This window comes from Frigoribacterium sp. AC394 (assembly GCF_979258095.1).
Genome location: NZ_OZ409834.1, coordinates 1,541,395 through 1,599,065 on the forward strand (window position 1 = coordinate 1,541,395; position 57,671 = coordinate 1,599,065).

46 protein-coding genes, 1 tRNA gene and 3 rRNA genes (2 of these 50 only partly in view) are annotated in these 57,671 nt (G+C 68.6%); 20 read left to right on the plus strand and 30 right to left on the minus strand.

Going from position 1 to position 57,671, the window contains the following annotated elements; genetic code table 11:
• A protein-coding gene (yczR, locus tag ACZZY9_RS07120) for a MocR-like transcription factor YczR (protein WP_463463563.1) crosses the window boundary here: on the minus strand, nt 1-1,352 show its 5' portion. 136 nt of this gene lie to the left of the window's left edge; the window shows 1,352 of its 1,488 coding nt (coding positions 1-1,352); the start codon lies at nt 1,350-1,352; its stop codon lies beyond the left edge, outside the window.
• A 62-nt stretch (nt 1,353-1,414) separates the two neighbouring features.
• On the opposite strand from yczR, the gene yczE reads away from it, so the two are divergent.
• The 5 genes from yczE to ACZZY9_RS07145 all read left to right on the plus strand — a co-directional run bounded on the left by yczE (nt 1,415) and on the right by ACZZY9_RS07145 (nt 6,077).
• Nucleotides 1,415-2,053 carry a membrane protein YczE gene (yczE, locus tag ACZZY9_RS07125; RefSeq protein ID WP_463463564.1) on the plus strand — a complete coding sequence of 213 codons (639 nt, stop codon included), beginning with the start codon at nt 1,415-1,417 and terminating at the stop codon, nt 2,051-2,053.
• Between the two features lie 201 nt (nt 2,054-2,254).
• A complete protein-coding gene (locus ACZZY9_RS07130; RefSeq protein WP_463463565.1) occupies nt 2,255-4,519 on the plus strand; it encodes an APC family permease in 2,265 nt (754 codons plus the stop codon).
• A gap of 64 nt (nt 4,520-4,583) precedes the next feature.
• Entirely contained in the window at nt 4,584-5,258 is a 675-nt protein-coding gene (locus ACZZY9_RS07135; RefSeq protein ID WP_463463566.1) for an arsenate reductase/protein-tyrosine-phosphatase family protein, read from the plus strand.
• A gap of 165 nt (nt 5,259-5,423) precedes the next feature.
• A complete protein-coding gene (locus ACZZY9_RS07140; protein ID WP_192060854.1) occupies nt 5,424-5,621 on the plus strand; it encodes a DUF3073 domain-containing protein in 198 nt (65 codons plus the stop codon).
• Nucleotides 5,622-5,681: 60 nt separating this feature from the next.
• Nucleotides 5,682-6,077, plus strand: a complete 396-nt coding sequence (locus tag ACZZY9_RS07145; protein WP_463464647.1) for a VOC family protein — start codon at nt 5,682-5,684, stop codon at nt 6,075-6,077.
• Nucleotides 6,078-6,222: 145 nt separating this feature from the next.
• On the opposite strand, the gene purM is transcribed toward ACZZY9_RS07145, so the two are convergent.
• Nucleotides 6,223-7,347, minus strand: a complete 1,125-nt coding sequence (gene purM, locus ACZZY9_RS07150) for a phosphoribosylformylglycinamidine cyclo-ligase (RefSeq protein ID WP_463463567.1) — start codon at nt 7,345-7,347, stop codon at nt 6,223-6,225.
• Nucleotides 7,348-7,418: 71 nt separating this feature from the next.
• On the opposite strand from purM, the gene purF reads away from it, so the two are divergent.
• From purF to ACZZY9_RS07165, 3 genes are all read left to right on the plus strand, one after another.
• Nucleotides 7,419-8,879 carry an amidophosphoribosyltransferase gene (gene purF, locus ACZZY9_RS07155; RefSeq protein WP_463463568.1) on the plus strand — a complete coding sequence of 487 codons (1,461 nt, stop codon included), beginning with the start codon at nt 7,419-7,421 and terminating at the stop codon, nt 8,877-8,879.
• Between the two features lie 123 nt (nt 8,880-9,002).
• Nucleotides 9,003-9,878 (plus strand): ABC transporter ATP-binding protein, encoded by an 876-nt coding sequence (locus tag ACZZY9_RS07160; RefSeq protein ID WP_463463569.1) that lies wholly within the window; start codon nt 9,003-9,005, stop codon nt 9,876-9,878.
• The gene (locus ACZZY9_RS07165; protein WP_463463570.1) at nt 9,860-11,434 is read left to right on the plus strand and encodes a transporter; all 1,575 of its coding nucleotides are present in this window, start codon (nt 9,860-9,862) and stop codon (nt 11,432-11,434) included. Before ACZZY9_RS07160 ends, ACZZY9_RS07165 begins: the two co-directional genes overlap by 19 nt.
• A 550-nt stretch (nt 11,435-11,984) precedes the next feature.
• Here ACZZY9_RS07165 and ACZZY9_RS07170 read toward each other — a convergent pair.
• The gene (locus ACZZY9_RS07170) at nt 11,985-12,512 is read right to left on the minus strand and encodes a hypothetical protein (protein WP_463463571.1); all 528 of its coding nucleotides are present in this window, start codon (nt 12,510-12,512) and stop codon (nt 11,985-11,987) included.
• A gap of 137 nt (nt 12,513-12,649) precedes the next feature.
• The gene (locus ACZZY9_RS07175) at nt 12,650-13,039 is read right to left on the minus strand and encodes a sterol carrier family protein (protein ID WP_463463572.1); all 390 of its coding nucleotides are present in this window, start codon (nt 13,037-13,039) and stop codon (nt 12,650-12,652) included.
• Between the two features lie 86 nt (nt 13,040-13,125).
• On the opposite strand from ACZZY9_RS07175, the gene purD reads away from it, so the two are divergent.
• From purD to ACZZY9_RS07190, 3 genes are all read left to right on the plus strand, one after another.
• Nucleotides 13,126-14,394, plus strand: a complete 1,269-nt coding sequence (purD, locus tag ACZZY9_RS07180; protein ID WP_463463573.1) for a phosphoribosylamine--glycine ligase — start codon at nt 13,126-13,128, stop codon at nt 14,392-14,394.
• Nucleotides 14,391-15,359: a phosphoribosylaminoimidazolesuccinocarboxamide synthase gene (locus ACZZY9_RS07185; protein WP_463463574.1), complete on the plus strand. Its 969-nt coding sequence runs from the start codon at nt 14,391-14,393 to the stop codon at nt 15,357-15,359. The genes purD and ACZZY9_RS07185 overlap by 4 nt, the downstream gene beginning before the upstream one ends.
• Nucleotides 15,360-15,588: 229 nt before the next feature.
• A complete protein-coding gene (locus tag ACZZY9_RS07190; RefSeq protein WP_463464648.1) occupies nt 15,589-16,428 on the plus strand; it encodes a VOC family protein in 840 nt (279 codons plus the stop codon).
• A 177-nt stretch (nt 16,429-16,605) separates the two neighbouring features.
• On the opposite strand, the gene ACZZY9_RS07195 is transcribed toward ACZZY9_RS07190, so the two are convergent.
• Nucleotides 16,606-18,093 carry a P-loop NTPase family protein gene (locus tag ACZZY9_RS07195; RefSeq protein WP_463463575.1) on the minus strand — a complete coding sequence of 496 codons (1,488 nt, stop codon included), beginning with the start codon at nt 18,091-18,093 and terminating at the stop codon, nt 16,606-16,608.
• A 64-nt stretch (nt 18,094-18,157) separates the two neighbouring features.
• Here ACZZY9_RS07195 and ACZZY9_RS07200 point away from each other — a divergent pair, with 64 nt between their 5' ends.
• Nucleotides 18,158-18,748: a GNAT family N-acetyltransferase gene (locus tag ACZZY9_RS07200; RefSeq protein ID WP_463463576.1), complete on the plus strand. Its 591-nt coding sequence runs from the start codon at nt 18,158-18,160 to the stop codon at nt 18,746-18,748.
• A 138-nt stretch (nt 18,749-18,886) separates the two neighbouring features.
• On the opposite strand, the gene ACZZY9_RS07205 is transcribed toward ACZZY9_RS07200, so the two are convergent.
• Entirely contained in the window at nt 18,887-20,389 is a 1,503-nt protein-coding gene (locus tag ACZZY9_RS07205) for a catalase (RefSeq protein WP_463463577.1), read from the minus strand.
• 63 nt (nt 20,390-20,452) lie between these two features.
• A complete protein-coding gene (locus ACZZY9_RS07210) occupies nt 20,453-20,923 on the minus strand; it encodes a Fur family transcriptional regulator (RefSeq protein WP_192060866.1) in 471 nt (156 codons plus the stop codon).
• Nucleotides 20,924-21,312: 389 nt separating this feature from the next.
• Here ACZZY9_RS07210 and purS point away from each other — a divergent pair, with 389 nt between their 5' ends.
• The 3 genes from purS to purL are packed head-to-tail and all read left to right on the plus strand — an operon-like array spanning nt 21,313 to nt 24,622.
• On the plus strand, nt 21,313-21,585 hold the full coding sequence (purS, locus tag ACZZY9_RS07215; RefSeq protein WP_192060867.1) for a phosphoribosylformylglycinamidine synthase subunit PurS: 273 nt from the start codon (nt 21,313-21,315) through the stop codon (nt 21,583-21,585).
• On the plus strand, nt 21,585-22,280 hold the full coding sequence (gene purQ / locus ACZZY9_RS07220; RefSeq protein ID WP_463463578.1) for a phosphoribosylformylglycinamidine synthase subunit PurQ: 696 nt from the start codon (nt 21,585-21,587) through the stop codon (nt 22,278-22,280). The genes purS and purQ overlap by 1 nt, the downstream gene beginning before the upstream one ends.
• Nucleotides 22,277-24,622, plus strand: a complete 2,346-nt coding sequence (gene purL / locus ACZZY9_RS07225) for a phosphoribosylformylglycinamidine synthase subunit PurL (protein ID WP_463463579.1) — start codon at nt 22,277-22,279, stop codon at nt 24,620-24,622. The genes purQ and purL overlap by 4 nt, the downstream gene beginning before the upstream one ends.
• A 294-nt stretch (nt 24,623-24,916) precedes the next feature.
• Here purL and ACZZY9_RS07230 read toward each other — a convergent pair.
• The 11 genes from ACZZY9_RS07230 to ACZZY9_RS07280 form a co-directional block, all read right to left on the minus strand.
• Nucleotides 24,917-24,988, minus strand: a tRNA-Gln gene (locus tag ACZZY9_RS07230).
• Nucleotides 24,989-25,040: 52 nt separating this feature from the next.
• A complete protein-coding gene (locus ACZZY9_RS07235) occupies nt 25,041-25,970 on the minus strand; it encodes an NAD(P)/FAD-dependent oxidoreductase (protein ID WP_463463580.1) in 930 nt (309 codons plus the stop codon).
• Nucleotides 25,971-25,972: 2 nt separating this feature from the next.
• Nucleotides 25,973-27,463 carry a glutamate--tRNA ligase gene (gene gltX / locus ACZZY9_RS07240; protein ID WP_463463581.1) on the minus strand — a complete coding sequence of 497 codons (1,491 nt, stop codon included), beginning with the start codon at nt 27,461-27,463 and terminating at the stop codon, nt 25,973-25,975.
• A 96-nt stretch (nt 27,464-27,559) separates the two neighbouring features.
• A 5S ribosomal RNA gene (gene rrf, locus ACZZY9_RS07245) occupies nt 27,560-27,676 on the minus strand.
• Between the two features lie 174 nt (nt 27,677-27,850).
• Nucleotides 27,851-30,974: ribosomal RNA gene (locus ACZZY9_RS07250) — 23S ribosomal RNA — on the minus strand.
• Between the two features lie 477 nt (nt 30,975-31,451).
• Nucleotides 31,452-32,973, minus strand: a 16S ribosomal RNA gene (locus tag ACZZY9_RS07255).
• The 16S, 23S and 5S rRNA genes sit together here, the layout of an rRNA operon.
• 838 nt (nt 32,974-33,811) lie before the next feature.
• Complete coding sequence (locus ACZZY9_RS07260; protein ID WP_463463582.1) at nt 33,812-34,828, minus strand: YeiH family protein; 1,017 nt, start codon at nt 34,826-34,828, stop codon at nt 33,812-33,814.
• A 30-nt stretch (nt 34,829-34,858) separates the two neighbouring features.
• Nucleotides 34,859-35,629: a fumarylacetoacetate hydrolase family protein gene (locus ACZZY9_RS07265; protein WP_463463583.1), complete on the minus strand. Its 771-nt coding sequence runs from the start codon at nt 35,627-35,629 to the stop codon at nt 34,859-34,861.
• Nucleotides 35,626-36,753, minus strand: coding sequence for a branched-chain amino acid aminotransferase (locus tag ACZZY9_RS07270; protein WP_243215723.1), 1,128 nt, complete (start codon nt 36,751-36,753; stop codon nt 35,626-35,628). Before ACZZY9_RS07270 ends, ACZZY9_RS07265 begins: the two co-directional genes overlap by 4 nt.
• On the minus strand, nt 36,750-37,865 hold the full coding sequence (locus ACZZY9_RS07275; RefSeq protein WP_463463584.1) for a 3-isopropylmalate dehydrogenase: 1,116 nt from the start codon (nt 37,863-37,865) through the stop codon (nt 36,750-36,752). Before ACZZY9_RS07275 ends, ACZZY9_RS07270 begins: the two co-directional genes overlap by 4 nt.
• A gap of 66 nt (nt 37,866-37,931) precedes the next feature.
• Entirely contained in the window at nt 37,932-39,461 is a 1,530-nt protein-coding gene (locus tag ACZZY9_RS07280; RefSeq protein WP_463463585.1) for an MFS transporter, read from the minus strand.
• 147 nt (nt 39,462-39,608) lie between these two features.
• On the opposite strand from ACZZY9_RS07280, the gene ACZZY9_RS07285 reads away from it, so the two are divergent.
• A complete protein-coding gene (locus tag ACZZY9_RS07285) occupies nt 39,609-40,172 on the plus strand; it encodes a TetR/AcrR family transcriptional regulator (protein WP_463463586.1) in 564 nt (187 codons plus the stop codon).
• Between the two features lie 24 nt (nt 40,173-40,196).
• On the opposite strand, the gene ACZZY9_RS07290 is transcribed toward ACZZY9_RS07285, so the two are convergent.
• The 5 genes from ACZZY9_RS07290 to ACZZY9_RS07310 form a co-directional block, all read right to left on the minus strand.
• Nucleotides 40,197-41,240 carry a lactonase family protein gene (locus tag ACZZY9_RS07290; protein ID WP_463463587.1) on the minus strand — a complete coding sequence of 348 codons (1,044 nt, stop codon included), beginning with the start codon at nt 41,238-41,240 and terminating at the stop codon, nt 40,197-40,199.
• Nucleotides 41,241-41,244: 4 nt separating this feature from the next.
• Nucleotides 41,245-41,616 (minus strand): chorismate mutase, encoded by a 372-nt coding sequence (locus ACZZY9_RS07295; RefSeq protein ID WP_192061539.1) that lies wholly within the window; start codon nt 41,614-41,616, stop codon nt 41,245-41,247.
• A gap of 88 nt (nt 41,617-41,704) precedes the next feature.
• Nucleotides 41,705-42,124: an organic hydroperoxide resistance protein gene (locus ACZZY9_RS07300; RefSeq protein ID WP_279293206.1), complete on the minus strand. Its 420-nt coding sequence runs from the start codon at nt 42,122-42,124 to the stop codon at nt 41,705-41,707.
• 2 nt (nt 42,125-42,126) lie between these two features.
• Entirely contained in the window at nt 42,127-42,762 is a 636-nt protein-coding gene (locus tag ACZZY9_RS07305; RefSeq protein WP_463463588.1) for a GNAT family N-acetyltransferase, read from the minus strand.
• A gap of 13 nt (nt 42,763-42,775) precedes the next feature.
• Nucleotides 42,776-44,062, minus strand: coding sequence for an adenylosuccinate synthase (locus ACZZY9_RS07310; RefSeq protein ID WP_463463589.1), 1,287 nt, complete (start codon nt 44,060-44,062; stop codon nt 42,776-42,778).
• Between the two features lie 123 nt (nt 44,063-44,185).
• Between ACZZY9_RS07310 and ACZZY9_RS07315 the strand changes: the two genes are divergently transcribed.
• On the plus strand, nt 44,186-45,718 hold the full coding sequence (locus tag ACZZY9_RS07315) for a xylulokinase (protein ID WP_463463590.1): 1,533 nt from the start codon (nt 44,186-44,188) through the stop codon (nt 45,716-45,718).
• Nucleotides 45,719-45,839: 121 nt separating this feature from the next.
• Nucleotides 45,840-46,562, plus strand: a complete 723-nt coding sequence (locus tag ACZZY9_RS07320) for a metal-dependent transcriptional regulator (protein WP_463463591.1) — start codon at nt 45,840-45,842, stop codon at nt 46,560-46,562.
• A gap of 75 nt (nt 46,563-46,637) precedes the next feature.
• Here ACZZY9_RS07320 and ACZZY9_RS07325 read toward each other — a convergent pair whose 3' ends face one another.
• The 6 genes from ACZZY9_RS07325 to ACZZY9_RS07350 all read right to left on the minus strand — a co-directional run bounded on the left by ACZZY9_RS07325 (nt 46,638) and on the right by ACZZY9_RS07350 (nt 54,654).
• Nucleotides 46,638-47,816 carry an ROK family transcriptional regulator gene (locus tag ACZZY9_RS07325; protein ID WP_463463592.1) on the minus strand — a complete coding sequence of 393 codons (1,179 nt, stop codon included), beginning with the start codon at nt 47,814-47,816 and terminating at the stop codon, nt 46,638-46,640.
• A 55-nt stretch (nt 47,817-47,871) separates the two neighbouring features.
• Nucleotides 47,872-50,205 (minus strand): alpha-xylosidase, encoded by a 2,334-nt coding sequence (gene yicI / locus ACZZY9_RS07330; protein ID WP_463463593.1) that lies wholly within the window; start codon nt 50,203-50,205, stop codon nt 47,872-47,874.
• A gap of 24 nt (nt 50,206-50,229) precedes the next feature.
• On the minus strand, nt 50,230-51,144 hold the full coding sequence (locus tag ACZZY9_RS07335) for a carbohydrate ABC transporter permease (protein ID WP_463463594.1): 915 nt from the start codon (nt 51,142-51,144) through the stop codon (nt 50,230-50,232).
• Nucleotides 51,144-52,193 (minus strand): carbohydrate ABC transporter permease, encoded by a 1,050-nt coding sequence (locus ACZZY9_RS07340; RefSeq protein WP_463463595.1) that lies wholly within the window; start codon nt 52,191-52,193, stop codon nt 51,144-51,146. Before ACZZY9_RS07340 ends, ACZZY9_RS07335 begins: the two co-directional genes overlap by 1 nt.
• Before the next feature lie 4 nt (nt 52,194-52,197).
• Nucleotides 52,198-53,529, minus strand: coding sequence for an ABC transporter substrate-binding protein (locus ACZZY9_RS07345; RefSeq protein ID WP_463463596.1), 1,332 nt, complete (start codon nt 53,527-53,529; stop codon nt 52,198-52,200).
• 108 nt (nt 53,530-53,637) lie between these two features.
• On the minus strand, nt 53,638-54,654 hold the full coding sequence (locus ACZZY9_RS07350) for a LacI family DNA-binding transcriptional regulator (protein WP_463463597.1): 1,017 nt from the start codon (nt 54,652-54,654) through the stop codon (nt 53,638-53,640).
• A gap of 235 nt (nt 54,655-54,889) precedes the next feature.
• On the opposite strand from ACZZY9_RS07350, the gene xylA reads away from it, so the two are divergent.
• Entirely contained in the window at nt 54,890-56,083 is a 1,194-nt protein-coding gene (gene xylA / locus ACZZY9_RS07355) for a xylose isomerase (RefSeq protein ID WP_192061551.1), read from the plus strand.
• A gap of 86 nt (nt 56,084-56,169) precedes the next feature.
• On the opposite strand, the gene ACZZY9_RS07360 is transcribed toward xylA, so the two are convergent.
• Nucleotides 56,170-56,955 (minus strand): GDSL-type esterase/lipase family protein, encoded by a 786-nt coding sequence (locus tag ACZZY9_RS07360; protein WP_463463598.1) that lies wholly within the window; start codon nt 56,953-56,955, stop codon nt 56,170-56,172.
• Between the two features lie 307 nt (nt 56,956-57,262).
• Here ACZZY9_RS07360 and ACZZY9_RS07365 point away from each other — a divergent pair, with 307 nt between their 5' ends.
• Nucleotides 57,263-57,671, plus strand: partial view of a TetR/AcrR family transcriptional regulator gene (locus ACZZY9_RS07365; protein WP_463463599.1) — the 5' portion only. Its footprint extends 290 nt past the window's final position; 409 of the gene's 699 nt are visible here — the first part of the coding sequence; it begins with the start codon at nt 57,263-57,265; its stop codon lies beyond the right edge, outside the window.

Sequence of the window (57,671 nt, forward strand, 5' to 3'; positions counted from 1 at the left end):
AATGCCCCGTCGACGCCGAACACGGGGCCGGCGGCGAGCAGCAGCCCCTCGCGCCGGGCTGCGAGGGTCAGCTGCGAGCTGACGGGGGCGCCGAGCCCCACCCAGGTGCTGAGCCCGCCGGCGGGCGACGGGACGTCCCACGAGGGGAACGCGGTGCGGAGGCCGGTCACGACGCGGTCGCGACCCCGTCTCAGGTGGGCGGCCCGCGCCTCCAGCACGCCGTCGAGGTCGGCGAGCAGCTCGGCGACGACCAGCTGCTCGAGCACGGGCGTGCCGAGGTCGCCGGCCGAGCGGGCGCGGACGAGGCGGTCGACGAGGGGGCGGTCGGCGCGGATCCAGCCGATCCGCAGCCCGCCCCAGAGCGACTTCCCCACCGACCCGATCGAGACGGCGGGCCCGTAGGCCGCCATCGGCAGCGGCCGACCGGGCGACGCAGCCCCTGAGGCCTCGGATCCGACGGCCGCGCCGGCACCCGCAGCCCCGTCGATCGATAGCTCCGCCATCGTCTCGTCGACGATCACGACGGTGCCCTCCGCCGCCGCCGCGTCGAGCACCCGCGCGCGCTGATCGGGCGGCATGGTCGCGCCCGTCGGGTTGTGGAAGTCGGGCATGAGGTACGCGACCGGCGGGCTCGTGCGACGCAGCGTCTGCATCAGCGCCGCCTCGTCCCACCCGTCGCCGACGGTCACGCTGACCGGCACCAGCCGCGCGCCGGCGACCCGAAGAGCCTCGAACGCGTGCGGGTACCCGGGCGCCTCGACGACGGCGCGGTCACCGCGGCCGACCAGCACCCGGGCGAGCAGGGCGATCGCGTGCTGCGCGCCGAGGGTGACGACGATCTGGTCGGCGCTCGTCTCGAGCCCGCGGCGCCGGTACCGTTCGGCGATCGCCTCGCGCAGCACGGGTCGGCCGATCTGGTCGTAGCCCGAGTCGCCGAGGTAGGCGCCCAGTCGACCGGCCGCGCGCTGGGCCGCCTCGGCGATGCCGTCGGCCGCGGGCAGGGCGGCCTTCGTCAGGTCGAGCAGCCCCTCGGTCGTGGCCGGTCGAGGCAGAGCGACGCGGGTCGGCAGCCGCACGACGCTGCCGCTCCCCCGCACGCTGTCGATGTGTCCGCCGTCGCGCAGCGTCGCGTAGGCAGCCGCGACGGTCGTGCGGCTGACCCCGAGGTGGGTGCTGAGGTCGCGTTCCGACGGCAGCCGGGTGCCGACCGGCAGCCGTCCGTCGAGCACGAGCAGCCGGATCCGGTCGGCGAGCGCCAGATAACCGGGAGCCGAGGAGGCGCGCCACGAGTCCAGCAGCACCCCCAGCGCTCGCGACGAGACAGCAGTGGCACCGGGGTCGACGTTCGTCACGGTGCCACCCTAGGTCGATTGGCCTCTTGCCACCAGGCCACCTCGACGATTGGATCGGAGTCATGCCCCTGTTCCACCGCCTCCTCCGTCTCGCCGTCGGCCTGTTCGCCTACGGTTTCGCCATCGCCCTGATGGTCCGGGCCGGCATCGGGGTCGCACCGTGGGACGTCCTGACGCAGGGGCTCGCGAAGCACACGGGGCTCAGCTTCGGGCTCGTGACCTTCCTGACGAGCCTCGTCGTGCTGCTGCTCTGGATCCCGTTGAAGCAGCGACCGCGCTTCGGCACGGTCGCCAACACCCTGTCGATCGGGCCGGTCGCCGACTTCGGGCTGCACGTGCTGCCGCAGCAGAGCGTGTGGTGGGCGCAGGGGCTGACCTTCGCGGGCGGGCTGCTGCTGCTCGCCGTCGCGAGCGGGCTCTACATCGGCGCCGACTTCGGGCCCGGGCCCCGCGACGGCCTGATGCTCGGCATCCACCGGCGGTTCGGCTGGCGGGTGGGCGTGGCCCGCACCGCCATCGAGGTGACCGTGCTGGCGGGCGGCTGGCTGCTCGGCGGGCAGGTCGGCATCGGCACGGCCGCCGAGGCTCTGCTGATCGGCCCTCTGGTCGCCATCACCCTGCCGCTCTTCGCGCGGCGCCGGCCGACCGACCCCTCCGCCACGGCCTCGCCCGCCCCGCTTCCGCTCCCCCTGGCTCCATGAGTCACGACTCGCCGCGCGCCCCCAGACCCCCGCGGCGTGTCGTGACTCCTCGACCGCCACCCCGCGCCTCCTGCCCACTCCCACCCCTGCCCACCGGCAGCACACAGAACGAGACGGTTCGGTGAACAGCCGCGTGACCGGGGAATAACCGGGGCGCCGCAGTAGTTGACAGGCCCTCGGCACGGAGTAGAGTCGCCGCTCGTGACCAACGACACCCGGTCGCCGAAGCGGTGGCTGATCGGCGAACCGCTGCCCTCCGAGAAGCTCGACGGGCAGCTCCTCCCCAAGCACCTCGCACTCCCCATCTTCGCGAGCGACCCGCTCAGCTCCGTGGCCTACGCGCCGCAGGAGCTGCTGATGATCCTGCTGATCGGTGGCCTGGGGTTCCTGACGCTCGCGCCGTGGGTCGCGGTCGCGGTGGTCGTGCTGCTGCTCGTCGTGGTCGCGTCGTACCGCCAGCTGATCAAGGCCTACCCCTCAGGAGGCGGTGATTACGAGGTCGCGCACCGCAACCTCGGCGAGAAGGCCGGGCTGGTCGTCGCGTCCGCCCTGCTGGTCGACTACGTCATGACGGTGGCCGTCTCGGTGGCCTCGGGTGTCGACAACATCATCTCGGCCGTGCCCGAGCTCGCGCCGATCCGGGTCGAGCTGGCCATCTTCTTCGTCATCGCGCTGGCGGCGGTCAACCTGCGAGGCGTCCGCGAGTCCAGCAAGGCGTTCGCGATCCCCACCTATCTCTTCGTGTCGAGCGTCTTCGTGATGATCGTCATCGCGCTGGTGCGCACGGCCCTCGGCGACCCGCCCGTGGCCGAGAGCGCCGACTACACGGTGCAGGCCGATCAGCTGACGCAGGCGGCGTTCATCCTGCTGCTGCTGCGCGCGTTCTCGAGCGGCTGCTCGGCGCTGACCGGCGTCGAGGCGATCGCGAACGGCGTGCCCGCCTTCCGCCGCCCGAAGGTGCAGAACGCCCAGAAGACGCTCGTGCTGATGGGCGGCATCGCGATCGTGCTGTTCGCCGGCCTGGTCGCCGTGGCGCTGATCGCGAAGGTGCACTACGCGGAAGACGCCTGCGATCTGCAGGGCTTCGTCGACTGCGAGGGAACGCCGCAGCGCAGCCTGATCGCGCAGATCGCGGCGTCGGTCTTCGGCGGGGCGCTCTTCGGCATCCCGTTCTATCTGATCCAGGCCTGCACGGCGGCGGTGCTGCTGCTGGCGGCGAACACGGCGTTCAACGGGTTCCCGCTGCTGGGGTCGATCCTCGCCCGCGACCAGTACGCGCCCAAGGCGCTGAACACGCGCGGCGACCGCCTGATCTACTCGAACGGCGTGATCGTGCTGGCCCTGGTCGCCTGCGCCATCCTGCTCGTCTACCAGGCGAGCGTCACCGGGCTGATCCAGCTGTACATCATCGGGGTCTTCGTGTCGTTCACGCTCGGGCAGACCGGCATGGTCGTGCACTGGACGCGGATGCTGCGCGAGGGCTGCGCCGATCGCGGGGCGGTCTACCGTGCGCGCGGCATCAACGCGTTCGGTGCGCTGCTGACGGCCTCGGTGCTGATCGTCGTGACCGTGACGAAGTTCACGCACGGCGCCTGGCTGGTGTTCGTCATCATGCCGATCCTGTTCACGCTGATGCTCGGGGTGAACCGCTACTACCGCGACGTGCTGGTCGAGATCGAGCCCGACGCGACGACGCAGTTCGGCTCGCACGGCGATCACGCGATCGTGCTGGTCGGCACGATGCAGAAGCCGGTGCTGAAGGCGCTCGACTACGCGATCGCGGCGCGGCACGAGTCGCTCGAGGCGATCCACGTCGGCATCGACGACGAGGCGACGGCGCTGCTGCAGCGGCAGTGGGCCGAGCAGAACATCGAGGTGCCGTTGCGGATCGTGCCGTCGCCGTACCGCGACATCAGCATGCCGCTGATCAAGTACATCAAGGCGCATCGCGACGAGCACGGCAGCGAGGTCGTGACGGTCTACACGCCGATCTACATCGTCGGCCACTGGTGGGAGTCGCTGCTGCACAACCACAAGAGCCGGCGGATCCGTCAGCGGCTGATGCTCGTGCACGGCGTGACGATCTCGCTCGTGCCGTGGCTGCTCGACTCGTCGGAGGTGCTCTACGGTCGCCGCTCACGACCGATCCCCGGGCAGGACCGCCGCGGCGAGCCGATCCGCCCCACGCCGGTGCAGCGCCGCCCGCTCGAGCCGGCCGGTCGCCGGTCGGAGTCGGCCGGCGGCGCGCTCGGCGCCGACGCGGGCCCCTCTGGGCGTGCCGGAGCGGCGATCGAAGGAGGCGCGGTGCAGCGCGGCCTGGACGCGCAGCCCCCGAAGACGACCCCGTCGCAGACCCCGGGCGCCCCCGGTTCGGCGAAGAGCAGGCGCGGCGGAGGCTCCGCGGCCCGGAAGGCCCGATCGGCCGCCCGCAACTCGACCGGAGCCGCGCCCCGCAAGCGGAAGTAGCCGCCCTCGGCGCGCGGCGGCCGCCCTCAGGCTCTGCAGGATGCCGCTGGGTATCGTGACCGACATGTCCGCGACGCCGTTCTCCCTCGAGGGTCTCTTCGACCATGCCACCGGCGACTTCACGATCCTGACGGTCTGCACGGGCAACATCTGCCGCTCGCCGCTGGCCGAGCAGTACCTGCGGGCGCGCCTCGCCGGTCTGCCCGGGTTGACGGTGTCGAGCGCCGGGACGATGGCCCGCGACGGCGATCCCATGCCCGCGCAGGCGATCGCCCAGGCCCGCGCCTGGGGCGCCGAGCCGGACGACCACGGGGCGCGCTACCTCGTCGAGTCGCAGATCGCCGAGGCCGACCTCGTGTTCGGCATGGCGCGCGAGCACCGGCGCGCGGTCGTGAGCATGCATCCGCGGGCGTCGCGCCACACCTTCACCCTCCGCGAGTTTGCGCGGCTCGCCGAGGGTCTCACCGAGGCCGACCTCGGGGGTGTCGCGAGACTCCCCCGAGACGACGTGCCCGGGCGACTCCGCGAGCTCGTCCGACTCGTCGCCTCGCGTCGCGGCACCATCGAAGCCCCCCGCGATCCTGACGACGACGACGTGATCGACCCGTACAAGCAGTCCGATGCGGTCTTCGAGCGGTCCAGCGCGCAGCTGATGCCCGCAGCGGACGTCGTCGTGGCCGTCTTCGAGCTGGCTGCGACCGTCACCCCGCACGAAGCCGCACCCGCTCGGCGGTCCTGACGGGTCTCCCGGCGGCACGACCGGCCCGCACGAGACCCCGCGCCAGACGGCACAGGTGACTCATGGGGTACATGCTAAGATCGGTCCAGTTTTGCAACTGTCATCAGTCGGCTGTACCCGGTTCGTCCGACACCGCTTCCGGGCCGAATTCAGAGGGGGTCACGCATGGGGCGCGGCCGTCAAAAAGCCAAGCACACCAAGGTCGCCAGAGAGCTGAAGTACTTCAGCCCTGACACCAACTACGGTGCACTCGAAAAAGAGCTGGCTACCAAGAGCGACTCCGGCGACGAATACGTCGACAAGTGGGCCGACGACATCGACGACGAATACGACGTCGATCACGACCAGAACAAGACCGCCTAGGGTCGCCTGGTCATGTCGATCGACGGATCCTCGGCGGACGTCGGCACGACGCCCGTCGACATGGCGGGTTCACCCGACGCCCTGATCGCGCGCCCGGCGCTCGAATGGGAGCAGGTCGTCGTCGACGCCCTCGAGCCGGCGACGCTCGCCCACTGGTGGGCCGACGCCCTCGGCTGGGTCGTCGTGTCGCCGAGCGGCGACGACGAACCCGAGATCCGCAGCAGCCCCGACTCCCTGCCGGGGCTGCTCTTCGTGCGCGTCCCCGAGGGCAAGACCCTCAAGAACCGTCTGCACCTCGACTTCCGACCCGACGATCAAGACGCCGAGGTCGCCCGCCTGCTCGAGCTCGGGGCCACCCGCTCCGACGTCGGCCAGACGTCCGACGTGTCGTGGGTCGTGCTCGCCGACCCCGAGGGCAACGAGTTCTGCGTGCTCGGCGAACGCCGCGCCTCCTAGGCTGCCCGCTCGCCGCGTCGCCCCCTCGACACAGCACGACGCCCGCCCCGCAGCAGCGGAGCGGGCGTTCGTCGTCCAGCCGAGCACGACCAGCGCGACCGGCGGGTCGGCCGGCGACCGGCCGGTGAGCCGGCGACCGGCCGGGTCAGCCGGCGTAGGCCCCGACCAGCCGAACCGCGCCTCCGTCGACGCCCTTCGCTCCCTGCTCGAAGCCCGACAGGTCGCGGACGGCCGTCGAGACCGTGCCGATCCGCCACGTGTCGATGCCGTCGGCGACCAGCGCCGCCGAGACCGCCGCCGCCTGCGAGGCCGAGACCACGGCGATCATCCCGATGCCGAGGTTCCAGGTGCCCTCGCTCGACTCGAGCGTCGACCCGGCCAGGTCGCTCAGCACGCGGAACACCGGCGCCGGCGACCAGGTCGCGCGGTCGACGTCCGTCCACGAACCGCGGGGCAGCACACGCGCCAGGTTCGCAGCGATGCCCCCGCCGGTCACGTGACTGAGCGAGCGCACGGCTCCGGCGAGCGCCGGGTCGTCGAGCACCCGCAGCAGGGGCGACGTGTAGAGCCGGGTGGGCTCGAGCAGCGCCTCGCCGAGGGTGCCGGAGAGCTCGTCGACCGTGTCGGTGTAGCCGAGATCACGCGACGCGAGGATGTGCCTGACCAGCGAGAAGCCGTTCGAGTGCAGCCCCGACGAGGCGAGGGCGAGCACGACGTCGCCGTCGCCGACCAGGTGCGGGCCGAGCTGGCGGTCGGCCTCGACCGCGCCGACCGCGGCACCCGCGACGTCGTAGTCGTCGGGGCCGAGCAGCCCGGGGTGCTCGGCCGTCTCGCCGCCGACCAGGGCGGTGCCCGTCTCGCTGCAGGCACGGGCGATGCCCTCGACGATGGCCGCGATGCGGGTGGGGACGACCCGGCCGCAGGCGATGTAGTCGGTCATGATCATGGGGCGGGCGCCGACCACGACGATGTCGTCGACGACCATGCCCACGAGGTCCTGCCCGATGGTGTCGTGCTTGTCGAGGGCCTGCGCGATGGCGACCTTCGTGCCGACTCCGTCGGTCGAGGTGGCGAGCAGCGGGCGGTCGAACGACTTCAGGAACGAGACGTCGAACATGCCGGCGAATCCGCCGACGCCGCCGACCACGCCCGGGCCGTGCGTGGCGCTCACGGCGGCCTTCATCAGCTCGACTGCGCGGTCTCCCGCCGCCGTGTCGACACCCGCCGCGGCGTAGGAGGCGCTGGTCGAGGGGGCTTCGGAGGTCGCCATTCGTTCATCCATTCGGTGTCGCTCTAGACTGACGCGGTAACCCCAACTCTACGGTCTGGAGCCAGATCCGCATGTGCGGCATCGTCGGTCTCGTCGCGCACGAGCCAGCAAATCAACTCGTCTACGATTCGCTCCTCCTGCTGCAGCACCGCGGCCAGGACAGCGCCGGCATCGCCACCGCCGAGCGCGGCATCTTCCACATCCACAAGACCAGGGGGCAGGTGCGCGAGGGCTTCCGCACCCGCGACATGCGCGCTCTGCTCGGCACGATGGGGCTCGGTCACGTGCGCTACGCGACCAAGGGCGCCGCGAGCAACGAGCAAGAGGCGCAGCCGTTCTACGTGAACGCCCCGTACGGCATCGTCCTCATCCACAACGGCAACCTGACGAACACGCGCGAGCTGACCAGCGAGCTGTTCCACGTCGACCGCCGTCATCTCAACACGAACAGCGACACCGAGCTGCTCGTCAACGTGCTGGCGCACGAGCTGCAAGAGCAGGTCAACGGCAGCGACCTCGACCCCGACCAGATCTTCGCCGCGGTGTCGCGGGTGCACGAGCGCGTGCAGGGCTCGTACGCCGCGATCGCGATGATCGCCGGGCACGGTCTGCTCGCCTTCCGCGACCCGTTCGGCATCCGCCCGCTGGTGCTCGGTCGCCGTCTCGCGGCCGACGGCGTCCGCGAAGAGTGGATCACCGCCTCCGAGTCGCTGGTGCTCGAGTCGGGCGGCTACGAGATCGTCCGCGACGTCGCTCCCGGCGAGGCGATCTTCATCTCGCTCGACGGCGAGATGGTGTCGAAGCAGTGCCACTCGAGTCCGCGCCTGATCCCCTGCTCGTTCGAGTACGTCTACCTCGCGCGCCCCGACTCGATCATGAACGGCATCTCGGTCTACGACGCGCGCCTCCGACTCGGCAACCGCCTGGCCGACACGATCGCGACCTACGCGCCCACCGGCGACATCGACGTCGTCATGCCGATCCCCGACTCGTCGCGGCCCGCCGCCATGCAGGTCGCGCAGAAGCTCGGCATCGAGTACCGCGAGGGCTTCTACAAGAACCGCTATGTCGGCCGCACGTTCATCATGCCGGGGCAGGCCGAGCGCAAGCGCTCCGTGCGGCAGAAGCTGAACGCGATGTCGAGCGAGTTCAAGGGCAAGAACATCCTGATCGTCGACGACTCGATCGTGCGCGGCACCACCTCGCGAGAGATCGTCGAGATGGCGCGCGCCGCCGGGGCGAACGAGGTCACGTTCACCTCCGCCGCGCCTCCCGTGCGGTTCCCCCACGTGTACGGCATCAACATGCCGACCCGTCACGAGCTCGTCGCCCACGACCGCAAGATCCCCGAGATCGCGCGCGAGCTCGGCGCCGACCACCTGATCTATCAAGAGGTCGCCGACATGCAGGCGGCCATCATCGAGGGCAGCGACGTCACCGAACTCGAGATGAGCTGCTTCACGGGCGAGTACGTCACCGGCACGGTCAGCCCCGAGTACCTCGCCTGGGTCGAGGCCAACCAGCTCAGCTAGTCGCCGGTCCCCGGTCGACCGACCCGCGCCTCCTCCCCCACCGAGGAGGCGCGGGTCGTCTTCACCCGCATCTCCCCCGGGAGGCGGTGGTCGCGACCCCGTCGGTCTCTCTAGGCTGACCGCATGACGGACGCCGTGCCTCCTCCCGTGCCCGATCCCGCAGTGCCCGCCGCCTCGGCGGCCGTGCCCACGTCATCGGCTGCGCCCGCCGCGTCGGTCTCGCCCGGCGATCGGGCTCCGCAGGGCGGGGTCGCGCTGCAGATCAGCGGCCTCCGCAAGGCCTTCGGCCAGAAGGTCGCGGTCGACGGCATCGACCTGGCCGTGCCGCGGTGCTCGTTCTACGGGCTCGTGGGGCCGAACGGCGCCGGCAAGACCACGACGCTGTCGATGGCGACCGGTCTGCTGCGACCCGACGCCGGCACCATCGAGGTGCTCGGTCACGACGTGTGGAGCGACCCGACGCACGCCAAGGCGCTGGTCGGCGTGCTGAGCGACGGCGTCAAGCTCTTCGACCGCCTCACCGGCGAGCAGCTCGTCACGTACCACGGCCTGCTCAACGGGATGGATCGCGAGACGACCGCTCAGCGCGTCGGCGATCTGCTCGACCTGCTCGACCTCCGCGGTGCCGGCGGCACGCTCGTCGTCGACTACTCCGCGGGCATGACCAAGAAGGTGGCGTTGGCCTGCGCCCTGGTGCACGCACCGCGCCTCCTCGTGCTCGACGAGCCGTTCGAGTCGGTCGACCCGATCTCGGCCGCCAACATCCGCGACATCCTGCACGGCTACGTCGAGGGCGGCGGCACGGTGATCGTGTCGAGCCACTCGATGGACCTCGTGCAGCGCATGTGCGATCACGTCGCGGTCGTCGCGAACGGCCGCGTGCTGGCCGAGGGCACGACCGACGAGGTCCGGGCCGGTTCGACGCTCGAAGACCGTTTCGTCGAGCTCGTCGGCGGACGTCGCCACAACGAGGGGCCGTCGTGGTTGCGCACCTCCTGAGGCTCCGCTGGCGGGTGATGCTGAACGGCTTCAAGCGCAGCACCTGGCAGATGGTGGCCGCCATCATCGGCCTCCTGTACGGACTGGGCATCCTCGGCGTGGTCGTGGCCGGGCTCATCGCCCTGTCGTTCGCGCCCGAGGGCGTCGCGTGGACGACCGCGGTGCTCGGCGGATCGGTGCTCGTGCTGGGCTGGGTGATCGTGCCGCTCGTGCTGCGCGGTCTCGATCAGACCCTCAGCGTCGAGAAGCTGCGCGCGTTCCCGATCCCGGCGGATCGTCTGCTCGTCGCCCTGCTGATCTGCGGCGTGCTGGGCGTGCCGGGCCTGGTGACCTCCATAGCCGGTGTCGCGACCGCTCTCAGCTGGCTGCGCGACCCGGTGGCCCTGATCGCTGCACCGTTCTGCGCCGTGATCGGCGTGCTGACCTGCATCGCCGCGTCGCGCACCGTCGAGTCGCTGACGTCGTCGCTGGGGTCGAAGCGTCGCTACCGCGAGCTGATGAGCGTGCTGATCTTCATCCCGCTGATCCTCGCCGGGCCGATCATCGCCCTCGCCGGCACCGGGCTCGCCACCGTCGGAGACGACCTGCCCGATATCGCGCGCACCCTGTCGTTCACACCGCTCGGGGCGGCGTGGTCGATCCCGGGCGACCTCGCCGCGGGGCGCGGTCTCGAGGCCCTCGCCAAGGTCGGGATCGCCCTCGCGACGCTGGCCGTGCTCCTCCTGCTCTGGAGGCGCGGGTTGGCCGCGGCCCTCATCGCCCCTCCGGCGTCGGACTCCGGTTCGACCGCGAAGGGTCTCGGGCCCTTCCGCTGGTTCCCGGCCACTCCCACCGGCGCCGTGGCGGCCCGCGCGGCCGTCTACTGGATGCGCGACCCCCGATACGGCGGGTCGCTGATCGTCGTACCGCTCATCCCCGTGCTGGCGATCTTCATCTCGGTCACGACCGGCAGCGACTGGCTGCTGCTCGCGACCGGGCCGGCCATCGGCGCCCTGCTGATGATCACCCTCAGCGCCGAGATCTCGTACGACGGCACGGCGTTCGCCGCCCACCTGTCGACGGGGCTGTCGGGGCGGGCGGACCGGGCCGGGCGCGTCCTGACGCTGTCGCTCTTCTCGGTGCCGATGGTGCTGATCGCGACCGTCGTGCCGCTCGCCGTGGTGGGTCGACTCGACCTCGTGCCGGTGATGCTCGGCCTGGGGCTCGGCGTGATGCTGACCGGGTACGGGGTCTCGAGCGTCGCATCGACGAGGTTCCTCATGCCGGTGCCCGCAGCCGGCGAGAGCCCGTTCAAGTCGCCGCAGGGCTCGACGCTGACGACGGCGCTCATCACCTACCTCGTGTGGATCATCGCGTTCGCCTTCGCCATCCCCGAGATCGCACTCGCCATCGCGGCGCTCGTCACCGGCAGCGCACTGCTCGGCTGGCTGACGCTCGTGGTCGGGATCGGGCTCGGCACGGCGCTGCTGTTCGTCGGCATCGACCGCGGAGGCAGGTCGCTCGACGCCCGTGGGCCCGAGCTGCTCAGCAGCCTGCGTCGCGCGAGCGGCGGATAGCGCGGGGCGGGTCGCACGGGGCGGGCTGCGTGTGGCGGGCTGCGCATGACGGGCTGACCCGCGCCTCCCGCCCCCCCTGTGCAAATCGCGACCGGCGCACCCTGTGCAAATCGCGACCGGTTCGTGCTGGGCACATCGCGACCGGTTCGTGCTGGGCACATCGCGACCGGTTCGTGCTGGGCACATCGCGACCGGTTCGTGCTGGGCAGATCGCGACCGGGCTGCTGCACCGCGGCGTGCCGAACCCGACCGGCCCGCGCCTCCTCGGCGTGCCGAACCCGACAAAAACGCCCCGCGCAGCCCACAACGCCAGGAAAAAGACGCCGCTACGCGCGTTCTCGTCGCGAATTGCACACCCCGACACCGGAGCGAAGCGACGCCCGATGAGCCGCGACACGCAGCGACCACCGCCACGCCAGCCGAACCCGACCGGCCCGCGCCTCCTCGGCGTGCCGAACCCGACCAAAACGCCACTCACGGCCCTTGACGCCAGGAAAAAGACGCCGCTTCGCGCGTTCTCGTCGCGAATTGCACACCCGGCCGGGGCGGGTCAGGACTCGATGTCGCCCTCGACGGCCTCATCCGGAGCATCGACCCGGCTGCGCTCGGCGGTGACCGACTTCGCGCGACGGACCGACACGCGGTCGACGATGATCGCCACGAGCGAGCCGATCGCCCCGCCGAAGGTCAGCCCCCAGAGCGAGAAGTAGCCGTAGGTCGACGCGACGCCCTCCCCCTCCTGGAACGGGAAGAGCGAGGTCACGATCAGCGACACGATGACCCCGGCGAGCGCACCCATGATCAGGAAGACCGGGTACTTGGGTGCCCGGCGCACCGTGACCTCGTCATGCGTCGCGACCTCGACGGGCTCGATCGGACCGGCGGGCTCAGTCGACCCGGCAGGCTCGGTCGGACCGGCAGGCTCAGCCGACCCGGCAGGCTCGGTCGACCCGGCAGGCTCAGCCGACCCGGCGGGCTCGGTCGACCCGACGGGCTCGGTCGACCCGGCAGGCTCGGTCGACCCGGCAGGCTCGGCGGGGACGTCGGGCTGCTGCGAGTGGTCGGGAGCGTTGGTCACCCGCCAAGTCTCCCAGACGGACGCCGCGCCGCCGTTCAGCATTCTCGGTGTCGAAGCACACGACTCCAGATGCCGGACCCTGCTCCGGAGGCGCGCTGTAGGAGGCGCAGCACCTCGCCGACCACGCCCGCCCCGGCTCACTCCGGACGCAGCCCCGGCAGCCGCACGGGCACGTACCCGGTGAGATCCGCTCGACTGCCCGACGCGGAGACCAGCGCACCGGCGACCGCCTCGGGCCAGGTCAGACGACCGGTCGCCAGGCGGACGAACGTGTCGGCGTCGGTCTCGACGACGTTCGGCGGCGTACCCCGGGTGTGGCTGAGCCCCTCGCGGAACTGGACGGCTCCGAATGGCGGGACCCGCACCTCCACGGTGGCCCCCGGCTCGGCGTCGGCCATCACCTGCAGCAGCCAGCGGACGGCGGTGGCCGTCACCATCCGGGGTGCCGTCTCGCCGCCGTCGAGCGCCGCCGACGCCTCCCGGACGGCAGCCGCCCCCGCCCCGTCGTCGATCCGCGCCTTGGCCATCGGGCCACCGTACGCCCGGCCCCGACCGCCGGGCCCGCCCAGCGCACCCCCACCCGCCTGCCGGCGCTCGTCGCTAGGCTTGCCCCGTGCGAATCCTCGTCCTCGGTTCCGGTGCTCGTGAGCACGCCATCATCACCGCCCTGCTGCGCGAAGACGCGGGCCACGAGATCGTGGCGGCCCCCGGCAACGCCGGCATCGCCGCGCAGGTCGAGGTCGTGCACCTCGACCCGTCGAACGGCGCGGTCGTCGCCGAATACGCGCTCGAGAACGACGTCGAGCTGGTCGTCATCGGCCCCGAGGCCCCGCTGGTCGCCGGTGTGGCCGATGCGCTGCGGACTCGCGGCATCCCCGTCTTCGGGCCCGGCAAGAAGGCCGCCGCGCTCGAGGGCAGCAAGACCTTCGCCAAGCGCATCATGCAGGAGGCCGGTGTGCCGACCGGTCGCGCGACGCGGGTCGGCACCCTCGACGAGGCCATCGCGGTGCTCGACGACTTCGGCGCCCCGTACGTCGTCAAGGCCGACGGACTCGCGGCGGGCAAGGGCGTGCTCGTCACCGAGAGCCGCGACGCCGCGGTCGAGCACACCACCTACTGGCTGCAGCACGGGCCGGTGCTCGTCGAAGAGCACCTCGACGGCCCCGAGGTCTCGTTGTTCTTCCTCAGCGATGGTCACACCGTCGTGCCGCTCAGCCCGGCGCAAGACTACAAACGACTGCTCGACGGCGACGAGGGGCCCAACACGGGCGGCATGGGCGCGTACTCGCCCCTGCCGTGGCTGGCCGACCGGTTCGGCAGCGAGAAGGACTTCGTCGACGAGGTGCTCGACACGATCGCGACACCGACCGTCCGTCAGCTCGAGAGCGAGTCGACGCCGTTCATCGGCCTGCTCTACGCCGGGCTGATCCTCACCGAGCAGGGTGTGCGCGTCATCGAGTTCAACGCCCGGTTCGGCGACCCCGAGACGCAGGTCGTGCTGCCCCGGCTCATCACCCCCCTCAGCGGTCTGCTGCTCGCGGCGTCGACCGGCTCGCTGGGCAACCACGAGTCGCCTCGGTTCGCGCCCACCTCCGCCGTCACGGTCGTCCTCGCCAGCGAGGGCTACCCCGAGGCTGCGGTCAGCGGTCGTCCGCTCACCGGGCTCGACGACGCCACGGCCGTCGCAGGGGTCCACATCGCGCACGCCGCCACGGCCCGGCTCGACGACCGCCTCATCGCGACCGGCGGCCGCGTGCTCAGCGTCGTCGCCGAGGGGGCCGACTTCGGTGAGGCACGAGGCCGCGCCTACGACGCGCTGTCGCGCATCGGGCTCGAGGGCGGCCAGTACCGCCGAGACATCGCCGAGCGGGTCACTCGATGAGCACCCTCGGCACGCCCCCCGCCCTCGACGGATGGGCGCCGGTCTACTCGGGCAAGGTCCGCGACCTGTACGTCCCCGCCACGGAGGGCGTCCCGGATGCCACCGGCACCGCATCGCCGACCGGCACCGCGTCGCCGACCAGCACCGCATCGCCGACCCACGCCGCATCCCTCGACGACACGCAGTACGTGCTCGTCGTCGCCAGCGACCGGGTCAGCGCGTTCGATCAGGTGCTCGAGCCCGGCATCCCGGGCAAGGGCGCCCTCCTGACACAGCTCAGCCTGTGGTGGTTCGACCAGCTCGAGACGGTGCCGAACCACCTCGTCGACCCGACGCGGGCGACGGTGACGCTGCCCGGTGCCGTCCGCGACCGCGCCATGCTCGTGAAGCCGCTCGACATGTTCCCCGTCGAGTGCGTCGTGCGCGGCTATCTCGTCGGCAGCGGCTGGGTCGAGTACCAGGCGCACGGCACCGTCTGCGGCGTGCCGCTGCCCGAGGGCCTCGCGAGCGGCGATCGACTGCCCGAACCGATCTACACGCCGGCGTTCAAGGCGCAGCTGGGCGATCACGACGAGAACATCAGCTTCGAGCGCACCGTCGAGCTGGTCGGGGCCGAGACGGCGGAGGCGCTCCGCGACCTCTCGCTCGACGTCTTCCGCCGCGCCTCCGCGGTGGCCGAGGCTCGTGGGGTGATCCTCGCCGACACGAAGTTCGAGTTCGGGGCCGATCGCGTGACCGGCGAGATCACCCTCGGCGACGAGGTGCTGACGAGCGACAGCAGTCGCTACTGGGACGCCGAGGTCTACGCCTCGGGCGATCGCACCGCGAGCTTCGACAAGCAGATCGTCCGCAACTGGCTGTCGACCAACTGGGACGGCACGGGCACCCCGCCCGAGCTCCCCGCCGACGTCGTCGAGCAGACCGCCCTCCGCTACCGCGAGCTCATCGAGCGCCTCACCGCCTGACGCGCCGGTTCCGCCTCCGGCTCCGCCTCCGGCCCAGCCCCGTCGCGCGTCGGGAATGCCTCCCACCGCCGACCGGTTGGGTCGATGACACGTCACCGACCTGTGACGTCCCATCGACATCGACCGTTCAGAGGACCCCATGACCGACGCACCCGACGCACCCGACGCACCCGACGCACCCGACGCACCCCGCGCCTCCTCGGCCGATCTGCTCGCAGCCGACACGGGCATGGGTGCGGTCACCCTCCGCGTCGCCGATCTCGACGCGATGACCGCGTACTACCGCGACTCGGTCACACTGCAGGTGCTGGCGAGCGAGTCGGCGGCGGGCCGGGTGACGCTGGGGCGCGGTGCGACGCCGATCGTGATCCTCGAGCACGCCCCCGAGCTGCGGCACGCCGGTCCGCGCGAGGCCGGGCTGTTCCACACGGCGATCCTGTTCGAGACGGAGGCCGATCTGGCCGCAGCGGTCTACTCGGTCGCGAGCCGCCACCCGCAGTCGTTCACCGGCAGCGCCGACCACCTCGTCAGCAAGGCGTTCTACTTCACCGACCCCGAGGGCAACGGCATCGAGCTCTACTGGGACCGAGCCCGCACCGAGTGGTCGTGGACGCACGGGCAGATCGAGATGGCGACGCTCGCGCTCGATCCGAACGGGTTCCTGCAGCAGAACGTCACCGAGGAGGCGCTGGCCGGCACCGCCCTCCGCCCCGCCTCCGTCGGCCACGTGCACCTCAGCGTGGGCGACGTCGATTCGGCCCACCGGTTCTACGTCGAGCAGCTCGGCTTCGAGACGACGACGCGATTCGGACCGCAGGCCCTGTTCGTCAGCGCCGGCGGCTACCACCACCACATGGCCATGAACACGTGGAACAGTGCGGGCGCCGGGCGCCGGCAGCTCGCCCTCGGGCTGGGACTCGTGCGGATCGAGGTCCCGAGCGGCGACGATCTCGGCGCACTCGGCGAGCGCCTCGGCCACTTCGGCGTGGCCACCCGCGACGACGGACGGGTGCTCGGCTTCGACGACCCCTGGTCGAACCGCATCGAAGTGGCAGCTCGCACCGTCTGATCGTCCGCCGGACAACGGCGAACAAAGGTCACAGCCCGCCTATAACTTGCTGACTATCTAGCGACAAAATACATGACCTTAGTCAAGCATGAAGCCACAGGGCGAGGCGGATTTTGCGGCTCCGGACAGAGCCTCAAGTTATCCGGCGAGCTGCGTCGGCATGGCTGTGCACTCTCATTATTCGCTCGCTTGAACCCAACCAAGTTCGCGAGCGTAATTCTTTAGCTTATCCAGGCAATACTTCGCCACCGTTGACCGGTTCGCAGTGGTCAAAAAATCGCCTCCGCGGTATGTAAATTCAATGCAATGAGCGCCCGACCCATCTACAATTGATAAGTCTGGTATAAGTGACGGCAAAAAGGGTAGTCCAGACTCAGATGCAAATATGGCCGCATGTGGCTCACCAAGTGTTGGGTATTCGAGCGCCTGCCGAAAAGCAGCATTTAGCGCTTTATCCTTGGCGCCACCGAATCCAACTTCACTTGCATAAACACTGAAGGCGACACCGGCCTCCCGGGCAGGATTTCCTCGAGTCTCATTTACGGACCGCGTTTCGCCCGCAAGTCTTCTGCCAAGGTCACTACGCGCCAGGTAACTCGCGATGTCTGATGGACTTCTCGGGGAAATTCCAAGGTCGCTAAGAGCAAGTTGGGAACTTTCCGGACCATACTTTCGAATGACCGCTAGGGACAGAGTCGGCGACACGGAAAGTACATGCGCGTCCAACGCCACGATGGTTTGCACCAACAACCCACGGTGCCCAGCCCACCATCTTCCGGTGACGGTCCCACTACATGCCTCGATGAGCGCACCCGGATCCAACATGCCGAAGCGCTTACTGGATGTCAAGGTCGACAAAACACCGTGACCTGAAGTCTCGCTGAGGAAGCCAATAGTTAACGCGAGAGGCTTGACCGTGGAGCGCCGAATATCAGACTTCTGCTTATTAAAGTCCTTAGCTATCTGACGCAGATAGTCACCCATTGAATTAAAATTAGAAGGCGTATATTGATTGAGATCCACAAGATCTTCGAGAGAGTCAACATCGTTGGCCAAAAATAAAACTTGCTCTGCGAGGTGCGGCCAGGCATCACGCGGCGGACCTTCTACGGCCAATGGAATATCGATGGGTACTGCACCAGCGACGCGCTTGTAAGACGACGCAAGGTTGTCAGCGATTTCCCTGTCCGTCTCAGGCCAAATTATCAATGCGCGCCGCCCTTGCTCACTTCGCAAGAACCTCTTCATCGCTCCGAGCTCGGCCTGGTCAGCCGGATTACCCTCGCGGTCATCGACGTTGATGGGAATAACCCGTTGCTCATCGGCCGGAAGCTTTGCTCGATGGAATGCTTCCAATGCCGACGACAAGGACTCTGACGTAATTTCTCCTTTGTATGTCAGCGTCTCCGTGAATTGAGTCCGAGAAAAGATTCCGACATTCTCCGCAAGGGTCGTTTTGCCAGTTCCCGGCTCGCCAAATAGGGGCATAAACAACCCCTCACCCATAGATGAGATTGCTTCTCCGCTGTCCTCAATGGCGTGCACAGTAGTCTCAGTCGGAGGATGCAAAAGTCTGACAACTTCCGGCCCAATTTGCCGAGCAAGTATCTCGTACCGCGAGGGAAGGCTTAGGCTCTTTAGATAGTCCGTTGCAAGAATGGCCACTCGACGACTTTAGCGGAGGACAAGGCTTTCTGACCATTCGCCTACAAGCCGTTACGTTCTTCCTATGCCATCTATCGTCAGCGAACCAGCCAGCATCTTCAGCACCGTCGCCGAGGGCGACCTCACGCTCGACGACCACGAGGCCATCGCATCGCTGCTCGCCCGAGCGTTCCCGAGCTACGACCACTGGTACCTCGGAGCCCGCAGCTGGGCGGGCATGCAACCCGAGCGCCGTGTCGTCGCACGGCTCGGCGACGTGGTCGTGGCGCACGCCGGAGTCCGCCGCCAGTTCGTCACCGTCGGCACGACCGACCTGCTCGTCGCCGCCGTGGGCATGGTCGCCGTCTCGCCCGACGTGCAGAACACGGGGCTCGGTGCCGAGCTCCTGCGGCACGTCGACGGCGTGCTGACCGATCTGCGCGTCCGCTTCGGCGTGCTCGAGTCGGGCGAGGGAGTACAGGGCTTCTACCGTTCGGCCGGGTGGCGCCCGCTCGAGCACGCCGGCGAACCGATCACCGGTCACTACACGGCGTTCAGCGCCGATGGCGCGGGCGTGCTCGTCACGCAGCAGGAGGGCTGGCTCGCCCGCGAGGGCACCTCGACCCTGGCGGAGTGGCCCGAGGGCGACCTGCACTGGAACGGGCAGATGGTCTGACCCGCCCTCGGGGAGTCACGACCCGCCGCCGGCTCGCGCGCCCCCCGGCGCGTCGTGACCCCTCGACCCGGCAGACGGAAGGAGGCGCGGTTCCTGCAGAACAGGAACCGCGCCTCCTTTAGGCACCAGACCGATCGATCAGACGGTGACGCCGACCGTCGCCGGGTCCTCGTTCGAGCCGGGGGCCTCCGGCTCGACGCCCTTGCGGACGCGGAGACCGAGTGTCGGGTCGACGTTCGTCCAGTACTCGTAGACGCGCTCGCGCAGCTCGGGGCGGGTCACCTTCGAGACGTGACCGACGATGTTGGCGACGAGACGGTCGCGCTGCTCGTCGTCCATGACCTCGCGCACCAGCGTGCCGGCCTGCCCGAAGTCGTCGTCCTCGGCGTGGAGAGTCGCGGCCGAGCGCTGCAGCTCGCCATCGCTCTCCCAGCCGCCCGTGTCACCGGCGACCTGCGGGTCGGCGTGCGCGCCGCCCAGCGAGTTGGGTGCGTACACGGGCACTTCGGCCTTCTGGAAGTCGAACCGCGCCGCACCGTCTTTCGAGTACGAGTGCACGGGCGACTTCGGCGCGTTGACCGGCAGCTGCGCGTGGTTGGTGCCCACACGGTAGCGGTGCGCGTCGGCGTAGCTGAAGATGCGGGCGAGCAGCATCTTGTCGGGGCTCGCGGCGATCCCGGGCACGAAGTTCGAGGGGGCGAACGCCGCCTGCTCGATCTGCGCGAAGTAGTTCTCGGGGTTGCGGTTGAGCTCCATCGAGCCGACCTCGATCAGCGGGTAGTCGGCGTGCGGCCAGACCTTGGTGAGGTCGAACGGGTTGAAGCGGTAGGTCGCCGCGTCTTCGTAGGGCATGACCTGCACGGAGAGGGTCCAGGTCGGGAACTCCTCGCGCTCGATCGCGGCCGAGAGATCGCGGATGTGGAAGTCGGCGTCTTCGCCCGCGATGCGGTCGGCGTCGGCCTGCTCGAGGATCTTGATGCCCTGGTCGCTCTTGAAGTGGTACTTGACCCAGAAGCGCTCGCCCTCGGCGTTGATCCACTGGTAGGTGTGCGACCCGAAGCCGTCCATGTTGCGCCACGAGGCGGGCAGGCCCCGGTCGCCCATCAGCCAGGTCACCTGGTGTGCCGACTCGGGCGAGAGGGTCCAGAAGTCCCACTGCATGTCGTGGTCGCGCAGGTGCGTGCCGGGCAGTCGCTTCTGCGAACGGATGAAGTCGGGGAACTTGATGCCGTCGCGGATGAAGAACACGGGTGTGTTGTTGCCGACGAGGTCGTAGTTGCCCTCGGTCGTGTAGAACTTCAGCGAGAACCCGCGGGGGTCGCGCCAGGTGTCGGGGCTGCCCTGCTCGCCGGCGACGGTCGAGAAGCGCGCGAGCATCTCGGTCTCGACGCCGGGCTGGAACAGCGCCGCCCGCGTGTACTTCGAGACGTCGCCGGTGGTCGTGAAGGTGCCGAAGGCTCCGCCGCCCTTGGCGTGCACGACGCGCTCGGGGACTCGCTCGCGGTTGAACTGGGCGAGCTTCTCGACCAGGTAGTGGTCGTGCAGCGCGATCGCGCCGTCGGCGCCGACGCTCTGCGAGTGCTCGTCGCTCGCGACGGGTGCGCCTGAGTTGGTGGTGGTGACGCGTTTCTCGTCGGTCATCTTCTCATCCTGTCTTTCGGTGTCGTTCAGATCGGAATGTCGTGGGGGCCCGGGAGGCGCGGGTCAGTCGGTCAGGACGGGGTCGACCTCGAGCGGCTGGTCGAGCTCGGCGGCGCGGCACTCGGGGCAGATGCCCCAGAACGTGACCTCGGCCGTCTGGACGAAGAAGCCGGCGTCGTTCGACGGCGAGAGGCACGGTGCGTGCCCGACGACGCAGTCGACGTCGGCGATGTCGCCGCAGGTGCTGCAGACCACGTGGTGGTGGTTGTCTCCGGTGCGCAGCTCGTACAGCGCCGGCGAGCCGGCGGGTTCGATGCGGCGGACGAGCCCGACGCCGGTCAACGCGTTGAGGACGCCGTAGACGGCCTGGAGCGAGGTGCCGGGGAGGCGCGGCGCCACCGCTGCGAACAGGGCGTCGGCAGGAGCGTGGGCGCGCCCCTCGAGTGCCGCGAGCACCGCGAGGCGGGGCTCGGTGACGCGCAGACCGGCGCCGCGGAGGGCGTCTCGGGTGGCATCGTCGGCGATCGTCGTCATGGCTTCCAGTAAAGCACTCTTTTGATCTGTTCAAAAACAGATGAGCATCACTCGGAGCGTCATCACAGCCCGGGAGAGGGGTGACGCCCGGCCGATGGGGGGATTCGACCGGGCGTCCTACGGCGTCGGGCGGATCAGGAGCCCTCGACCGGGATGAGCGGAAGGAGACCCGATCACGAGGCCTTGTTCCTCACCGCTGAGATCATCCTGCGGCCGGAACCGATGACGACGCTGGGAGCACGCTCGCATTCCGCTGAGGATCGAGCATCGAGACGACCCCTCCCCGGTCTCTCCGCAGTCCCCAGGAGGCGCTGGTCGCCACCGGCCCGCGCCTCCTGCTGCCGTAGACTCGTCGCGTCCACCCGCTGACGTCTCCGCAGGAGTAAAACGTGCCCACAATCGTCGTCGAGGTCATGCCCAAGGCTGAACTGCTCGACCCCCAGGGCAAGGCCGTCGCCGGCGCCCTGGCCCGTCTCGGACAGAAGCAGCTGACCGATGTCCGCATCGGCAAGCGCTTCGAGGTCACCGTCGAGGGCGAGGTGACCGACGGCGTGCTCGCCGACGTGCGCCGCCTGGCCGACGACATGTTCTCGAACTCCGTCATCGAGGACGTCGTGTCGATCACCGTCGTCGACTCCGCCGACGCCCCCGCCGCCGTCTGATGCGCGTCGGCGTCGTCACCTTCCCCGGCTCCCTCGACGACCGCGACGCGCAGCGCGCGGTCCGCCTCGCCGGCGGCGAACCCGTCGCCCTCTGGCACGGCGACCACGACCTCCAGGGGGTCGACGCGATCATCCTCCCCGGCGGCTTCAGCTACGGCGACTACCTGCGCGCGGGCGCCATCGCCTCCTTCTCGCCGATCATGACCGAGGTCGTCGACGCGGCGAACAAGGGCGTGCCCGTGCTCGGCATCTGCAACGGCTTCCAGATGCTGGCGGAGGCGCGGCTCATCCCCGGCGCGCACACCCGCAACGCGCACCAGCAGTTCATCCGCCGCGACCAGCGCCTCCGCGTCGAGAACGCCCGCACCGACTGGACGAACGGCTTCACCGAGGGGCAGGAGATCACGATCCCCCTCAAGAACGCCGACGGCCGGTTCATCGCCGACGCCGAGACCATCAAGCGCATCGAGGGCGAGGGGCAGGTCGCCTTCCGCTATCTCGACGTCAACCCCAACGGGTCGATGGACGACATCGCGGGCGTCACCAACGCGCGCGGCAACGTGGTCGGCCTCATGCCCCACCCCGAGCACGCGACCGAGCCGGGGTTCGGGCCCGACATGCCCGACGCGATGTCGAGCGGCATCGACGGTCTCACCTTCTTCACGTCCGTCATCGAGAGGGCCCTCGCCAGATGAGCATCGACAGCAAGAGCACGGCGGAGCAGATCGACGTCCGCCCCGAGGGCCACGTGCCCGACACCGTGGCGAACGCCGCGGCGACCCCCGACAGAGAGCAGCCCTACGGCGCGCTCGGCCTCAAGGCCGACGAGTACGCGTCGATCCGCGAGATCCTCGGTCGTCGCCCCACGAGCGGCGAGCTCGCCATGTACTCGGTGATGTGGAGCGAGCACTGCTCGTACAAGTCGAGCAAGATCTACCTCCGGCAGTTCGGCCAGAAGGTCACGCCCGCCATGAAGAAGGACCTCATGGTCGGCATGGGCGAGAACGCCGGCGTCGTCGACGTAGGAGGCGGTTGGGCCGTGACCTTCAAGGTCGAGTCCCACAATCACCCCAGCTACATCGAGCCCTTCCAGGGCGCCGCGACCGGAGTCGGCGGAATCGTCCGCGACATCATCTCCATGGGGGCCCGACCCGTCGCCGTGATGGACCAGCTCCGTTTCGGTGCGATCGACGCGCCCGACACGGCTCGCGTCGTGGATGGCGTCGTCGGCGGCATCAGCTTCTACGCGAACTGCCTCGGTCTGCCCAACATCGGCGGCGAGACCTACTTCGACGCCGTCTACCAGGGCAACCCCCTCGTCAACGCCCTCGCGGTCGGCGTCCTGCGTCATGAGGACCTGCACCTGGCGAACGCCCGCGGCGTGGGCAACAAGGTCGTGCTCTTCGGTGCCCGCACGGGCGGCGACGGCATCGGCGGAGCCTCCATCCTCGCCTCCGACACGTTCTCGTCGGGCGGCCCGACCAAGCGGCCGGCCGTCCAGGTGGGCGACCCGTTCGCCGAGAAGGTGCTCATCGAGTGCTGCCTCGAGCTGTTCCGCGACGAGCTGGTCGAGGGCATCCAGGACCTCGGCGCCGCCGGCATCAGCTGCGCCACGTCCGAGCTCGCCTCCAACGGCGACGGCGGCATGTTCATCGAGCTCGACAAGGTGCTGCTGCGCGACCCGTCGCTGACCGCCGAGGAGATCCTGATGAGCGAGAGCCAGGAGCGCATGATGGCCGTCGTCGAGCCGTCGAAGCTCGAGGCGTTCCTCGCCGTCACGGCCAAGTGGGACGTCGAGACGAGCGTCCTCGGCGAGGTCACCGACACCGGCCGACTGGTGATCGACTGGCACGGCGAGGAGATCGTCAACGTCGAGCCGCGCACCGTCGCGGTCGACGGCCCGGTCTACGAGCGACCCGTCGCGTACCCGACCTGGATCGACGCCCTGCAGGCGGACTCCGCCTCGGCGCTCCCCCGCCCCACGGGCAACAGCGTGCTGCGCGAGCAGTTCCTCGAACTTCTCGGTTCGGCGAACCTCTCGGACAAGAGCTGGGTCACCAACCAGTACGACACCTACGTGCTCGGCAACACGGCCCTGAGCTTCCCCGACGACGGCGGCATGATCCGCGTCGACGAAGAGAGCGGCCTCGGCTTCGCCATCGCCACCGACGCCAACGGCCGGTACTGCCAGCTCGATCCCAAGCAGGGTGCTCGCCTGGCCCTGGCCGAGGCTTACCGCAACGTCGCCGTCACCGGGGCGGTGCCGGCAGCCGTGACGGACTGCCTGAACTTCGGCAGCCCCGAGAACCCCGAGGTCATGTGGCAGTTCTCGCAGACCGTCGAGGGCCTCGCCGACGGGTGCCTCGAACTCGAGATCCCCGTCACCGGCGGCAACGTCTCGTTCTACAACCAGACCGGCACCGTGCCGATCCACCCGACGCCGGTCGTGGGCGTGCTCGGCGTCATCCAGGACGTCGCGAAGCGCGTCCCGTCCGGCTGGCAGGACGAAGGCGACAACATCTACCTGCTCGGCACCACGGCGCTCGAGCTCGACGGCTCGGCATGGGCCGGTGTGATCCACGATCACCTCGGCGGTCGTCCGCCCGCGGTCGACCTCGACGCCGAGAAGCAGCTCGCGCAGCTGCTCGCCGCAGGGGCCGACCAGTCGCTGCTCGCCGCCGCGCACGACCTCAGCGACGGCGGCCTCGCACAGGCCCTGGCGGAGTCCGTCCTGCGGTTCGGCGTCGGTGCGCGGGTCTGGCTCGGCGAACTGCTCGAGCGCGACGGCATCGACGCGGCCACGGCGCTCTTCAGCGAGTCGACCGGCCGAGTGATCGTGTCGGTGCCCCGCGAGGACGACGTGCGGTTCCGTGGTCTCTGCGAAGGTCGCGGCTACCCCGTGGCCCGCATCGGAGTCACCGACGGCGCGTCGGAGTCGCTCGAGATCCAGGATGTCTTCACGGTCTCGCTCGACGAGCTGCGACGCACCCACCGCGCGACGCTCCCCGCGCGCTTCGGAGCGACCATCCCGCAGTAGCGGTCATGCGCGACACGACGGACGCCCTCGCCTTCTCGGCGGGGGCGTCCTTCGTGTGCGTCGGGCCCATCGCGCGGACCACGTTCCACGCTGGTCAGAAGACGGCTCTCCCAGCCGCACGAAGGGCCACAACCGACCACCCCGACCCGCGCCCAGACGAGTGCTCCACGCTGTTCAGAAGGCGGCCCCACGGCACACACGACGGACCACGACCGACCACCCTGAACCGCGCCTCCTGGGCTGGCGGGGGGACGCAGAAAGGCCCCGACCAACAGGTCGGGGCCCTTCTCGAAGCTGGGGTACCTGGACTCGAACCAAGAACAACTGAACCAGAATCAGTCGTGTTGCCAATTACACCATACCCCAATGATGACGCATGTCAGTGCTACATCATTCGGCTCAAACTCGAACCGAGAACCTACTGTACAGCATCTCCGAGGCCCCGTGCGACACCGATCAGATCGCGGTTGACGACGGCGGCTACCGACGCCCCCGAGCCCGCTGCAACGATCAACTGCTGCGGCCCCGGGGCCGTCGACTCCCCCGCGGCGTAGAGGCCGTCGACGGTCGTGCGGCCGTGCGCATCGACGACGAGCAGGCCGTCCGAGTCGAGCATCGCCCCGGTGGCGGCGACGTACTCGAGCGCACCAGACCACGTCGGTCGGACGAAACCGCCGGTCCGCTCGATTCGGGTGCCGTCTTCGAGCACGACGGCGCGCATCCCATCGCGGTCCGCATCGATCGATGCGACCCGACGCCGCTCGACGGTCACCCCGCGTGCACCTAGGTCCGTCTCCTCACCCGGCGTGACGACGTCCGCCCCGTTGGTGAAGACGACCAGGTCCGCCGACCACTGCAGCAGTAGATGCGCCCGTTCGGCGAGGTCGGGGTGCTCGCCGATCACAGCCAGGGGCTGATCGCGTTTGTCGTACCCGTCGCATTCGATGCAGCTGTGGATGAACGTGCCGTAGAACGCCTTCAGGCCGTCGATCTCGGGCAGGGTCTCGTGCAGCCCGGTCGCGACGACCACGACCGCTGCGGTCGCGCTGCTGGTGCGCCCACGGAAATCGCAGTCGATCTCGAAGCCGCCGTCGACGACCGACACCGACGTGGCCATCGTCATCCGGTGTTCGGCACCCTCGTATCGGAGGAACTCGTCGCGGCCGAGCTTGCGCAGCTCGAGAGGCGAGATGCCGTCGCGAGTGAGGTACCCGTGAGACAGCAGCGTCGCGGAGTTGCGCGGCCGGTTGCCGTCGATCAGCAGCACGCGACGGCGGGCGCGGGCGAGGTTCAGAGCGGCGCTGAGCCCGGCTGGCCCGCCCCCGATCACCGCGACTTCGTACTCCATGCTCATGAGCGTGCTGCGAGCCTCTCGAGACGGGCCATCGTCGACTCGCGACCGAGGATCTCCATCGACTCGAACAGCGGAGGGCTCACCCGTCGACCGGACAACGCGACGCGCAGCGGTCCGAAGGCCACGCGCGGCTTGAGCCCCAGCCCGTCGACGAGCGCCCCCTTGAGCGCCTCCTGGATGTCGGTGTGATTCCACGACGTCAGCCCCTGCAGAGCCTCCGAGGAGGCGCGCAGCACCTGGACATGCCCCTCCGGCAACGAGGCGATCGCGTCCTCTTCGTAGACGAGATCCTCATCGCTCGTGAAGAGGAACGACAGCATGCCACGGGCCTCGCCGAGCAGAGTCATGCGTTCTTGGACGAGCGGAGCCGCCTCGCTGAGCACTCGACGCTCCGACTCGGTGATCGGATCAGAGACGACACCCTCGAGATAGGGCAGAAGACGGTCGACGAAGTCCTCGGCCTCGAGACGGCGGATGTGGTCTCCGTTGATCGACTCAGCCTTCTTGAGGTCGAATCGTGCGGGATTTGGATTGACGTCGACGACATCGAAGGCCTCGACCATCTCGTCGATCGAGAAGACATCGCGATCGTGCGTCAGCGACCAGCCGAGCAGAGCGAGGTAGTTGACCAGGCCCTCCGGGACGAAGCCACGGTCGCGGTGGTGGAAGAGGTTGGCCTCGGGGTCGCGCTTCGACAGCTTCTTGTTCTTGTCCCCCATGACGTAAGGGAGGTGCCCGAAGCGCGGCACGAAGGTGGTGATGCCCAACTCGACGAGCGCTTCATACAGAGCGATCTGCCGGGGTGTCGACGAGAGGAGGTCCTCACCGCGGAGCACATGCGTGATGCCCATCAGCGCGTCGTCGAGGGGATTGACGAAGGTGTAGAGAGGAACGCCGTTGGGCCGGACCACGACGAAGTCGGTGAACGAGCCGGCCGGGAACGTGATCTCCCCACGGACCAGATCGTCGAAGCTGAGGTCGCGGTCGGGGACTCGTAGTCGGAGCGCCGGCTGACGACCCTCGGCACGGAATGCCGCACGCTGCTCGTCGGTGAGCTCACGCTCGAAGTTGTCGTAGCCCTGCTTGGGATCACGACCATTGGCGATGTTCCGCGCCTCGATCTCCTCGCCCGTCGCGAAGCTCTCGTAGAGGAGTCCGCGCTCGAGCAGCTGATCGATGACACCCTGATAGATGTCGTGACGCTGCGACTGCCTGTACGGCCCGTGCGGACCGCCGACGTCGACACCCTCGTCCCAGTCGATCTTGAGCCAACGGAGACCGTCGAGGATCTGCTCGTAGCTCTCTTCGCTGTCACGGGCCGCGTCGGTGTCTTCGATCCGGAAGACGAGCTTGCCGCCGGTGTGACGTGCGTAGGCCCAGTTGAACAGGGCCGTCCGGATCAGGCCGACGTGAGGCGTGCCAGTGGGCGAGGGGCAGAACCGGACGCGCACATCAGTGCCGGTCGCGGTGGAGAAGGGAGCAGACATCGAGGACGATCTTACCGCTTCGCCCCCGACTGCCGGAGGCGCGTTAAACGCAGAAAGCCCCTTCCGAAGAAGGGGCTCTCTGATCTTTCAAAAGGAGTCCGGCGGTGTCCTACTCTCCCACAAGGTCCCCCTTGCAGTACCATCGGCGCTGAGAGTCTTAGCTTCCGGGTTCGGAATGTAACCGGGCGTTTCCCTCTCGCTATGGCCGCCGAAACATTTACCACACACAGGCCCTGAGGCCAGCGGTGAAGTCTGTTTCAGACCATGCACCCACCCCCACCCCGAAGGATGACGGCAGACGACTGTCTGTTCAATTGTTCCCGACCGTATTTCGGGAACCACATAGTGGACGCAAGCAGCTTTCCCCCACCTCTACAGGGAGGGAGTGTTGTCAAGTTATCGGCTTATTAGTACCGGTCAGCTCCATGGGTCGTTAGTCCCCACTTCCACATCCGGCCTATCAACCCAGTAGTCTAGCTGGGAGCCTCTCACCCCGAAGGGTATGGAAATCTCATCTCGAAGCCGGCTTCCCGCTTAGATGCTTTCAGCGGTTATCCGTTCCGAACGTAGCTAATCAGCGGTGCTCTTGGCAGAACAACTGACACACCAGAGGTTCGTCCATCCCGGTCCTCTCGTACTAGGGATAGATCTTCTCAAATTTCCTGCGCGCGCAGCGGATAGGGACCGAACTGTCTCACGACGTTCTAAACCCAGCTCGCGTACCGCTTTAATGGGCGAACAGCCCAACCCTTGGGACCTACTCCAGCCCCAGGATGCGACGAGCCGACATCGAGGTGCCAAACCATGCCGTCGATATGGACTCTTGGGCAAGATCAGCCTGTTATCCCCGAGGTACCTTTTATCCGTTGAGCGACAGCGCTTCCACAAGCCACTGCCGGATCACTAGTCCCGACTTTCGTCCCTGCTCGACTTGTCAGTCTCACAGTCAAGCTCCCTTGTGCACTTACACTCGACACCTGATTGCCAACCAGGTTGAGGGAACCTTTGGGCGCCTCCGTTACTTTTTGGGAGGCAACCGCCCCAGTTAAACTACCCACCAGGCACTGTCCCAGAACCGGATCACGGTTCGTAGTTAGATATCCAAAGTGACCAGAGTGGTATTTCAACAATGACTCCACCTGAACTAGCGTCCAAGCTTCACAGTCTCCCACCTATCCTACACAAGCCACTCCGAACACCAATACCAAGCTGTAGTAAAGGTCACGGGGTCTTTCCGTCCTGCTGCGCGTAACGAGCATCTTTACTCGTAGTGCAATTTCGCCGAGTTCGCGGTTGAGACAGCTGGGAAGTCGTTACGCCATTCGTGCAGGTCGGAACTTACCCGACAAGGAATTTCGCTACCTTAGGATGGTTATAGTTACCACCGCCGTTTACTGGGGCTTAAATTCTGAGCTTCGCTTGCGCTAACCCTTCCTCTTAACCTTCCAGCACCGGGCAGGCGTCAGTCCGTATACATCGTCTTGCGACTTAGCACGGACCTGTGTTTTTAGTAAACAGTCGCTTCCCACTGGTCTCTGCGGCCTTTCCCGCTCCGGGAGTAAATCCCATCACGGTTCCGGCCCCCCTTCTCCCGAAGTTACGGGGGCATTTTGCCGAGTTCCTTAACCACGATTCTCTCGATCTCCTTGGTATTCTCTACCTGACCACCTGAGTCGGTTTGGGGTACGGGCGGCTTGAACCTCACGTCGATGCTTTTCTCGGCAGCATAGGATCACTGATTTCCCCCATACGGGGTACGCATCGGATCTCAGGCGCATTGACGACGGATTTGCCTATCGTCAGCCCTACATCCTTACACCAGGTTCACCTTACGGATACCATCGCCTGGCTCAGCTACCTTCCTGCGTCACACCTGTTAATACGTTAACCGCACCAGCATGGGGTCGAGCGTTAGACCGGCCGGCATCACCCCGAAGGGATCCACTCAGCCGGGTTAGGACTCTTAGCACCACTGGATTAGCTTGGGCGGTTCTTCGCCGGTACGGGAATATCAACCCGTTGTCCATCGACTACGCCTGTCGGCCTCGCCTTAGGTCCCGACTTACCCAGGGCGGATTAACCTGGCCCTGGAACCCTTGGTCTTTCGGAGGACGGGTTTCTCACCCGTCTTTCGCTACTCATGCCTGCATTCTCACTCGTGTGGCCTCCACGGCTGGTTTACACCGCCGCTTCACTGGCCACACGACGCTCTCCTACCACTCCGTACGACTGAACCACGAAGGCTTGTCTATAATACGAAATCTACAACTTCGGTGGTGTGCTTGAGCCCCGTTACATTGTCGGCGCGGAATCACTTGACCAGTGAGCTATTACGCACTCTTTCAAGGGTGGCTGCTTCTAAGCCAACCTCCTGGTTGTCTATGCAACTCCACATCCTTTCCCACTTAGCACACGCTTAGGGACCTTAGTTGGTAGTCTGGGTTGTTTCCCTCTCGACGATGAAGCTTATCCCCCACCGTCTCACTGCTGCGCTCTCACTTACCGGCATTCGGAGTTTGGCTGACGTCAGTAAGCTTTTGGGCCCCATCGGCCATCCAGTAGCTCTACCTCCGGCAAGAAACACGCAACGCTGCACCTAAATGCATTTCGGAGAGAACCAGCTATCACGAAGTTTGATTGGCCTTTCACCCCTATCCACAGCTCATCCCCTCCATTTTCAACTGAAGTGGGTTCGGTCCTCCACGACGTCTTACCGTCGCTTCAACCTGGCCATGGATAGATCACTTCGCTTCGGGTCTAGGACATGCGACTGTATCGCCCTATTAAGACTCGCTTTCGCTACGGCTACCCCACACGGGTTAACCTCGCCACATATCGCTAACTCGCAGGCTCATTCTTCAAAAGGCACGCTGTCACCCCTACAAGGAGGCTCCAACGGTTTGTAAGCAAACGGTTTCAGGTACTATTTCACTCCCCTCCCGGGGTACTTTTCACCTTTCCCTCACGGTACTTGTCCGCTATCGGTCATCTGGGAGTATTTAGGCTTATCAGGTGGTCCTGACAGATTCACACGGGATTTCTCGGGCCCCGTGCTACTTGGGATCCCCATTCAGCCAGCGCCAGCATTTCGGCTACGGGGTTCGCACCCTCTATGACCAGCCATTCAAAGCTGTTCGCCTATACTGCGCTGTAACTGCTCCTGTCCGGCAGAACAGGACAACGGGTCCCACAACCCCGACCATGCAACGACCGCCGTCTATCACACATGACCGGTTTAGCCTCTTCCGATTTCGCTCGCCACTACTGACGGAATCACTGTTGTTTTCTCTTCCTGTGGGTACTGAGATGTTTCACTTCCCCACGTTCCCTCTACCCGCCCTATATATTCAGGCGGGAGTCACCAGGTCAAAATGCCTGGCGGGGTTTCCCCATTCGGAAATCCTCGGATCAGGGCTCGATTATCAGCTCCCCGAGGCTTATCGCAGATTTCTACGTCCTTCTTCGGCTCCAGATGCCAAGGCATCCACCGTTTGCTCTTAGAAACTTGACCACAAAGTTGCTGCCAGCCGAAGCCAGCAGCTCAGTGTTATCTCATTCGCCAACCACACCCCCGAAGGAGCGGGTTGGTCTAAGAAATTGCACTTAGTATCACAAACAACCACCCGACCCGAAGGCCAGATACTGTCTGCGACTAAGATGCTCGCGTCCACTGTGTAGTTCTCAAAATACGGGCGGGTCCCATACTCACCCTGCGAATAATGCAGGACTCATATGGCCCAGAGGAGTTCAACCCCCCACACCGAAGCGCAGGGAAGTTTGGTCCCTCAGGACCCAACAGCGTGCACACCCCCCACCTCAGACACCCTCACGTTCCAAACACCCGAAGATGTCGTACTGATGCTGATGCCCTCACCGGAGAGCCATTGTCAATGTTCCACCCATGAGCGCCAGCCGGAGACATTCGCTCCGAAACTGACTTGACCAGAAAATCCCTGTGTAAACAGCAGGGCTGGTACATGCTCCTTAGAAAGGAGGTGATCCAGCCGCACCTTCCGGTACGGCTACCTTGTTACGACTTAGTCCTAATCACCAATCCCACCTTCGACAGCTCCATCCCACAAGGGGTTAGGCCACTGGCTTCGGGTGTTACCGACTTTCATGACTTGACGGGCGGTGTGTACAAGGCCCGGGAACGTATTCACCGCAGCGTTGCTGATCTGCGATTACTAGCGACTCCGACTTCATGAGGTCGAGTTGCAGACCTCAATCCGAACTGAGACCGGCTTTTTGGGATTCGCTCCACCTTACGGTATCGCAGCCCTTTGTACCGGCCATTGTAGCATGCGTGAAGCCCAAGACATAAGGGGCATGATGATTTGACGTCATCCCCACCTTCCTCCGAGTTGACCCCGGCAGTCTCCTATGAGTTCCCACCATTACGTGCTGGCAACATAGAACGAGGGTTGCGCTCGTTGCGGGACTTAACCCAACATCTCACGACACGAGCTGACGACAACCATGCACCACCTGTATACCGACCTTGCGGGGCGACCATCTCTGGACGTTTCCGGTATATGTCAAGCCTTGGTAAGGTTCTTCGCGTTGCATCGAATTAATCCGCATGCTCCGCCGCTTGTGCGGGCCCCCGTCAATTCCTTTGAGTTTTAGCCTTGCGGCCGTACTCCCCAGGCGGGGAACTTAATGCGTTAGCTGCGACACGGAGACCGTGGAATGGCCCCCACATCTAGTTCCCAACGTTTACGGCATGGACTACCAGGGTATCTAATCCTGTTCGCTCCCCATGCTTTCGCTCCTCAGCGTCAGTTACGGCCCAGAGATCTGCCTTCGCCATCGGTGTTCCTCCTGATATCTGCGCATTCCACCGCTACACCAGGAATTCCAATCTCCCCTACCGCACTCTAGTCTGCCCGTACCCACTGCAGGCTGGGGGTTGAGCCCCCAGATTTCACAGCAGACGCGACAAACCGCCTACGAGCTCTTTACGCCCAATAATTCCGGACAACGCTTGCACCCTACGTATTACCGCGGCTGCTGGCACGTAGTTAGCCGGTGCTTTTTCTGCAGGTACCGTCACTTTCGCTTCTTCCCTACTAAAAGAGGTTTACAACCCGAAGGCCGTCATCCCTCACGCGGCGTTGCTGCATCAGGCTTGCGCCCATTGTGCAATATTCCCCACTGCTGCCTCCCGTAGGAGTCTGGGCCGTGTCTCAGTCCCAGTGTGGCCGGTCACCCTCTCAGGCCGGCTACCCGTCGTCGCCTTGGTGAGCCATTACCTCACCAACTAGCTGATAGGCCGCGAGTCCATCCTTGACCGAAATTCTTTCCAACTCCTAGCCATGCGGCTGAAGCTCGTATCCGGTATTAGACGCCGTTTCCAGCGCTTATCCCAGAGTCAAGGGCAGGTTACTCACGTGTTACTCACCCGTTCGCCACTAATCCCTGGAGCAAGCTCCAGTTCATCGTTCGACTTGCATGTGTTAAGCACGCCGCCAGCGTTCGTCCTGAGCCAGGATCAAACTCTCCGTAAAAGAAAAAACAGTCCAACCGGAATAGGCCGGAACTGCTGAATTTGATGCTGACCAAAGAACAAAACAATCTGACGATTGTTGTTGTCCATCAATCTCAAAGAAACCTAAACACCACTCACAACCCCACCGAACGGTGAAGCCACAAGCAATGCCAGGGTATAATTTGGCATTTGACAATGTGCACGCTGTTGAGTTCTCAAGGACCAAACGCACCAGAAACCCGACCTTATGAAGGCCATCGTCCGAGGCAGCTGTGAAACCTTAGCACCAGATTACAATCCGTAAAACCAGTGACAATCACTCCCGAAGAAGCAATCCGTTCCCGTGGGAACGAGGCACTAACCTACATCATGTTTTCCAATGTTGCAACTTGCTTGGTCCGAGGCCGTAATGGCAACTCGAGGACTTGGAAGCCGGTCACACTTGAGTTCCGGTGAGCTTCGCTCCGCCGAACCTTTGGGGTGACAAGAAAGAACCTTACACGGACAATCCGCCACACGTCCAAACCTCCACGCATCCCGGGCGTGTCGCCGCCCAAAACCCCGGAAACATCACGATCCCGCCCCAGAACGCCGCACACGGCGTCTCCGACCCGGTCGACGGAGCCGGCGGACGCCTCGACGAGGCCGTTCCCGCCGCACGTGTCGGCTCTGCGTCCGGGCAGGCGGACACACGGCTACCCGGCTACCCGGCTACACGGCTACCCGGCTACCCGGCTACCCGGCTACCCGGCTACCCGGTTACCCGGTTACCCGGCTACCCGGACATCGTGACATCCGGACACCGGGACACCGGGACACCGGGACACCGGGACACGATCGAAGCGTGCGACCCGGGACTACGCCAGCGGCAGCAGCTGGACCGCGCCGAGCGAGACGACCGCGATGAACAGCCACGACGCGAGACCGACGGCGACCGCGCGGCCGCCGGTCCGGACGAGCTTCTCGACGCGGATCCCGGTTCCGAGTCCGAAGAGCGCGAGTCCGAGCAGCACCGTCTGCGCCACGTCGGCCGCACCGATCACCGTCTCGGGGATCGGCAGGAACGTGCGGATGACCACGGCGATCAGGAACCCGACGACGAACAACGGGACGATCGGGGGTCGCGTACCCGCGCCTCCTCCTCGTCGGCGGATGACCACCGAGGTGATCGCGACCACGGGTGCCAGCATGACCACCCGGGTCAGCTTGACCACGACGGCGATGGCGAGCGCGGAGGCTCCGGCGGTCTGAGCGGTGGCGACGACCTGCCCGACATCGTGAACGCTCGCCCCGGTCCAGGCGCCGAACTGCATGTCGGTGAGCCCGAGCGCCGCGCCGATCGGCGGGAGGATCGCGATCGCGGCGGTTCCGCAGAGAGTGACCAGGGCGACGGGCGTCGCCGCGTCGCGCCCTCGATCCCGGGTGACCGCGCTCATCGCGCCGATCGCCGACGCGCCGCAGATCGAGAAGCCGGCCGCGAGGAGCAGCGGCTGATCACCCGGGAGTCGCGCCCACCGGCCGAGAGCCCATGTCACGAAGAACGTGGCCGCGAGGATCGCGATGACCACGACGATCGTCAGCCACCCCAGACCGGCGACGTCGACGAGGCTGAGCTTCAGACCGAGGAGCACCACTCCGATGCGGAGCAGTCGCTTGGCGGAGAGGGTCAGACCCGGAGCGAGAACACCGTCGAGAGCCGATCGAGCCTGCGGGATCTGCGCCACCACGATGCCGAGCAGCACGCAGACCGTGAGGATCGGCACCGCCGGAAGCACCAGATGCACACCCCACGCCAGACCCAGGGCGACCGCCGCGACCGCGACCCCCGGCACCCATGGGGCGCGTCGGCGCGCGATGTCAGGGGTCGAGGTCACGGGGGGGGGGGGGGGGGGGGGGGGGCCGGGTCAGACGCGGTTCTTGGCGGGGTTGATCAACGAGCCGATGCCCGAGATCGCGACCTCGACGGTCTGACCGGAGGTGAACGGGCCGATGCCGGCGGGGGTGCCGGTGAGGATCACGTCACCCGGCAGCAGGGTGAAGACGTCGGTCACGTACTCGATCAGCTCGGGGATCTTGTGGATCATCTGCATCGTCGACTCGCGTTGCATGACCTCGCCGTCGACGCGGGTCTCGATGGTCGCGTCGCTCCAGTCGAACTCGTTCTCGATGTACGGACCGAGCGGCAGGAACGTGTCGTAGCCCTTGGCGCGCGTCCACTGACCGTCGCTGTTCTGCACGTCGCGAGCCGTCACGTCGTTCGCGATCGTGTAGCCGAAGACGACGTCCTCGTAGTTCTCGGCCTTGACGCGCTTCGCGATCGAGCCGATCACGATGGCCAGTTCACCCTCGAAGTCGACCTGACCGACATCCGGCGGCAGCTGGATCGAATCGCCGAAGCCGATGACCGTCGTGTTCGGCTTGATGAACAGGAGCGGCGCCTCCGGAGGGGTCTGCCCCAGCTCGTCGGCGTGGTCGTGGTAGTTCAGGCCGACCCCGACCACCTTGGAGCGGGGGATGACCGGCGCGAGGATCTTCGCCGAACGCAGCGAGATGCGCTCGCCCGTGGTCTCGTACCCGCTGTACATCGGGTCGCCCGCGAGCACGATCAGCTCGCGCTCGTCGACGATGCCGTAACGGGGGTCTTCGCCGGGGGTTGCGAACCGTGCGATCTTCATGCGTCGAGCCTCGTCATCCATCCGTGAACATCGGGTCGCCGACCGTACTGGATGTCGGTCAGCTCGGCACGGAGCGACATCGTCAGCTCTCCGCCTTCGGCCGCGGGAGAGCCGATGTGCACGCCCTCGCCCTTCAACTCGGCGATCGGCACGACGACCGCGGCGGTACCGCACGCGAACACCTCGACGATGTCGCCCGAAGCCACACCGTCGCGCCACTCGTCGAGGGTGACCCGCCGACGCTCGACACGGTGCCCCCGCGCCTCGGCCAGTTCGAGGATCGAGTCGCGCGTGATCCCCTCGAGGATCGAGTCGCTGTCCGGGGTGACCAGGGTGCCGTCCCGCTTGACGAGCACGACGTTCATGCCGCCGAGCTCTTCGATGTAGTTGCTCTCGGACGAGTCGAGGAACAGCACCTGCTGGCAGCCGTTCTCGTAGGCCTCCTGCTGCGGGAGCAGGGACGAGGCGTAGTTGCCGCCCGTCTTCGCCGCACCCGTGCCTCCTTTGCCGGCCCTCGCGTAGTTCGTCGTCAGCCAGATCGAGACCGGCGAGACGCCGCCCGTGAAGTACGCCCCCGCAGGGCTCGCGATCACGTGGTAGGCCACCTCGTGGGCGGCACGCACACCGAGGAACGCCTCGGTCGCGATCATGAAGGGCCGCAGGTACAGGCTCGTCTCGGGGGCCGAGGGCACCCAGTCGAGATCGGCGCGGACCAGCTGCCGGACGGACTCGACGAAGTCATCGGTGCTCAGCTCGGGCAGGGCGAGCCGTCGTGCCGATCGCTGCAGCCGGCGGGCGTTCGCCTCGGGGCGGAACGACCAGACCGACCCGTCGGCGTGACGGTAGGCCTTCATGCCCTCGAAGATCTCTTGCGCGTAGTGCAGCACCGAGGCCGACGGGTCGAGCTGCAGCGGGCCGTAGGCGTGGACGGCCGCTTCGTGCCACCCGCCCTCGAGGCTCCAGCGGATGGTGACCATGTGGTCGGTGAAGTGCTTGCCGAAACCCGGGTCGGAGAGGATGACCTCTCGCTCGGCCGCATCGCGTGCGGTCGACGACGGCCTGAGGTCGAACTGCAGACCGAACCCGGACGAGGTGCCGTCGGTCGGAGCGTCGGTGGTGGTCATGATGCCCTTCGAGCAGAGGCGGAGGAGGACGCGGACGGCGCGGGGCCGGCGGTCTGCAGACGATCGACGATCGCCGAGCCGATCTCGGCGGTGGTGCGAGGGGCCGCCGAGGAGGCGCGGGTCGAGCGGTCGGCGATGTCGCCCTCGACCGCGCTCGTCACGCGTGCCGCGGCGTCGGGCAGCCCGAGGTGCTCGAGCAGGAGGGCGACCGAGAGGATCGCCGCCGTCGGGTCGGCCTTCTGCTGCCCGGCGATGTCGGGGGCCGAGCCGTGCACCGGCTCGAACATGCTCGGGAACACGCCGTCCGGGTTGATGTTCGCCGACGCCGCGAGACCGATGCCCCCGCTGACGGCGCCCGCGAGGTCGGTGAGGATGTCTCCGAAGAGGTTGTCCGTCACGATGACGTCGAACCGCGACGGGTCGACGACGAGGTGGATGGTGGCCGCGTCGACGTGCTGGTAGTCGACCGTCACGTCGGGGTACTCGGCCGCGACCGAGTCGACGAGCCTCTGCCAGAGGCCGCCGGCGAACACGAGCACGTTGGTCTTGTGCACCAGCGTGAGACGACCGCGCCGAGCGCGTGCCTTCTCGAACGCGAAGCGGACCACGCGCTCGACGCCGTGCGCGGTGTTCACGCTGACCTCGTTGGCGATCTCGTGCGGCGTGCCCTGGCGGAGGACGCCGCCGTTGCCGACGTAGGGGCCCTCGGTGCCCTCTCGGACGACCACGAAGTCGACCTGGCCCGGATCGGCGAGGGGCGACGGGACACCCGGGTAGACCAGCGTCGGACGCAGGTTGACGTAGTGGTCGAACGCGAATCGCAGCTTGAGCAGCAGACCTCGCTCGATGATGCCCCCGCGCAGACGCGGGTCGCGCGGGTCGCCGCCGACCGCCCCGAGCAGGATCGCGTCGTGCGACGACAGCGCCTCGAGGTCGTCGTCGGTCAGGATGTCGCCGGTCTCGAGGTAGCGGGCCGCACCGAGTCGGAACTCGGTCACCTCGAACACCGCGTCGTCGCCCGTCGCGGCGTCGAGCACCCTGAGGGCCTCGGCCACGACCTCGGGGCCGATGCCGTCGCCGGGAACGGCGGCGAGTCGGACGGTGCGCGACATGGGACTCCTCAGCGTCTCGGGATGGACCGGCACCACTTTACCCGTGCGCACCGACACCGCAGACGGTCAGTCGTGGGCCGACGCACGACGAAGAGACACCAGCGCCACCACGACGGCGACGACCATCACGCCGGCCCCGACTCCGGCGGTCGCTACGAGGCCCTCGTCGAACGCGTGGGTGGCCGCGTCGAGGAGGCGACCGGCGACGGGGGCGTCGAGGGACCCCGCTGCGGACACCGCGCCTCCCAGGGTCTCCCGGGCGGCGTCGCCGGCCTCGGCGGGGACCCCGTCGGGGATCACGAGGCTGCCCCGGTAGATCGCCGTGAGCATGCTGCCGAGCACGGCGGTGCCGAGCACGGCGCCGACCTCGTAGGCGGTCTCGGAGACGGCGGACGCCGCCCCGGCGCGGGCCGGCGGGACGGCCGCGATGATCTGATCGTTCGAGATCGTCTCGGCGGCCCCGACCCCCAGCCCGACGAGCGCGAACGCGACGACGAAGAGCACCACCGGCGCCTCGGCCCCCGACAGCCACACCGTCGCGTACCCGATCGCGGCGGACGCCAGCCCGGCGGCGACGATGACGCGAGGGGTCACCCTCCGGACGATCGGCACCACGATCAGACCGGCGACGATCATGACCGCGAGACCCGGCACGAGGGTCAGGGCCGCCTGGAGGGGCCGCAGCCCGACGACGAGCTGGAGGTGCTGCGTCGTGAAGAAGAGGAACCCGACCAACGAGAGGATGGCGAGCAGGTTCACGACGATCGAGCCGGCGAACACCGGGTTCGAGAAGAGCCGGACGTCGAGCAGCGGGCGCTCGCGGCGAAGCTGACGGCGCACGAAGAGCCAGCCCGACACGATCCCGAGGGCGGCCAGGGCCACGACGTCGACACCGGGGCCGTGCGTCGCCAGCAGTTTGATCGAGGCGACGACCGGCGCCATCGCCGTGAGCGAGAGCAGCACCGACACGGGGTCGAACGGCCCCGGCTCGGGATCGCGGCTCTCGACGAGCAGGATCGGGGCCAGCACCAGCAGCGGCACGAGCACCGGGACCGCGATGAGGAAGATCGAGCCCCAGGCGAAGTGCTCGAGCAGGATGCCGCCCACGATGGGGCCGAGCGCCGACCCGGCGGCGAACCCGCTCGCCCAGATCGCGATCGCCAGACGACGCTGGTCGCGGTCGAGGAACGTGCTGCGCAGCAGCGAGAGCGTCGCCGGCATGATCATCGCGCCGAAGAAGCCCAGCACGGCGCGAGCGGCCACCAGCGTTCCGGCGTCGGGTGCGAAGGCGGCCCCGAGCGACACGAGGGCGAAGCCCGAGGCGCCGATCAGCAGCAGCCGCCGGCGACCGAACCGGTCGCCCAGGGACCCCATCGCCACGAGCAGCCCCGCGAGCACGAGCGAGTAGACGTCGACGATCCACAGCTGACCCGCCGCGCTCGGACGCAGGGCGGTCGAGATCTCGGGCAGCGCGAAGCTCAGCACGGTGTTGTCGATCGACACGAGCAGCACCGGCAGCATGAGCACCACCAGGGCCGCCCATTGGCGGGTGCCGGCCCGGGTGGGCGTGCCGACGGCGGAGGAGGCGCGGATCATGGTGCGGGGTCGCTTTCGTGATGACTGGCGGGGCGGGGCGGACGGGGCCGCGGTGGAGTCGGATGGGATCGTCTGGCGTCGACGCGTGCTCGAGGCCGGAAACCGTCCAGACGGTACAGTAAACCGTCCGGACGGTACAGTATCAGAATGAGTCCTCGACCGTCGGCCCGCGAGAAGATGCTCGACGCCTTCGAACTGCTCGTCGTCGACGGCGGCGAACGTGCCGCCACGTTCGACGCCGTCGCTGCGGCCGCCGGCGTCTCGAAGGGCGGGCTGCTTTACCACTTCCCCAGCCGCGAAGCGCTCGTCGACGGCGTCGTCGACCGGCTCGCGGCACTCCTCGACGACGACGTGCACCGCATGACCACCGCGCCGGACGGGGCCGTCGACTACTTCCTCCGCAGCTCCTCGCCGCCACCCGTCGTCGCGGAGGCGCCCTTCGACCGCTGCATCACCACCGTCGCCCACCTCGCCTCGAGCGGCCAGTGGCCGCGTGCCGTCGACGCGCTCACCGACATGCAGCGGCGCTGGTACGACGTCGTGCTCGACGCGGTCGGCGACCCCGCCGTCGCGCGCATCGTGTCGCTCGTGTCGGACGGCCTCTACTTCGGACCTGGGCAGTCGACGGCCGCGTCGGGCGCGGTCGACCCGAACCGCGCCTCCATCGACGAGGTCATCGCGGTGCTGCGGCGCCTCTCCGACGCGCGCTGACGAGCGGAGCGCGCCAGACCTGCGTCAGCCGACGACGATGCAGGCGGGGCTGCCGATCGAGAAGACGTCGACGGGCGCGCCGGGCAGACCGGTCTCGGGGTCGAGCGGGAGCACCGACACCGTGTCGGAGGCCTGGTTCGCGCAGTAGAGCATGCCGGGGGTGATGGCGAAGTGACGGGGCCACTCACCACCGCAGGGCGCCTCGCCGACGAGGGCGAGGCGGTCGCCCTCGACCGAGAAGACGCTGATCGTGTCACGACCGCGCGTCGCGACGTACACCCGGCCGGCGTCGACCGCGACGTGCGACGGCAGGATGTCGGGAGTCGACGACGACCCCTCGAACACCTCGACCGAGTGGTCGACGACGAGCTTCTCGCCGACGCGACGGAGCACGTGCAGTCGCGCGTCGAGCTCGCCCACGACGACGAGCCGGTCGTCGAGCCACACGAGGTGCCGGGGCCCGGAGCCCGAGGGCAGGGGGTGGACGGCGATCTGCTCGGGGTCGAGCGTGATCGGGTCGACGACGTACTCGACGAGCCGGTCGGTGCCCAGATCGCTGACGACGATGGTGCCCCAGGGCGTCGGGGTGGCCTGGTGGGCGTGCGGGCGCTCCTGCCGATCGAGCACGGGGCCGTGCCCGACGGGCAGCGCGAGCGACCGAGTCACCCGGGCCGGGTCGGACGGGTCGCCGGAGAGCACGCCGATGCCGCCGGCCACGTAGTTCGCGACGACGAGGGCGCCCGACACCGGATCGACGACGAGATGGCAGGGAGAGGAGCCGCCCGAGGAGGCGCTGCTCGCGGCCACGAGGGAGCCTGCGGACACCGTGTACGACAGCACCCGGCCCTCGGCGGTCTCGGACGCCGCGTGCAGAGCCCCGTCGACCACGACGAGGAACGACGGGTCGTCCGCCTCGACGACCTGCGCGGCCTGCCACGGGACGCCCGGCGCCGGACGCTCGAGCACCGTGATGCCCGCACCGCGGCCGCCGCTGGTCGGCGTGTAGGAGCCGATGTAGAGGCGCTCGGGCGCGGGGACGGCCGTGCCGTCGAGGCCCGGGGTGCTCATCGCGTCAGCTCCGCCCGCCGGCCGCGGGGCCGGTCGGCTCGGTGCCGTTCGCGATGCGCTCGTGGTGGTGGATGACCTCGCCGACGATGAAGTTCAGGAACTTCTCGGCGAAGGCGGGGTCGAGGTGCGACTGCTCGGCGAGCTGACGCAGCCGCTGGATCTGGACGCGCTCGCGCTCGGGGTCGCTGGCCGGCATGCCCGCCGCGGCCTTCAGGTGACCGACCGACTGCGTGAACTTGAAGCGTTCGGCCAGCAGGTGGACCAGCGCCGCGTCGATGTTGTCGATGCTCTGCCGGATGCCGGTCAGTTCGTCGATCGCTGCCCGGTCGGTGCTGCTGAGGGGGCTGTCCGCCCCGAGGGGACTGTCGAGTGCCATTCACCGAGCCTAGCGAAGACGGCCCCCACGAGACCGAGGAGGCGCGCCCCGAGATCTCGGGGCGCGCCTCCTCGGCAGGGTGCTCGGGTCAGTCGACCAGGGTCAGCGTGACCTCGACGTTGCCGCGCGTGGCGTTCGAGTACGGGCACACGTGGTGCGCCGCGTCGGCGAGCTCTTGACGACGCTCGGGCTCGACGTTCGGGGTGTAGATGTCGAGCTCGACGGCCAGGCCGTAGCCGCCCTCGCCGTTGCCGCCGATGCCGACGCTCGCCGAGACGGACGAGTCGGTCGTGTCGACGCCGAGCTTCTTGCCGGCGCCGTGCATCGCACTGAGGAAGCAGGCGGCGAAACCGGCCGCGAACAGCTGCTCGGGGTTCGTGCCCTCGCCGGAACCGCCCAGTTCTTTCGGCGGACGGGTGTCGAAGTCGAGACGGTCGTCTTCGCTTCGGACGTGACCGTCACGGCCCCCGCCGGAAGCGTGGGCGATGGCGGTGTATGCGATTTCCAGTGTCATGGGAGCAAGCGTGTTCCACGAGTCTGGGCGCTTGCTGAGGAAGCAAGCCGCTGCTCGAGACCGGCCCGCACGCCCGGCCATCCGTCGACGAGGATCGAGTAGACGGCCGTGTCGCGCCACGACCCGTCGGCCCGACGCTGCATCCGCCGCTGCACGCCTTCGAAGGTCGCGCCGAGGCGGAGGATGGCCGCCCGCGAGCGGTCGTTCAGCACATCGGCCTGCAGCTGGATGCGGCCGAACCCGTGCTCGAAGGCGTGACCGAGCACGAGCAGCTTCGTCTCGGCGTTGACGCCGGAACCCCAGACCTCGGGCGCGTAGGCCGTCCAGCCGACGTGCGCCGACTCGTTCGTCAGGTCGAACAGCCCCAGCGTGGTCGTGCCGACGAGGGCCCCCGAGGAGGCGCTGCGCACCCCGAACACGCTCGCGGACTCCCACAGCAGGTAGCCCTCGACGAACCGCGCCCAGTCGTCGTAGTCGGTGCGATAGCCGGCCGGGCCACCGCCCCAGCCGCCCGCGAACACCTCGGGGCGGCCGATGGCGGCGTGCAGCTCGGGCAGATCGGAGCGTTCGAGCGGGCCCACCGTGACGAGTGAACCGGACAGGGAGGCGGGGGTCGGGCGACGCGCGGTCATAGGACTGGCCGGATCAGCCGAGCAGGTCGTGGCGGACGACGATCGCGTCGCGACCGGGACCGACGCCGATGGCCGAGATGCGGGCGCCGCTCATGGCCTCGACGGCGAGGACGTACTCTCGGGCCGCCTTCGGGAGGTCGTCGAAGGTGCGGGCGCCGGTGATGTCTTCGGTCCAGCCGTCGAACTCCTGGTAGATCGGCGTCGCGTGGTGGAAGTCGCTCTGCGAGACGGGCACCTCGTCGTGGCGGACGCCGTCGACGTCGTACGCGACGCAGACCGGGATCTTGTCGAGACCGGTCAGCACGTCGAGCTTGGTCAGCACGAAGTCGGTCACGCCGTTGATGCGCGCGGTGTAGCGCGCGATCGGGGCGTCGTACCAGCCGCACCGACGCGGACGGCCCGTCGTCGTGCCGAACTCGAAGCCGTTCGCCCGCAGGAACTCGCCCGAGGCGTCGAAGAGCTCGGTCGGGAACGGGCCCGCGCCGACGCGCGTCGTGTACGCCTTGACGATTCCGATGACGCGCTCGATGCGGCCCGGGCCGATGCCCGAACCCGTCGACGCGCCTCCGGCCGTGGCCGACGACGACGTGACGAACGGATAGGTGCCGTGATCGACGTCGAGCATGGTCGCCTGGCCGGCCTCGAACAGCACGATCTTGTCGGCCTCGAGCGCCTGGTGGATCTCGAGCGCCGTGTCGGCCACCATGGGCCGCAGCCGCTCGGCGTACGACAGCAGCGACTCGACGACCTCGTCGACCTCGATGGCCCGACGGTTGTAGATCTTGACGAGCAGGTGGTTCTTCTGGTCGAGCGCCGCCTCGACCTTCTGACGCAGGATGCCCTCGTCGAAGATGTCCTGGATGCGGATGCCCACGCGGTTGATCTTGTCGGCGTAGGTCGGGCCGATGCCGCGACCGGTGGTGCCGATCTGGCGCTTGCCGAGGAACCGCTCGGTCACCTTGTCGAGGGTGCGGTGGTAGTGCGTGATGACGTGCGCGTTGGCGCTGACCCGCAGACGGGAGACGTCGATGCCACGGGCGATCAGGGCGTCGAGCTCGTCGAAGAGGACCTCGATGTCGACGACGACGCCGTTGCCGATCACCGGCGTCACGCCGGGCGAGAGGATGCCCGAGGGCAGCAGGTGCAGCGCGTACTTCTGGTCGCCGATCACGACCGTATGACCGGCGTTGTTGCCGCCGTTGAACTTGACGACGTAGTCGATGCGGCTCGAGAGCAGGTCGGTGGCCTTGCCCTTGCCCTCGTCGCCCCACTGGGCTCCGATGATCACCACTGCGGGCATGGTTGCCTCCTCATGTCGGGGGAACGCACCGGCTGAGGTGCACTTGAGTCTATCGACAGCCTTCTCACAGCTGCCCGGCGACTGCACTGGCGCATTTGTGGTCTCGTACGACAAACTACGGGGATGAGTCTCGTCGCCGGGGTCGACTCCTCGACCCAGAGTTGCAAAGTCGTCGTCCGTGACCTGTCGACGGGCGAGCTCGTCCGGCAGGGCACGGCCAAGCACCCCGAGGGCACCGAGGTGCCGCCCGACGCCTGGTGGGAGGCGCTGGTCGCCGCGATCGCCGCGGCCGGCGGCCTGGACGACGTCGCGTCGATCTCCATCGCCGGGCAGCAGCACGGCATGGTCGCGCTCGACGCCGACGGCGAGGTCGTGCGCGACGCCCTGCTCTGGAACGACACCCGCAGCGCCCCCGCCGCCCGCGACCTGATCGCCGAGATCGGCGCCGACGAGTACGCCCGGCGGACGGGCACCGTGCCCGTCGCCTCGTTCACCGCCACGAAGCTGCGCTGGCTGCGCGACGCCGAGCCCGAGAACGCCGCCCGGGTCGCGGCCGTCGCCCTGCCGCACGACTGGCTGACGTGGCGGCTCCTCGGGTACGGGACCCGCGCCTCCTCGGCTCTCGGCCCCGACCTCGACGCCCTCGTCACCGACCGCTCGGACGTCAGCGGCACCTCCTACTGGAGCCCCACCGACGAGGGGTACGACCTCGAGCTGTTCGAGCGCGCCCTCGGGCGACCCGGGCGCGAGGCCGTCGGCGGCGATCGAGGTGACGCGTCCGGGGGCGTCGCGGCGGGCGAGGGGTCCGAGAGCGTCACCTCGACGACCGACGCGCGCGTCGTGCTGCCTCGCATCCTGCGGGCCGAGGAGGCGGCGGGCACGACGATCGCGCACGGCGCCGTCCCCGAGGGGATCGTCGTGGGTGCGGGTGCGGGCGACAACGCCGGCGCCGCGCTGGGGCTCGACGCCACCGTGGGCGACCTCGTCATCAGCATCGGCACGAGCGGCACGGCCTTCGCTGTGACCGACTCCCCCGTCACCGACCCGAGCGGCACCGTCGCCGGGTTCGCCGACGCCGCCGGCGGGTACCTGCCGCTCGTCGCGACCCTGAACGCCGCCCGCGTGCTCGCCTCGATCGGCTCGCTGCTCGGCGTCGACCACGACGAGTTCGCCCGACTCGCCCTCGCGGCCGAACCCGGCTCGGGCGGACTGTCGCTCGTGCCGTACTTCGAGGGAGAGCGCACCCCCGACCTGCCCGAGGCGACCGCCACCCTGGCGGGGCTGACCCTCGCCTCGACCACCCGCGAGAACCTCGCCCGCGCCGCCGTCGAGGGGATGCTCTCGGCCCTCGCCGACGGCGCCGCCGCCGTGCGCGACCAGGGCGTCGAGGTGCGCCGCGTGCTCCTGATCGGCGGGGCGGCCCTCAACCCCGCCGTCCAGGCCGTCGCCGCCCAGGTCTTCGACGTGCCGGTCGTCGTGCCCGAACCCGGCGAGTACGTCGCCGACGGCGCGGCCCGCCAGGCGGCCTGGGCCCTCTCGGGGAGCCGGCCCCGATGGGGGCTGTCGACCAGCGCCTCCTTCGATCCGGAGCCTCGGCCGGGCATCGGCGCCCGCTACCGCGCGGCCCAGGCGCTGGGATCGCTCACGCGCCCGTAGGCGTGCGGGCGGACGGGGTGCGGCGGGTTGCCGTCATCGGCGGCGGGTCAGCGCTGACCCGCCGCCGATGACGCGGACCCGCCGCACCTGGGGCCAGTGGAGGGCCACCTAGAATCGGGGCATGCCAACGGAAGCCGGGTCGGCGCCCTCCACGATGACCGAGAACTACCTCAAGGTCATCTGGAAGGCCGACGAGTGGGCCGTCGACGGCGACGCCACCGGCATCACGACGAACGAGATCGCGGCGACGCTCGGGGTCGGCGCCTCGACGGTGTCGGGCAACCTGCGGAAGCTCGAACGCGACGGCTTCATCGACTACGAGCCGTACCGCCGCATCGCCCTGACCGAGACCGGTCGCACCGTCGCCGTCGCCGTCGTGCGCCGTCACCGGCTGATCGAGACGTACCTCGTCGAACGCCTCGGCTACGGATGGGACGAGGTGCACGACGAGGCCGAGATCCTCGAGCACGCCGTCAGCGACCGCCTGCTCGAAGCCTTCGACGTCGAGCTCGGCCGACCGACCGCCGACCCGCACGGCGACCCGATCCCCGCGAGCGACGGCACCACCGTGCGCCCCGTCGCCCACCGGCTGGGCGAGTTCGCCGAGGGCGAGTGCGGCTACGTGGTGCGCGTATCGGACGACGAGCCCGAGCTGCTGCGCTACCTGAGCTCGCTCGACCTGCGGGTCGGCGCCCACGTGCGGATCGGCGAGCGCCGCGACTACGCGGGGTCGTTGCAGGTCGTCGTCACCGACGCCCACGACCTCCCCGTCGAGACGGTCGAGCTGGCAGGGCCGGCCGCCGCCTCGGTCTGGGCGAACTCCGAGCCGCACACCCACGTCTGACCCGGGGACGGCGGGCCGCTCGCGCACCCGGTCTCGGACCGGATCCGGCCGACACCGGGGGCTCCGGCGGGGCGGTCAGGGCAGACGGGTGCCGGCAGGATCGGCGAGGAGGCGCGCGAAGGCGAGCTCGGCGGCCCCGATCGTGAGACGGTCGGCCCCGAGCTCGGCCGGGACGATGCGCAGATCGTCGGCCGAGCCGGGCAGCGCCTGAGCGGTGACCCCGGCGAGCAGACGCTCCGGCTCGGCCGCGAGCAGCGACGCCAGGAACCCGCCCAGCACGATGAGGTTCGGATCGAAGACGTTGACGACGTTGCGGAGGGCGATCGCCAGGAAGTCGACCTGTCGCTGCACCTCGACCCGCGCCTCCGACCCCGGGGTCGACGCGACGAGCGCCGCGGCGAGCTCGTCGACCTGCGACCGGTCGAGACCGGTCACGGCCAGCAGCTCGGCCTGGCCGACCTCGGTCTCGAGGCAGCCGGTCGCCCCGCAGTGACAGAGTCGGCCGATCGAGTTCACGAGCGTGTGACCGAGTTCGCCCGCGTACCCGCCGGCTCCGACGAGCGGGGCGCCGCCGACGAGGACTCCCCCGCCGACACCGCTCGCCCCGCCGTTGAGGAACACCAGGTCGTCGACCCCGCGCCCGGCCCCGAAGCGCCCCTCGGCGAGGGCCGCCGCGGACGCGTCGTTCGCCGCGCGCGCCGGCAGACCGGCGGCGTCGGCGACGAGCTCGGCGAACGGCTCGTCCACCCAGCCGAGGTGCGGAGCCAGCCGGACGAGCCCTCCGTCGGCGCGGACGAGGCCGGGCACGGCGAGGCCGACCCCGACCTCCACCACCCCGGGCGACGCGGCGCGCAGCTCGTCGATGACCGAGGCGGCGACAGCCGCCGCGCCCCGTGCCGTCGGGATGCCGTCGGTCTCGTGGCGGATCCGCGAGCGGACGACGCCGTCGAGCCCGACCACCCCGACGGTCACGGCGTCGATCTCGGGATTGACGGCGTACGCGACGACGTCGCGGCTCGCGGCGACCACGGGGCTCGGTCGGCCGACCCGGGCGATGCCCACGGGGTCGGTCTCGACGACGAGTCCGCGCTCGGCCAGCTCGCCGACGAGGGCCGCGATGGTCGATCGGTTCAGCCCGGTCGCCTGCGTCAGCGCCGAGCGCGAACGCGGGCCTGCCGCATGCACGAGCCCGAGCACCGCCGACAGGTTCGTCTGGCGCACACCGTCGGCGCGCGCCCCGGGTTCGATCGTCACGTGGCCTCCTCGGCCGAGCGTACCGGCTCGCGGCACGGGGGCGGCAGGCGCCGCGTCAGTCCCAGCCGACGCCGAAGCGCTCGAGCTGCGGAGCCACGCGCGTCGACCCGGACGAGGAGGCGGTGGTCTCGACCGACAACGCGCCTCCTCGGCTCGTCACGACGAAGTCGGCGGACTCGCCGTCGGGTGTCGTCACGGTCACCGTGCGGCTGCCGTCGCCGCCGGGGAGCACCCGCAGCACGAGCCCGTCGAGGTAGTCGTGGTCGGGGCGGTCGTCACGCCCGCCCATCGGGATGACGGCGCCCTCGCGGACGTACAGCGGCAGGGTCAGCACCCCGTGGGTCTCGGTGCGCCAGACACCCGCGCCCGCGTCGACGACCTCGCCCGTGAACCAGTTCGTCCAGCGCCCGGCCGGCAGATAGACGTCGACGGTGCCGTCGGCCGAGAACACCGGCGCCACGAGCAGGTCGTCGCCGAGCAGGTACTGCGTGTCGACGTGCGCCGCACCCCGGTCGCCCGGGAACGCCAGCGCCATCGGCCGCATGACCGGCAGCCCGGTGCGGGTCGACTCGAGCCCCGCGGCGTAGAGGTACGGCATCAGCCGCAGCTTGAGCTTCGTGAAGACCCGGGTCACCTCGACGGCTTCGTCGTCGAACGCCCACGGCACCCGCACCGAGCTGCTGCCGTGGAACCGACTGTGGCTCGAGAGGAGACCGAAGGCCGTCCAGCGCTTGTAGACGTCGGGATCGGGCATGCCCTCGAAGCCGCCGATGTCGTGACTCCAGAACGAGAAGCCGCTCATCGCGAGCGACAGCCCGCCTCGCAGCGTCTCCGCCATCGACTCGAAGGTCGAGGTGGAGTCGCCGCCCCAGTGCACGGGCAGAGCCTGGCCGCCGGTCGTCGCCGAGCGCGCGAAGACCACGGCGTCGCCCTCGCCCCGGACCTCCTCGAGGACGTCGAAGACGGCCCGGTTGTAGAGCTGCGTGTACCAGTTGTGCATCCGCTCGGGGTCGGAGCCGTCGTGCCAGACCACGTCGGTGGGGATGCGCTCGCCGAAGTCGGTCTTGAACGCGTCGACGCCCTGGGCCTGCAGCCGACGCAGGTGACCCTGGAACCAGGCCGTCGCCTCGGGGTTCGTGAAGTCGACAAGCCCCATGCCCGCCTGCCAGAGGTCCCACTGCCAGACGCTGCCGTCGGGGTTCTTCACGAGGTACCCGGCGTCGGCCGCCTCGCGGAACAGCTTCGAGCGCTGCCCGATGTACGGGTTGATCCAGACGCAGACCCGGAGGTCGCGCTCGTGCAGACGCGCCAGCATGCCCTCGGGGTCGGGGAAGACCCGAGGGTCCCATTCGAAGTCGCACCACTGGAACTCGCGCATCCAGAAGCAGTCGAAGTGGAAGACGCTGATCGGCATGTCGCGCGCGGCCATCTCGTCGACGAAGGCGGTGACCGTCTCCTCGTCGTAGTCGGTCGTGAACGAGGTCGAGAGCCACAGGCCGTACGACCAGGCCGGCACGTGCGCCGGCCGACCGGTGAGCCGCGTGTACCGGTCGAGCACGTCGGCCGGGGTCGGGCCGGCGATCACCAGATAGCGCAGGGTCTCGCCCGCGACGGAGAACTGCACGCGCTCGACCGACTCGGAGCCGATCTCGTACGAGACGTGCCCCGGGTGGTCGACGAGGACGCCGTACCCGCGGTTCGTCAGGTGGAACGGCACGTTCTTGTAGGCCTGCTCGCTCGAGGTGCCGCCGTCGGCGTTCCAGACGTCGACGGTCTGCCCGTTCTTCACGAGCGGGCCGAAGCGCTCGCCCAGCCCGTAGACCAGCTCGCCGACGCCGAGCGACAGCTGCTGCGAGACGTACGACGGGGCGTGGTCCGTCGCCGTGCCCGGACGCCCCGCGCCCTTCAGCACGGCGCCGACCATGGCGCCGTCGATCCGCGCGTCGGGGGCCACCTGGTGGTAGCCCACCGACTTGGCACCCGACCGGGTCAGGACGGTGTCGCCGTCGCGGAAGACGAGGTCGAAGGGGCCGCCGCGACCCAGGGAGGCGGTGAGCCGACCCGAGGACAGCGTCGCGCCTCCTTCGGTCACCTCGGCGACGCCGACCCCGGCCGGGCCGCCCTCGGCGCCGACCAGGTCGAAGCCGGTCTCGTCGCGACCACCGGCGAAGTGCGTGACCTCGACGGCGATCACACCCTCCATCGGCGAGCTGAGACCGACGGTGAGCACCGGCCGGTTGAGCGTGTCGCCGCGGTGCGCGATGACCTTGGTGGGGGCCGTGACGACGAGCGAGCGCCCGTCGTCACCGGTCTCGACGTCGTAGACCTCCTGGCCGAAGAGGGAGGAGACGCCGGGACGCGTCTGCCAGAAGCCGTCGGTGAACTTCATGGGGTGCCTTTCGAGCGGTGCGCGCTACTTGACCGCACCGGCGGTGATGCCGCGGGTGAGGGTGCGCTGGAAGAGGAGGAAGAACACGAGGGTCGGGATCAGGCCGAGCAGCGCCGAGGCGCTGGTCGTCGTGACGTCCATCAGGCGGTCGCCCTGCAGCGCCGTGATGGCCACCGGCACCGTCTGGTTCGCGTTCGAGACGAGGAAGGTCAGCGGGATGAGGAACTCGTTCCAGGTCCAGATGAAGAAGAAGATCGCGAGCACCGACAGGGTCGGACGACTGATCGGCACGATCACGCGCCAGAGGATCTGCCACCGGCTGGCCCCATCGAGCGATGCGGCCTCGAGGACCTCCTTCGGGAACGTGCCGTAGACGCTCGACAGGAGGTACGTGCCGAACGCGCTCTGGATCACCGTGAAGATGATGATGACCGCCCAGATGTTGTCGTAGAGCCCCACCTGCTTGAACAGGAAGTACAGCGGGTAGAGCAGGGCCTCCTGAGGCAGCATGTTCGCCAGCAGGAAGAGCACGATGATCCAGGTGCGGCCGCGCACCCGCCCGATGCCGAGCGCGTAGGCGTTGAACACCGAGATGACGACGGCGAACACCGCGACGAGGCCGGCGATCACGAAGCTGTTCCAGAGCTTCTGCGGGAACTCGACCCGGTTCCAGAAGTTCACGAGCCCGTCGAAGTAGAGCGACGTCGGCAGGCTCAACGGCCCGCCGGCCGTGTAGTCGGCGGGCGACTTGAACGAGTTGACCAGGATCAGCAGGTACGGCAGCGCGATCAGCACGCCGAACAGCACGGCCGCGGCGAGGATCGCCCAGTCGGCGGCCGTCTTCTTGCGCCCCCGCTGCTTCGCCTTCGGGAGGCGCGGGTCGGCCACCGCAGGACGGATGCGGTCGTCGTCGACCGGGGGTACGACGGTCGTGGCCATCAGCGGCCCCTCTCAGCTCGTTCGGCCCGGTTCTGGGCCTTGATGAAGAACACCGTGATGACGACGATGACGAGGGTCAGCGCCGTCGCGATCGTGGCGCCGTAGCCGACCTGCTGGCTCTGGAAGAACTCGCTGTAGGCGTAGTAGCTCGGCACGATCGTCGAGTCGCCGGGCCCGCCGCGGGTCAGGGCGTAGATCGGACCGAACACCTTGAGCGCCGCGATCGTGCAGGTGAGCACGACGACGAAGATCTCGGGTCGGATGATGCTGACGGTGATCGCGCGGAACCGCTGGAACCAGCCGGCCCCGTCGAGCTCGGCGGCCTCGTACAGCTCGGGGTCGACCCGCTGCAGGGCCGCCATGAAGATGACCACGGGGTAGCCGAGCTGCACCCAGACCATGACCACCATGATGCTGAGCAGCGCCGTGTCGGGGCTGCCGAGCCAGTTGTGCTGCAGCGCACCGAGCCCCACCGCCTCGAGCACGGTGTTGAGCGCGCCGTTCTCGGGGCGGAGGATCCAGCCGATCACGATCGCGGCGATGGCCACGGGCAGGATCTGCGGCAGGTAGTACGTCGCCCGCAGGAACGACGCGAGTCGGCCGCCGAACTTGCGGCCGATCAGGTCGAACAGCATCGCGGCGAGCAGCAGGCCGAGCAGGGTCGGGACGACGACCATCGCGATGATCAGGAACACGCTGTTCTGGAACGACGTCCAGAAGCGCTCGTCCGACATCAGCTCGCGCCAGTTGTCGAGGCCGGCCCAGGTCGGCGGCCGGATGCCGCGGTAGTCGGTGAAGCTGAGGTAGACGTTCCAGACCAGCGGGACCAGCACGACCACCGTGAAGAGGACGAACCCCGGGATCAGATAGAGCCAGAAGCCGCGGCGACCGGAGCCCGGCAGCAGGCTCTCCTCCGGGGGGAGGACGGGGCGGGTCGCGCGACCGGAGTCGCCGGCACCGCGGCGGGGGCGCCCGGAGCCCGGGAGGGCCGGCGATGTGGGCCGACCCTCCTGGGCGCGCTGCGCCTCCTTCGTGTCGACGGAGGTCATCGCGTCACTCTCCGGTGATGTCGTCGACGCCGCTCTGGTACTGGTCGCCGAGGGTGCTGAGCATGTCGTCGGGCGAGGTCGAGCCGTTCACGAGCTCCTGCGTGCCGGCGACGAGCTGGTCGTAGAACGTGGGCGTGGGCCAGTCAGGGTAGAAGGCGAGCCCGTCGCGCTCGAGGAGCGTGTTGAAGTTCGCGATGAGCTCCTGGCTCTTCGGGTCGGTGATGTCGGCAGGGTCGGCCTTGACGGGCACTCCGCCGTTGTTGCCGATGAGGTTCTGGATCTCGGGGCGCATCGTGATGTCGATGAACTTCGTCGCGAGGTCCTTGTTCGCGGCGTTCTCGGGGACGACCCAGAGGTTGCCGCCCGAGCCCGGAGCCATCTCGCTGCCCGGGAACAGGAACGTGCCCCAGTCGAAGGTCGCCTCGTCGGCGACACGACCGGCCCACCAGCTGCCGGAGACCATGATCGGCGCGCCGCCGCTCATGAAGGTCGTGCCCATGTCTTCGGCCTTGATGCCCGTGACGTCCTTCGAGATCCAGCCCTTCTCGACGTACTCCTCGAGCTTGTCGGCGGCGTAGGTCAGCTCGGGGCCCTGCCAGTCGACGTCGCCCTCGTAGAGCTGGTAGTCGTCGACGAACGAGCGGTCGGCCTGCGAGAGGGCGAGCTGGTAGAAGAGCTGCCCCAGCGGGTACTCGGCACCGGCCTCGGCGAGCGGGGTGATGCCGGCGTCGGCGAAGGTCTGCAGCGCTGCCTCGAACTCGTCGTACGTGGTCGGCACCTCGATGCCCTGCTCGGCGAAGGCGTCCTTGTTGTAGAAGACCTCGACGTACTCGCCGTAGTTGGGGATGCCGTACCAGCTGCCCGAGCCCATGATGCCGCGCTCGTCGTACTTCGACGTCGTAGCGATCGACGGGGCGAGGTCGTCGTCCCAGCCGTACTCCTCGACGGCGTCGTCGAGGTTCGACAGCAGCCCCTGGCTGGCGAGCAGACCGGCGGTGGCGTTGCCCTTGTTGTACTCGAGGATGTCGGGGGCCTCGTCGGAGTTCAGCACCTGACTGGCGGTCGAACGGATCTGCTCGAAGCTCTTCGCCTCGAACTCGACCTTCGCTCCGGTCTCCTCCTCGAAGGTCTCGATGGCCTGATCCCAGGCGATGCCCATCGCGCTGGTCTCGCTCTCGAAGTGCCAGAGCTTCAGCGTGTTCGGGTCGGATGACCCTCCGCCGCCGGCGGAGCAGCCGGCGAGCAGTGCGGCGGTGGCCACGAAGGCCGTGCCGGAAGCGGCGATGCGTCGTCTGTTCAAGGTTCTACCTCCTCGTAGAGTGCCCGTCGCCTGCATCGTCGAAGCGTTTCGACGATGAACAGGGGGCGACGGAGCGGGTGGTCATTCAGTGGTGGTGCGGTGGTGCCGTGGTGCTGTGTGGTGCGGTGGTGCGGTCGGGTGGGTTCAGGAGGCGCAGGCCGGCTCGATGACCGACCCCTTCGCCAGATAGGTGGGTGCGATCAGCTCGACACCCGTGTCGACGCGGCCGTCGATCCGGTCGAAGGCGGCCTCGACCGCTCTCGAGCACATCTCGTCGATCGGCAGCGGGATGGTGTCGAGCGGCGGGTCGAGCTCGTCGGCGGGGTAGCTGGCGCAGGCGGCCAGCACCGAGAGGTCTCGGGGGATGTCGACGCCGAGCCTGCGCAGATGCTGCATCGCGGCCTCGGCGGTGGGCTCGCTGCAGTGGAGCACCAGGGCGGTCATGCCGGGCAGTCGACCGCGGAGCTCGTCGACGGCGCGGATCGCGGAGGCGCGACCGAGGTCGGTCGCGACGGTCAGGCTCTCGACGCCCCGATGGGCGGCGCGGGCCGCGAAGGCGTCGTCGAAGCGCCGGATGAAGCCGGTGTCGCGCTCGAGGTACGAGGCGGGGTGGCCGATGACGCCGATCGACCTGTGGCCGTGGTCGGCGAGGCGGTCGACGACGAGACGCGCGGCCGACTCGAAGTCGAGATCGATGCAGGCGAGGTCGTCGACGTCGCGCGGGATCCCGATGAAGCCGGCCGGGAGTTCGAGCTCTCGCACGAGGTCGACGCGCTCGTCGACCGTCGCCACGCCGAGGGCCACGACCCCGTCGACGAGTGAACTCGAGGCGACCCGGCGGATGCCCGAGACCTCGTCGTCGGTGGCGAGCAGGAGGACGTCGTAGTCGCGACGGCGCGCGGCCTCGACGACCGCGGTGACGAACCGCATCTGCGTGGGCTGGTGGTTGTCGGCACGGATCGGCGCGCTGAGGGCGAGGATGTTGGTGCGCGCGCCGGCCAGCATGCGGGCCCCGGCGTGCGGCCGGTAGCCGAGACGCTCGACGGCGTCGGTGACCCGCTGCCGCGTGCTCGAGGCGATCGAGCGCTTGCCGGAGAGGGCGTACGACACCGTGGAGATGGAGACGCCCGCGGCCTGCGCCACATCGTGGATCGTCGCCATCGTGACCTCACCGTCTCGTCGTCGTGTCGTCCGACCCGTCGAGGCGAAGCGCTTCGACGAGGTTCGAGAGGAGACGATACGACAGCTCCGACCGATGCGCAAGGTGTTTGTCGCCGCCGTCAACAAATGCCCGCAGCCCCTCGACCGAGCCGCCTCGGACGTATAAGTTGTAAGCGACAACAATCGCGACCAGCGCCTCCGGCGACTCGCGCCATCGACCACGAAAGGGACACCGATGTCCGTCACCCCCACCCGCGAAGACAAGTTCTCGTTCGGCCTCTGGACGATCGGCTACACCGGAGCCGACCCGTTCGGCGGCCCCACCCGCCCCGACCTCGACGTGGTCGAGGCCGTCGAGAACCTCGACCGCCTCGGCGCCTACGGCCTGACCTTCCATGACGACGACCTCTTCGCCTTCGGGTCGACCGAGGCCGAGCGCCAGAAGCAGATCGACCGCCTGAAGGGGGCGCTCGACGCGACCGGCATCGTCGTGCCGATGGTCACCACCAACCTGTTCAGCGCACCGGTCTTCAAAGACGGCGGGTTCACGTCCAACGACCGCGGCGTGCGCCGCTTCGCGCTCCGCAAGGTGCTGCGCAACATCGACCTCGCCGCCGAGCTCGGCGCCGAGACGTTCGTCATGTGGGGCGGCCGCGAGGGCGCCGAGTACGACAGCGCCAAAGACGTGCAGGCCGCCCTGTCGCGCTACAAGGAGGGCGTCGACATGCTCGCCCAGTACGTGACCGACAAGGGCTACGGCCTTCGCTTCGCCATCGAGCCGAAGCCCAACGAGCCCCGCGGCGACATCCTGCTGCCGACGCTCGGCCACGCGATCGCGTTCATCGACACGCTCGAGCGCCCCGAGCTGTTCGGCGTCAACCCCGAGGTCGGCCACGAGCAGATGGCGGGCCTGAACTTCACGGCCGGCATCGCTCAGGCGCTCTACCAGGGCAAGCTGTTCCACATCGACCTGAACGGTCAGCGCGGCATCAAGTACGACCAGGACCTCGTCTTCGGTCACGGCGACCTGCAGAACGCGTTCTCGCTCGTCGACCTGCTCGAGCACGGCGCCCCTCAGGGCGGCCCGTCGTACACCGGCCCCCGCCACTTCGACTACAAGCCGTCGCGCACCGAGACCATCGACGGCGTCTGGGAGTCGGCCGCGGCCAACATGCGCATGTACCTGCTGCTGAAGGAGCGCGCGCAGGCGTTCCGCGCCGACCCCGAGGTGCAGGAGGCGCTGGTCGCCAGCCAGGTCGCCGAGCTGTCGACCCCCACCCTCGCCGAGGGCGAGGGCTACGACGCCCTGCTCGCCGACCGCGCCTCGTACGAGGACTTCGACGCCGACGCGCACTTCGGCGGCCACGGCTACGGCTTCGTCCGCCTGCAGCAGCTCGCGGTCGAGCACCTGATGGGCGCTCGCGGCTGAGGGCGGACGCGCCAGCGTTCGCGCCGCGAGCGCTGACGCGCTCCAGCGCGTCAGACGGAGCTAGATGCGACTGACGGGTCGTCCACTCACCGGTGGGCGACCCGTCGTCGTGCGTCGACCCCGATCAGTGCCGCATGGACGCGCGGTGCGACGATCTCGGCCCACCGGCGGTGCAGGGTCGACCACGAGAACAGGTCGCGGACGGTCATGTCCGCGAGGGCCGCGAGCGGGAAGTCGACGTGGTCGACGCCGATCAGCTCGCGCGAGAGGCGCTCGGTGACCGCGTTGAGCCGGTCGACCTGCCCCGTGATCAGACGGGAGGCGAGCGGCGGGATCGGTCGGAACTGGGCCATCGGCGGGATGGCGGCGAAGACCACGGCGCACTCCTCGCCGGCCTCCTGCCGGATGCGGCCGACGAGCAGCCGCAGATCGCGCTCCCACGCGCTGGGGCTCGTGGCCGACAGCACGTCCGCGATCCCGAGGAACACGACGGCCGCGCTGGCCCCCTCGGCCGAGAGCGACGGCATGGTGACGGCGGTGCGCGCCGTGAGGACGGGCGAGGTGAGCTCCGACCAGGTGAGGCCTCGACCCCGGGAGCGAGCCACGCGCGAGGCGACCTGACTCGATGTCGTCATGCCGTGGCTCAGCACGCCCATGCCCGCGACGGCGATGCTGCCGATGAAGGCGATCCGCTCGGGGGACGGCCCGGTGATCGCCGGGCTGCGCTCGTCGCGGGGGAAGACGGCGGACGCGAGGTCGCGTCGGTACATCTCCAGGTGGAAGGCGAACAACGGCCGCCCGAGGGTGACGAGGACGGCAATCGGCCCCGAGAAGCGGGTGGCGACGGTGCGGTCGGGGTGGGGCTGGGGCATGCGGTCCTGGTGACGTCATCACCGCGGGCGGCGAGGGGATCTCCGAGTGAGACCGTTCACGATTCTGTGCGGGGAGCCCCCATCGATCCAGATGCATTCGCAAAGGGGACAACGCCTGCGTTCCGCTCGCCGTCCCCCCAAATGCGGACACCGCCAGACGAAATCCTGATGAGGAGGTCTTCCCACCGAGGCTCGGCACTCGTGAGGCATGAGCGGGCGCGTGACCGGCCCCCGCGAAGTGGGGTCACATCGTGACGACCTCGGGAGTCATGTTGCACACTGCTGTGCAAGATCGTAAGATCGCATCGTGACCACGACTCCTTCGACCCGGCGAGCGCCCCGGCGCGACGCCACCGCCAACCGCGAGGCGCTGATGGCGGCCGCCGTGCGCCTCCTGAACACCGACCCGGGGGTGCCCCTCGAGGCCATCGCGGCCGAGGCGGGCCTCTCACGGCGCAGCGTCTACGGGCACTTCGCGACCCGCGACGACCTCGTGCGCGAGGTGACGCTGCGCGGCGCGGCGCGCATCGGGGCCGCGGCCGTCGTGCAGCCGAGCTCGAGCGATCCGGTCGTGCAGCTCGCCGCCCTCGGCGCGCGCCTGTGGTCGGAGGTCGAGCACGTGCGGGTCATGGCGCAGCTGACCGTCCGCGGCCCGCTGATGCACGTGGTCGGCGAGGCGCTGGCGCCCCTGCGGGCCTTCGTCCGCGAGACCGTCC

Bases quoted from the DNA above. Each gene is read 5' to 3' on its own strand.
- yczE (WP_463463564.1), top strand. From the start codon at position 1,415: ATGCCCCTGTTCCACCGCCTCCTCCGTCTCGCCGTCGGCCTGTTCGCC.
- ACZZY9_RS07135 (WP_463463566.1), top strand. From the start codon at position 4,584: ATGTCCGCGACGCCGTTCTCCCTCGAGGGTCTCTTCGACCATGCCACC.
- ACZZY9_RS07140 (WP_192060854.1), top strand. From the start codon at position 5,424: ATGGGGCGCGGCCGTCAAAAAGCCAAGCACACCAAGGTCGCCAGAGAG.
- ACZZY9_RS07145 (WP_463464647.1), top strand. From the start codon at position 5,682: ATGGCGGGTTCACCCGACGCCCTGATCGCGCGCCCGGCGCTCGAATGG.
- purM (WP_463463567.1), bottom strand. From the start codon at position 7,347: ATGGCGACCTCCGAAGCCCCCTCGACCAGCGCCTCCTACGCCGCGGCG.
- purF (WP_463463568.1), top strand. From the start codon at position 7,419: ATGTGCGGCATCGTCGGTCTCGTCGCGCACGAGCCAGCAAATCAACTC.
- ACZZY9_RS07160 (WP_463463569.1), top strand. From the start codon at position 9,003: ATGACGGACGCCGTGCCTCCTCCCGTGCCCGATCCCGCAGTGCCCGCC.
- ACZZY9_RS07175 (WP_463463572.1), bottom strand. From the start codon at position 13,039: ATGGCCAAGGCGCGGATCGACGACGGGGCGGGGGCGGCTGCCGTCCGG.
- ACZZY9_RS07185 (WP_463463574.1), top strand. From the start codon at position 14,391: ATGAGCACCCTCGGCACGCCCCCCGCCCTCGACGGATGGGCGCCGGTC.
- ACZZY9_RS07190 (WP_463464648.1), top strand. From the start codon at position 15,589: ATGGGTGCGGTCACCCTCCGCGTCGCCGATCTCGACGCGATGACCGCG.
- ACZZY9_RS07200 (WP_463463576.1), top strand. From the start codon at position 18,158: ATGCCATCTATCGTCAGCGAACCAGCCAGCATCTTCAGCACCGTCGCC.
- ACZZY9_RS07205 (WP_463463577.1), bottom strand. From the start codon at position 20,389: ATGACCGACGAGAAACGCGTCACCACCACCAACTCAGGCGCACCCGTC.
- ACZZY9_RS07210 (WP_192060866.1), bottom strand. From the start codon at position 20,923: ATGACGACGATCGCCGACGATGCCACCCGAGACGCCCTCCGCGGCGCC.
- purQ (WP_463463578.1), top strand. From the start codon at position 21,585: ATGCGCGTCGGCGTCGTCACCTTCCCCGGCTCCCTCGACGACCGCGAC.
- purL (WP_463463579.1), top strand. From the start codon at position 22,277: ATGAGCATCGACAGCAAGAGCACGGCGGAGCAGATCGACGTCCGCCCC.
- ACZZY9_RS07235 (WP_463463580.1), bottom strand. From the start codon at position 25,970: ATGGAGTACGAAGTCGCGGTGATCGGGGGCGGGCCAGCCGGGCTCAGC.
- gltX (WP_463463581.1), bottom strand. From the start codon at position 27,463: ATGTCTGCTCCCTTCTCCACCGCGACCGGCACTGATGTGCGCGTCCGG.
- ACZZY9_RS07265 (WP_463463583.1), bottom strand. From the start codon at position 35,629: ATGAAGATCGCACGGTTCGCAACCCCCGGCGAAGACCCCCGTTACGGC.
- ACZZY9_RS07270 (WP_243215723.1), bottom strand. From the start codon at position 36,753: ATGACCACCACCGACGCTCCGACCGACGGCACCTCGTCCGGGTTCGGT.
- ACZZY9_RS07275 (WP_463463584.1), bottom strand. From the start codon at position 37,865: ATGTCGCGCACCGTCCGACTCGCCGCCGTTCCCGGCGACGGCATCGGC.
- ACZZY9_RS07280 (WP_463463585.1), bottom strand. From the start codon at position 39,461: ATGATCCGCGCCTCCTCCGCCGTCGGCACGCCCACCCGGGCCGGCACC.
- ACZZY9_RS07285 (WP_463463586.1), top strand. From the start codon at position 39,609: ATGAGTCCTCGACCGTCGGCCCGCGAGAAGATGCTCGACGCCTTCGAA.
- ACZZY9_RS07290 (WP_463463587.1), bottom strand. From the start codon at position 41,240: ATGAGCACCCCGGGCCTCGACGGCACGGCCGTCCCCGCGCCCGAGCGC.
- ACZZY9_RS07295 (WP_192061539.1), bottom strand. From the start codon at position 41,616: ATGGCACTCGACAGTCCCCTCGGGGCGGACAGCCCCCTCAGCAGCACC.
- ACZZY9_RS07305 (WP_463463588.1), bottom strand. From the start codon at position 42,762: ATGACCGCGCGTCGCCCGACCCCCGCCTCCCTGTCCGGTTCACTCGTC.
- ACZZY9_RS07310 (WP_463463589.1), bottom strand. From the start codon at position 44,062: ATGCCCGCAGTGGTGATCATCGGAGCCCAGTGGGGCGACGAGGGCAAG.
- ACZZY9_RS07315 (WP_463463590.1), top strand. From the start codon at position 44,186: ATGAGTCTCGTCGCCGGGGTCGACTCCTCGACCCAGAGTTGCAAAGTC.
- ACZZY9_RS07320 (WP_463463591.1), top strand. From the start codon at position 45,840: ATGCCAACGGAAGCCGGGTCGGCGCCCTCCACGATGACCGAGAACTAC.
- yicI (WP_463463593.1), bottom strand. From the start codon at position 50,205: ATGAAGTTCACCGACGGCTTCTGGCAGACGCGTCCCGGCGTCTCCTCC.
- ACZZY9_RS07335 (WP_463463594.1), bottom strand. From the start codon at position 51,144: ATGGCCACGACCGTCGTACCCCCGGTCGACGACGACCGCATCCGTCCT.
- ACZZY9_RS07340 (WP_463463595.1), bottom strand. From the start codon at position 52,193: ATGACCTCCGTCGACACGAAGGAGGCGCAGCGCGCCCAGGAGGGTCGG.
- ACZZY9_RS07345 (WP_463463596.1), bottom strand. From the start codon at position 53,529: ATGCAGGCGACGGGCACTCTACGAGGAGGTAGAACCTTGAACAGACGA.
- ACZZY9_RS07350 (WP_463463597.1), bottom strand. From the start codon at position 54,654: ATGGCGACGATCCACGATGTGGCGCAGGCCGCGGGCGTCTCCATCTCC.
- xylA (WP_192061551.1), top strand. From the start codon at position 54,890: ATGTCCGTCACCCCCACCCGCGAAGACAAGTTCTCGTTCGGCCTCTGG.
- ACZZY9_RS07360 (WP_463463598.1), bottom strand. From the start codon at position 56,955: ATGCCCCAGCCCCACCCCGACCGCACCGTCGCCACCCGCTTCTCGGGG.